The sequence below is a fragment of the Azohydromonas aeria genome, from assembly GCF_009760915.1.
GTDB lineage: Bacteria > Pseudomonadota > Gammaproteobacteria > Burkholderiales > Burkholderiaceae_C > Azohydromonas > Azohydromonas aeria.
In genome coordinates, this window is record NZ_VIDQ01000022.1 from 1 (window position 1) to 55,036 (window position 55,036).

The window sequence follows — 55,036 nt, forward strand, 5'->3', positions numbered from 1 at the left end:
GGCGCCGGCCGGGCGGCGCTGGGCGCTGGGCAGCGGCCTGGCCGGGCTGGGGCTGTTGGGGTTGGGCGGGGCCTTCCTGGCCGGGCTGCGGCTTGGGCGCGGCGAGCGGCAGGTGGCGCTGGCCGGGGCGGCGCAGGCCACGGGCCCGGGCGCGGCGCCCGCGGACGAGGCGATGGCGCTGGTCGAGCGCTTCCATGCCCATTCGGCGCAGTCGCGGCGCGCCGCCTTCACCGGCTTCCCGGCCGTGGACTGGGGCGCGGCGCCGCCGGCGTTCAAGCGCCATCCCGGCGCGCCGCGCCTGGCACTGGCGCCGGTGGCGGCGGATGCGCCGGGTGCGCGGAACGCGCCGGGTGCCCTGGCGGCCCTGGGCGCGGCGCTGTGGCTCACCGCCGGCGTCACGGAGCGGCGCGGCGGGCTGGCGCTGCGTGCCTCGCCGTCCTCCGGGGCGCTGTTCTCCACCGAGCTGTACGTGGCCGCGACCGCGCTGCCCGGGCTGGCGCCGGGGCTGTGGCACTACGACGCCGAGGGCCATGCGCTGGTGCGGCTGCGCGACGGCGCCCCGGATGCCGCCGAGCTGGGCCTGCCCGCGGCACCCGGCGCCGCGCCCGCCGCGCGCGTGATCGCCACGGCCGTGTTCCGGCGCACCGGGCGCAAGTACCGCGACCGGGCCTACCGCTACGTGCTGGCCGACCTGGGCCACGCCCTGGAGAACCTGCGCGTGGCCGCCACGGCGCTGGGTTTCGACGCGCACCTGGTTGCCGCTTTCGACGGCCCGCGGCTGGCGGCCACGCTGGGGCTGGACGAGGACGAGGAGGGCGTGCTGGCGCTAATGGAGTTTTCACTTGCACGTCCCGGGACGCTCCCACGGCAGGGTGGGGCGTCGTGCCCGGTGCCCGGCTCCGAAAGCCTGTCCCCGCCGCCGCTGCCACGCGCGCTGCCGCCGCTGGGCGTGACCGGGGCGGTGCACCGGGCCACGTCGTTGCGCGCTGGCACGGTGTCCGGGGAGGACATGGCGCTGCCGGGGCCGGCGCCGGCGGCCGTCGCGGCGTCGGCGCCGCGGCAGGCTCGCGCCGTGGTGCTGCCGGCCATCGCCCCCTCCGCCTCGTCGGACGTGCTGCGCCGCATCGCCACCCGGCGCTCGGTGCGGCGCTTCGCGCCGACGCCGGTGCCGCTGCCGGCGCTGGCCGGCGTGCTGGCGGCCCTGGCGCAGCCGCCGCTGCTGTCGGCCGCCATCCGGGTGGACGTGGTGGCACACGCCGTGGCCGGCCTGGACCCGGGCGTGTGGCGCATGGGGGCGGACGGGCGGGTGCTGCACCCGCGCCGCGTGCCGCTGGCGCCGGCGGCGCTGCGCGCCGCGGCAAGGGCCGCCGCGCTGGACCAGGACGTGATCGGCGACGCCGCCGCGGTGCTGGTGCTGTCGGCCGACCGCGCCGTGCTGGCGCGCGACGGCTGCGGCGCCGCGCGTGGCTACCGCCATGCCTTTCTCGAAGCCGGGCTGGTGGGCGAGCGCGTGTACCTGGAAGCCGCGGCGCGTGGCCTGGGCGCCTGCGCCGTCGGCGCCTTCTACGACGACGAGGCCGAAGCGCTGCTGGGCGTGGACCCGGCGCGGGAGTGGGTGCTGCACTTCGCCGCCCTGGGCGTGCCGGCCGGCGGCTGAGGGCACGGCACCCGCGTGCGCGCCGGTGCCCGAAGCCGCCCGGGAGGGCCGCGTCAGGCCGGTGCCGAGGGACGGCGGGCGAGGCCTTGGCGCCGGGCCGCCGTGCCCACCAGGGCCGCGCCGGCCAGCAGCAGGGCCCAGGTGGAGGGCTCGGGGATGGTCAACGGCACCTGGCCGCCGGCCTGCACGCCCCAGCGGCCCCAGACGGTGGCGGTGCGGTCCTGGTGGTTGCTCAGCAGCACCGACAGCTCGCCCGTCTCGTGCTCGAAGCTGCGGCTTGTGCCGATCTCCTCCAGGACGTCGGGCCCGTCCAGGAAGCGGGAGTGGAAGAACACGGCGGCATGGGCCCCGTAGCCGCGGCGGATGGGTTCGACGACGTCCGTGGGGATCACCCAGGCGTCGAGCGTGTACTGCGCGGTGATGCGCACGCCCGTGTGCGCCGACAGCACGAACAGCGGGTTGCCGCCGGCCCGGCCCCGGTGGCGGGCCTCGGCCAGGTAGCGGCCGTTGCCCGAGCCCGTGCGGTCGCCGTTGTCGTACTGGCCGCCGGCGAACAGCCCGGCCGCGGACACCGCGGCGAAGCTGCTGGCCTGGCCGGTCTCGTTCTCGAAGCGCGCGTTGCTGAAGGTGGGGTCCGCGAAGCCGCCCTCGTTGCGCTGGCACACGGCGGGATGGGCGCAGAAATCCCAGGTCACGAAGGACTCGGCCACCGACAGCCCGGTGTAGCGGATGGTGGGCGCGATGCCGTCGCCGGGGCGCAGGTCCACCAGCTCGTAGCGCAGCCCGGTAAGGCTGGCGCTGGAGCCGACCGCCGCCAGTGCGGGCGCGGCCAGGACCGCCAGCACGGTGCCGAGGAGTGTCTTCATGGCTCATCTCCTGGAAGGGGGACGCGGCGGCGGCGGCCGCCGCGACGACTTCAGTTCGCCGGGACGCGGCCTTGGCGCCGCCGCGCCACGGCGCCGAGCACGCCCGCGCCGGCCAGCAGCAGGGCCCAGGTGGAGGGCTCGGGAACGCCCACCGGCAACTGGCCCTCGGCCAGGACGCCGAAGCGGCCCCAGACGGTGGAGGTGCGGTCCTTGTGGTTGGCCAGCAGCACGGAGAACTCGCCCGTCCGGTGCGCGAAATCGCTGGTCGAGGTGTCGATCTCCACGAAGGGCTCCGGCCCGTCGATGAAGCGGGAATTGACGAAGACCGCGGCGGAGGCCGCGTAGTCGCGGCGCACGGGCTCCTGGACGTCCGTGGGGATGATCCAGGCGTCGAGCGTGTACTGCCCGGTGATGCGGATGCCGGTGTGCGCCGACAGCACGAAGAGGGGGCTGCCCAGCACGCCCTGGTGGCGGGCCCAGGACAGGTACCTGCCGTTGCTGCCGACCGTCCGGTCGCCGTTGTCCCATTGCGCGGCGGCGAACAGCCCGGCCGCGGAGACGGAGGCGAAGGCGCTGGCCGGGCCCGACCGGTCGTTCTGCACGGTGCTCAGCACCGGCTCCCGGTAGCCGCCCTGGCTCAGCTGGCACGACACCGGCCCGAAGCAGAAGCCGAGCTTGGACTGGGCGACGGACAGCCCGGTGTAGCGCACGCTGGGCGCGATGCCGTCGCCGGGGCGCAGGTCCACCAGCTCGTAGCGCAGCCCGGTGAGGCTGGCGCTGGAGCCGGCCGCGGCCAGCGCAGGGCCGGCCAGGGCGGCCAGCAAGGTGCCGAGAAGTGCCTTCATGTGGCGTCTTTCGTGAGGAGGTGAAGATCGCGGCGCCGCTCGCCGCAGCGGGGGTTTCAGGCCGCCGTGCCGATGCCGCGGCGCCGCGCCACGCCGCCGAGCAGCCCCGCGCCGGCCAGCAGCAGCGCCCAGGTGGAGGGCTCGGGGATGCCGGTTGGCACCTGCCCGTCGGCCAGCACGCCGATGCGGCCCCAGACGGTGGCGGTGCGGTCCTTGTGGTTGCTCAGCAGCACGGACAGCTCGCCCGTGTCGTGCACGAAGCCGCTGCCCGTGCTGACCTCCTGGAAGAAGTCGGGGCCGTCGATGAAGCGCGAATTGACGAACACGGCGGCGCCGGCGCCGTAGCCGTCGTGGTAGGGCCCGGTGATCGGCGTGGGGATGACCCAGGCGTCGAGCGTGTAATGCGCGGTGACGCGCACGCCGGTGTGCGCCGACAGCACGAACAGCGGGTTGCCACCGCGCCTGCCGCGCAGCCGGGCCTCGGCGTGGTACGGGCCGTAGCCGAGGCCGGCGCCGTTGTCGTACTGCCCGCCGGCGAACAGCCCCGCCGCCGACACCGCCGCGAACGCGCTGGTCGAGCCGCTGAATCCGTCGTCGTATTGCCGGTTGCTGACGGCTGGGGTCGTGAAGGTGCCCTCGCTGCGCTGGCAGAAAGTGGGGCCCAGGCACCAGTGGGCCAGCAGCAGCGACTCGGCCAGCGTGGCCCCGGTGAAGCGGATGCTGGGCGCGATGCCGTCGCCAGGGCGCAGGTCCACCAGCTCGTAGCGCAGCCCGGTGAGGCTGGCGCTGGAGCCGACCGCCGCCAAGGCGGGCAGGACGGGGCCGGCCAGGGCCAGCAGTGCGGCGGCATGCCAGGAAGCTTTCAGCATGGTTCCTCCTTCGGGCACCTCGGCCCGCGGCAGAACTCCCTGGCGGCAAATACTGGCCGGCGTTGCGCCTTCAATGCTTGCTGCAACGGCGTGACATATTGCCAATGAATATGTGCATTCGTTGCCACGCGAGACGGCATACCCGGACGCATGAGTTTATGCGCTGGCGTTTCAAAGGCTTGCTGACGCGCCGGAAATTGCCCCATTGCAGGGGGCGGGGCCGGAAATCGTCACGAATTCATCGGGATGTTTAATATTCGAACAGATTTCGCTGGCAGCATGGTCAATTTCTTCGCGGCTTGAAGATATTCGTTCTGAATATGTTGCGCCGCCACATTCGGGCCGGCGAATGGCGCGGCACGGAGGCGGACCACAATGGCGGCTCCACGACTGCTTCATACCGGCCCATGGCACCTTCCGATTCGCGCCCGCCGCTGTACCTGGACGACCTTGCCGTGGGCGACCGCTTCGACAGCGGCACGCTCGTGGTCGAGGCCGAGGAGGTGAGGAGCTTTGCCGAGCGCTTCGACCCGCAGCCCTTTCACCTGGACGAGGCGGCGGCGCGCGCGAGCGTGTTCGGCGGCCTGGCGGCCAGCGGCTGGCACACGGCGGCGCTGACGATGCGGCTGCTGGTGCAGAGCCTGCCCCTGGGCTGCGGCGTGATCGGCGCCGGCACCGAGCTGGCCTGGCCGCGGCCCACGCGCCCGGGCGACACGCTGCGCGTGAGCAGCACCGTGCTGGAGATCGCGCCCTCGAATTCGAAGCCCGACCGCGGCATCGTCACCTGCCGCAGCGAAACGCTGAACCAGGACGGCGGCTGCGTGCAGCGCATGACGGCCAAGTTGCTGGTGTTGCGCCGCCCGGGTGCCGTGGGCTGAGACACGGCCTGGATCGGGACGACCCGAACGCGAGGCTGACAAGGAAGCTCATTTCACCGGCGCGACGAAGCATCGCCAGTTAGCCTCGTCGTTGCGCGCACGAGCGCGGTCCGCCAGTGACAAAAACAACATACGCGATACTCCTGGTCGCCTCAGATCACACCCGATGAGCCCGCCCGGGCATTGAAGGGGGAACAAGAGCAAACCAGGAGCAGGGCGAAGCGGGCGGGTTGGCCAGGGGCGCGCCGGAAAGTCTCCCCGGTCAGGAAGCCCGGGCGCATCCGGCGCCGCGTGTATGTTGTAAATGAGGCCGCGCTACACCCCTTTCCCTACGCGGTGGGAGTGCTGCATCCCTCCATCCGGGGTTGCCAGGCGGCCCGGAATCGGGGTCTGTCCGCGGCCGCTGCCAAGGCGCACCCTTGCACGCGGTCGGACCGGGGTGGAGGAATGGGCTGAGCCGGCGTGCCGAGGGCGCGCGGCGGCCGCCGTCCGCCGCGGCAGGCAGCCAATGCAAGGAGGGAAGCATGAGCGTGATCGCCGTCATCGGGTTGGGGTACGTCGGCCTGCCGCTGGCCGTGGAGTTCGGCAAGCAGGCGCGGACCATCGGCTTCGACATCGCCGTGGACAAGGTGGCCGCGTGCCAGCGCGGCACCGACCCGTCGCGGGAACTGCCCGACGCGGAGATGGCCGCGGCCAAGCACTGCGTCTACACCAGCGACCCGTCCCTGCTGGCCGAGGCCGACGTGATCGTCGTGGCCGTGCCCACGCCGGTGGACGAGGCCAAGGCACCGGACTTCCGCCCGCTCATCGGCGCCAGCACCGCCGCCGGGCGCCACATGAAGCGCGGCGCCATCGTCGTGTTCGAGTCCACCGTCTATCCCGGCGCCACCGAGGAGGTGTGCATCCCGGTGCTCGAGCGCGAGTCGGGCATGAAGTGGAAAGAGGACTTCTTCGTCGGCTACAGCCCCGAGCGCATCAACCCCGGCGACCGCGAGCACACCCTGACCAAGATTGTGAAGATCGTCTCCGGCGACACGCCCGAGACGCTGGAGCGCGTGGCCGAGGTGTACGAGCGCATCATCGGGCCCGGCGTGCACCGCGCCTCGTGCATCAAGACCGCCGAGGCCGCCAAGGTCATCGAGAACACGCAGCGCGACCTCAACATCGCGCTGATGAACGAGCTGGCCATCATCTTCAACCGCATCGGGCTGGACACCTCCGAGGTGCTGGAGGCCGCCGGCACGAAGTGGAACTTCCTGAAGTTCAAGCCGGGCCTGGTGGGCGGGCACTGCATCGGCGTGGACCCGTACTACCTCACGCACAAGGCCGACATGCTGGGCTACCACCCGCAGGTGATCCTGGCGGGCCGCCGCATCAACGACGGCATGGCCAAGTTCGTGGCCGAGCAGACGATCAAGAACATGATCGCCGCGGGCAGCTACATCAAGGGCGCGCGCGTCAACGTGCTGGGCCTGACCTTCAAGGAAAACTGCGCCGACCTGCGCAACTCCAAGGTCGTGGACATCGTCCACGAGCTGCAGAGCTACGGCGTGGAGGTGTTCGTGAGCGACCCGCAGGCCGACCCCGACGAGGCGCTGCACGAGTACGGCGTGCGGCTGCTGAAGTGGAGCGACCTGCCGCGCGCCGACGCCATCGTCGCCGCGGTCGCGCACCGCGAATTCGCCGAGCTGCCCATGGAAGACCTGAACCGCAAGCTCGTGCGCGGCGGCGTGTTCATCGACGTCAAGGCCGCCTTCGACGCCCGGGCCATCGAGGGCGCAGGCTACCGGCTGTGGCGGCTGTGAGCCCCAGGCCGCCGCGGCGCTGAGCCGCGCCGACACAGGCTGATCGAAGGCCGCCGGACGCTGCGCCGGCGGCCTTCTCGCTTTCAGGGGGCCTGGCTACACCCCGGGCAGCGTCGCCTCCAGGTCCGGCTCCTCGGCGCTGAACCCCAGCGCCGCCGCCACGCGCGCCGGCGCCTGCACCGGGCCCATGTGTCCCAGCCCTTCGAGATGCCGCAGCGTGGCGCGCGGACAGGCCTGCGCCAGCGTCTCGGCCACGCGCAGCACCGGCGCCGGCGAGCGCGTGCCGGCCAGCAGCCGCACCGGCATCTGCAGCCCGGCCCAGGCGCGCAGCGGCACGGTGTCGGCGAAGAGCGCGCCGAACTCGGCATCCACCTTGGGCATGCACGCGGCGATGGCGGCGCGCCGGCCCTCGCCGCACAGCGCCCAGGCGCCGTCACCGCTCCAGTAATCGACGAACAGCGCGGCGGCCGCGTGCAGCCGCCGCGCCCGCACGTGGGCGCGCACCGCGCCGCCCAGGTCCAGCGCCTCGCTCCAGGGCGCGCGGCCGGCCGCCCCGCGCAGCACGCCGAAGCGCACCGGCTCGTAGAGCGTGAGGCTGCGCACGTGTTGCGGCCAGCGCAGCGCCAGCTCCAGCGCCACCGCGCCGCCGTAGGAATGGCCCAGCAGGTGCACGCCACCCTCCACCCCGGACAGCAGCGGCAGCAGTGGCTCGGCCTCGTCGGCGAGCGTCGTGGGCGCGGCGGCGCGCCACGGCGCTGCGCCGTCCGCGCCGTAGCCCGGCAGGTCCGGCGCGACGAGATCCACCGACGCCGGCAGCAGCGCGCGCCATGCCTGCCACTGGCGCGCGCCGCTGGCGCTGCTGTGCAGGGCGACCAGGCGCCCGCGCGCCGGCCGGCGCAGGGAGTTGGAGTCGGGGTGGCTCATGCGGTGCTCCGGGGAGGCGTGTGCGGTTGTGTTCCGGGCGGCCGGCCAAAAGCCGGCAGGCGCCGTGCGGGAGCCGCTGAGTTGCAGGCCCGCCGCACGGCGTTCAGGGCGCACCCGGCCCTGCGCCCGAACCGCGCCGGGGACCGCTGGCCCGGGGCACGGCGCCGAAGCGCCGTGTCGCACGGCGCCGATTCCTGATACAGCCGCCGCGGCGCCCCGGCGCCACCATCACCGCCATGCGCCGCGTCCTGCTGCCGCTGCTCCTGCTGGCCTCTTCCTGGGGCGCGCCGGTTCACGCCGCCGCCGCGGCACCCGCGCTGGATGTCGCGCTGCTGGACGCCGCCGGCGCGCCGGTGCAGGCGCTCGTGGACGGCAACAGCGTGCGCCTGCGCGCGCAGCTGGATCGGGCGGCGCCGCGCCCCGTCGCCGTCACCTTCCGCCTCGACGGCCGGGCGCTGCCGGCCGGCTGCACCGTGCCGCGCGCCGCGCGCGGCTGCACCACCGCGCCGCTGTCCACGCTGAACTGGTACTGGGACGCGCAAGCGGACACGGCAGGCGCCGCCGCCACGGCGCGCCCGAACCGCACGCTCAGCGCCGAGGCCACCCCGGGCCGCGCCAGCGCGTTGACCTTGCGCGCGGACACTGCCGTGGCGCTGCGCCCGCGCCCGGTCGTGCTGGTGCACGGCTTCCTCTCCGACCACCAGACCTGGGCCGCCTACACCGGGCCCGGCGGCTTCCTGGCGCAGGCCGGGCTGCGGGGCTTCGCCGTGGGCGACGGGCAGGCCGAGGGCGCCATGGACACCGGCGCGCTGGCGCGGCTGCGCAGCGCCACCAAGTCACTGCCCGAGAACGCGGCGGCGCTGCAGCGCTACGTCGAGGGCGTGCGGCGCCTGACCGGCGCGCAGCAGGTGGACCTGCTGGCGCACAGCATGGGCGGGCTGGTGTCGCGCTACTACGTGGCGCGGCTCATGCGCGACCGCGCTGTGGCGCAGCTGATCATGCTCGGCTCCCCGCACGGCGGCTCCGACTGCTCGGGCCTGGCCTCGGCGCTGGGCGTGCTGGAGCCCGCGGCGCTGGAGCTCAGCCCCGCCTTCGTGCGCCAGGTCTTCAACCCCGGCGTCACGCGCCGCCACGGCGTGCCCTTCCACATGCTCGCCGGCGACCCGATCGCCGAGGCCTTCCGCGCGCCGTGCAGCGGCGTGCCCAGCGACGGCGTGGTCAGCGTCGGCAGCGCCTCGGCCATCCCCGGCCCGGTGCGGCGGCTGCCGGTGCTGCACACCGACATGACGGCCTCGGCCGAGGTGGCCGCCGGCTTCGTGCTGCCGCTGCTGCGCCAGGGCGCGCTGCAGGACACGGCGGGCTGGAGCGAGTCGGCCGGGGACGCCGTCTCCGAGCCCGACACCCAGTACGCGCAGGTGGCGGCCGGGCACGTCGAGGCCGGCGCCTCGGTGGAGGTGGCGGTGGAACTCGACGACGTGGCCGTGGCCGCCTTCGCGCTGTTCGACCCGAGCCGCGCGCTGGAGACCACGGTGCGCGGCGCCAGCGGCCGCGTCATCGAGCTGACGGCGCGCGAGCACGGCCTGGTGCGGGTGGAAGACCCGTCGTCGCTGCTGACGCTGGGCTACGGCTTCGAGCGCCCGCGCCCGGGCCCCTGGCGCGTGACGCTGCACGCCCCGCGCGAGGCGAGCGACTTCGCGCTGTCCGCGCGCGTCAGCGGCGGGGCCGTGCTGCACGCCGCCGCGAGCCCGCTCACGCCCGCGCGCGGCCAGGCCGTGCAGCTGTCGGCCGCGCTGGAACACCCGTCGCGGGCGCTGGAAGGCGTGGCGCTGCGCGCCGTGGTGCACCGCCCCGACGGCAGCACCGAGGCGCTGGCGCTGCCGGGCGAGGGCGCGCGGCGCAGCGTGGCCTGGCGCGCCGCGCGGCGCGGGCTGCACGGCATCGAGCTGATCGCCAGCGCCCGCGCCGGCGAGCTGCGCATCGAGCGGCGGCGCTTCCTGGTGGTGGAGGTGGGGCCGTGAAACGGCGCCTGTGTTCGCGGACCTCATTGCCTTCGCAACCACAACGAAAAGGCGGGCCCCGAAGGGCCCGCCTTGACGTTCGTGCGGCGCCGCGCGCTGGCTCAGAGCTTCGGCACGCAGGAGGCGAAGGTGGCCGGGCAGGTGGTGGTCAGGCCGCCGGCGGCATCCTTGGGGAAGGCGCTGGAGCGGAAGAACTGCAGCAGCTGCGGGTACGGGGCCGGCGAGCCGATGAACGAGCGCGTCCAGAACATGTAGTTGGCGTTGAGCCGGGTGCGGCCGAAGCTGTAGAGGTCGGCGATCTTCGGCGGGTTGACCGGGCCGTTCTGCACCGTGGCCTGGTAGTTCTCGGGCTGCACCGACGGGCCGATGGGCACCTGGCCCTTGGCCGGGTCGTACATCGGATAGACGCGGGTGTTGAGGTCCCAGTCCTCCAGGAAGATGTCCGGCCCGCCCAGCGCCACCTTGCTGCTGACCATGTTCGAGATCAGGCCCGGCATGTAGGGACGCGGGTAGTTGATGAACTGCATCACCACCGTGTTCGGGAAGGCCTGCTTGGTGGCCGTGTCGATCTGCGCCAGGTTGGCGAAGTAGGCGGTGAGCTGCGCGCTGGTCATCGGCACCTGCGTGGTGCCGATGGCCGTCTCGTTGAAGGTCACGCCCTCGAAGGCGTTGTGGCCGTTGTAGCGCTTGCCCAGCGCGGTGGTCAGCGCGATGAGGCGGTCGCGCACGTTGGCGTTGTGCAGCGCGGCGTTCTCGCCGTAGCGGTTCTCGCTGTCGATGGCCTCGCGGGCGCCGATCAGGATCTTGTAGGCGCCGCCCTCGTACTCGGCGGTGCGCAGGTAGTCGGGCACGGCGCGGCCGCCGGACGTGAACACCTTGGTGCTGACCATCACGAAGAGGCGCTTGCCGGCGGCGGCCATCGTGGCCAAGTCGCGGTCGATCTTGGAGAAGTCGTAGACGCCCTTGGCCGTCTCCAGCTGCGCCCACTCGTAGCGCAGCAGCAGGCCCTTGACCTGCGGGAAGTCGTCGATCTCGGTGAGGATCTGGGCCACGGTAGCCGGGTCGCGCTTGCCGGTGGCGATGTAGTGGCCGGGGTTCCACTTGGTGCGGGTGTCGGCCAGGTTCATGGCCGTCTCGCGGGCCGCGCGGCTGAGCTGGCTGGCCAGGAAGGCCTGCTCGGTGGCCGGATCCTCGGCCAGCTCCCAGGCCGCCGGCTGCGCCCGCGGCGCCGCCGCGTCGGCATAAGCCTGCGTCGTTTCGGTGGCACTCATCGGTTGCGAGGACAGCGTCGCCACGTCGTTGCTGGCGTCGCTGCCGCCACCGCAGGCGGCCAGCATCACCGCCATCGAGAACAGGGAGCCGGCCACGGCCAGCCGGGAGGGGATGGAGGACTTCAGGACATTCATGGCCAAACTCGATTTCCGGTTCAACGGGCGGCAGCAGGTCCACCGTGCCGGTTTTCCGGCGCGGTTTGCGCAGCGTTTCCAAAGGGGTTGTTGCAGTATTCCGGCTTGTTTTGCCGCCGCTTTTCATCGCGGCGGCCTTTCAAGCGGCATGCCTGCTCTTTCGGCCCCACCAGGACCGAAATAAGGCAAGCGCTTGTTAAATGATGTATCGCAGGTAACTCGCTGCGTTACCCACTTGCCGCCTGTCGTAACCTCGAAAAACTTGGTGCAGCGCAGCAGAAAACCGGGAGTCGAGAGCTGTTCTGGCGCACTCGGACAGGGGAAATCCAGAGCATTTTCCTCGACAAAAATGTAACCGGAGCGCCACCTTGGAAAAGGTTTTCCTGTCAGCAGACGAAATATCGCGTATCCATCATCGGCACCGGACTGCCCGACTTGAATTTCGAGCCGTCCTGATTCCGCGACATTGTTCACGCCGCGGCACCCTGAAATTGAAAACAGGCGCCGACTGAATGTCCGGGGACAAACGGAAACTGGTCCCAAAACCGGCTCCAAACTGACCGGAAACTGACGCCGCCGGTCCCGTGCCGGCGTTCGCCCGGCGCCACGCGGGCAGGCGCGGGCTGGAGCGGGCTGGAGCGGGCGGCCCTGGCGCCGGCCGCTGCCGGCTGCGCCCGCAACCGGCGCGCCGGACCGCGCACCCGGTTGCGCTCCAGACCGCTGAGGTCGCAACCGGCCGCGGTGCTTGAGGGCGCAACGGAAATGGTCTTTTCTACCCTGTCGGGCGCCACCGCAAAATCCAGGCACGAAAATATTTGTTGCCCGGCACTACTCCTGGAAAACCCGGAATCGGCCCTCGATTCAGGGTATTCACTGACTCTTGATTTATCCGAGCATCGGGCTCCGATATTCCTTTTCAAGCCGGCGCGCGATTAATCCGGAAACCAGTGCGCAGGGGTAACAACATGCTAATAAATCCCATGCTGGACAATTTTTCACGCGCCGTTACGCTGATCCTCACGAACACATGCAGTAGCACGAGGGAGAGGCAGCATGAAATTCGGCATCACGAAGGCGGTAGGCATGGGCCTGGTCGCGGGCGCGCTGATTCAAAATGTCCAGGCGGCGCCGCAGGCTTATGTGGTCCATGAATTGGGCGCCGTGCAGGGCGGCATGAGCGAGGCGCGCGGCCTCAGCAGCAACGGCAAGGCCGCGGGATATGTCAGCTTCGAGATTGAAGGCGGTATTCGGCCGGCCTATTTTCAATTGGGCCAATTGCCGGTGGTGATCGCCACCGACGGGCCCGGTACGGCCACCGGCGTCAATGCCGGCGGCGAGGTGGTGGGCTCGTACACGCAGGGCGGCACCTCGCAGGCCTTCCGCTGGAAGGGCAACGTGCTCACGCCGCTGCCCGGCCTGGGCGGTGGCGGCAGCCACGCGGCGGCGATCAACGACCGCTCGGAAATCGTCGGCTGGGCCGAAGTCGCGCCCGGCGTGCGGCACGCCGCCTATTTCTTCGGCGGCAAGGCTTACGACCTGGGTTCCTGGGGCGGCGTGAATTCGCAGGCCACCGCCATCAACGCCAACGGCGACATCGTGGGTTTCCGCGAGGTGGAGATCGACGGCGTGCTGGTGAAGCAGGGCGTGCGCGTGCCGCGCGGCGGCAAGGCGCGGCTGCTGCGCGCCACGCCGGCCGGTTTCGACGCGCTGGTGCCGCTGTCCATCAATGAAAACGGCGACGTGGCCGGCGTCCTGCACCGCGCCGGCGCGCTGCCCCACGAAACCCAGGGTTTCACGCTGATCAACGGCGCCTTCAAGCGCCTGGGCACCGACGGCTGCTGCACGGGTTTCCCGTCGCAGGCCAATTCGATCAACCGCGCCGGCCAGGCCGTGGGTTTCAAGTTCGACGGCAACGCCGACCCGCGCAAGCTCGGCCGCGGCTGGGAGCGCAATGCCCGGCCCGTGGCGCTGGATGCGCTGCCCGAGGCCACGGCCGGCGCCGGCGCCCACTGGCACGCGCTGGGCGAGGCCAGCGCCATCAACGACCGCGGCGTCATCGTCGGCGTGGGTCAGACCGGCGAGCGCGCGCTGCGCGCCTACATGCTGGTGCCGAAGAGGTGAGAACCGGGGCGGCGGCTGCCGCCCGCCTCGTCAGAGCTGGCGGCCGAGCAGCCCGCGCGCCGCCAGGTTGTTGATCAGCGCGCGCAGCCCGAAGCGCCAGGGCGGGGCCGTCTCGCTGTGCATGACGCGGTTGTGCAGGGCACCCAGGCGCGCGCTGCGGATCGTCACCAGGTCGCCCAGCTTGTGCGTGAAACCGCCGCCGGGCTGGTCGCGGTCCTCGATCGGGGCGAAGAGGGTGCCCAGGAACAGCATGAAGCCGTCCGGGTACTGGTGCGCCGCCAGCGTCTGCGCCACCAGGTCCTGCGGGTCGCGGCTGATGCTGGCCATGGTGTTGATGCCGCGCAGCTCGTAGCCCTCGGGGCCGCGCACGCGCAGGTGCACCGTCTCGCGGCGCACGTCGTCGAGTGTGAAGCCGGCGTCGAAGAGCCGGATGAAGGGCCCGATGGCGCAGGAGGCGTTGTTGTCCTTGGCCTTGCCCAGCAGCAGCGCGCTGCGGCCCTCGATGTCGCGCAGGTTGACGTCGTTGCCCAGCGCCGCGCCCACGATCTCGCCGCGGCTGTTCACCGCCAGCACGACCTCGGGCTCGGGGTTGTTCCAGGACGAGTCGGCGCGGATGCCGATGTCCTCGCCCGTGCCCACCGAGGCCAGCACCGGCGCCTTGGTGAACACCTCCGCGTCCGGCCCGATGCCCACCTCCAGGTACTGCGACCACAGGCCCTTTTCCTGCAGCAGCGCCTTCACCGCCATCGCCTTGGGCGAGCCCGGGACGATGTCGGCGAGGTTGGCCCCCACCAGCTCCAGCACCTGCGCGCGCAGCGCCTGGGCGCGCGAGGCGTCGCCGCGCGCCTGCTCCTCGATCACGCGCTCGACCAGGCTGGTCGCGAAGGTCACGCCCGCGGCCTTGACCACCTGCAGGTCGCACGGCGCCAGCAGGAACGCCTGGCCCTCGGCACGCGTGCCGGGGGCGCTGTTGGCGATGAGCTCCTCCACGCCGCACACGCGCCGCCCGGGCGTGGCGCGCGCGGCCGCCGCCGGGTCGGCCTCTTCGAGCAGCGTGCTCATGGTGGCAAAGCGCTCGCTCAGGTCGAACACGCCCTCGGCGCGCAGCGCCACCACGGCCGGGCCGGGCAGGTCGCCAGGGAGCCACGCGCGGCCGACCAGGGTGCCGGCCAGGGCGTCGTCGGGGAGGATGGGGTCGAGCGCCTGGGGGTCGGCGGATGCGGTCATGTCAGGGCGTCTTTCTTGATCAGTGGTTGTGCCGCGGCGTCTTCTCCGCGATGCGCTTGAACTGGAGCGCGAAGTCCAGCGTCGCGCCGTCGGCCAGCTGCCCGGTCTTCTCGCGGTACAGGGCTTCCCAGGGCGAGCGGCTCTCGGGCACCGGTGGGGCGGGCAGATCCCGCTTGCGGCGCTCGATCTCCTCCGGCGCCACCAGCGCGTCGCAGGTGCCGGCGTTGAGGTCGATGCGGATCACGTCGCCCGTCTGCAGCCACGACAGCCCGCCGCCCACCGCGCTCTCGGGCGAGCAGTTCAGGATCGACGGGCTGTCGGCCGTGCCCGACTGCCGCCCGTCGCCCAGCGTGGGCAGCGTCTCGATGCCGCGGCGGATCAGCGCGTCGGGCGGCTGCATGTTCACCACCTCGGCCGAGCCCGGCCAGCCGATGGGACCCGCGCCGCGCATCACCAGGATGCAGCCCTCGTCGATGTCCAGGGCCGGGTCGTTGATGCGCGCGTGGTAGTCGTCCGCGCCCTCGAACACGACGGCGCGCGCCTCGAAGATGCCTTCCTGGCCGGGATTCTTCAGGTAGCGGCCGCGGAAGCGGTCGGAGATGACCGAGGTCTTCAGGATGCCGAAGTCGAACAGGTTGCCGCCGAGCACCAGGAAGCCGGCGTCCTGCATCAGCGGCTCGCTGAAGGGGCGGATCACCTCGCGGTCGGTGGCGCGGCGCCCTTGCAGGTTCTCGGCGACGGTGCGGCCGGTGACGCTGGCGCACTCGCCGTGCAGCCGGCCGGCCTCCTGCAGCTCCCACATCACCGCCGGCACGCCGCCGGCGCGGAAGAAGCGCTCCCCGAGGTACTTGCCGGCCGGCTGCATGTTGACCAGCAGCGGCAGGTGGTAGGCATGGCCGGTCCAGTCCTGCGGGCGCAGCTCCACGCCCGCGTGCCGGGCCATGGCCATGATGTGCACCTGCGCGTTGCTGGAGCCGCCGCAGGCGCTGACCACTGCCAGCGCATTCAGGAAGCTCTCGCGGGTGAGGATCTTCGAGGGCCGCAGGTCCTCGTAGGCCATCTCGACGATGCGCCGCCCGGTCTCGTAGGCCATCTGGCCGCGCTCGCGGTAGGGCGCGGGGATGGCGGCGCAGCCCGGCAGCGACATGCCCAGCGCCTCGGCCACGGCATTCATGGTCGAGGCCGTGCCCATGGTGTTGCAGTGCCCGGCCGACGGCGCGCTGTCGCAGGCGCGCTGCAGGAACTCGTCCTCGTCGATCTCGCCGGCCGCGAGCTTCCTGCGGCTGCGCCAGATGACGGTGCCCGACCCGACCAGCTCGCCCTCGTGCCAGCCGTCGAGCATGGGGCCGCCGGACAGGACGATGGCCGGGATGTCCACGGTGGACGCCGCCATCAGCCCCGACGGCGTGGTCTTGTCGCAGCCGGTGGTCAGCACCACGGCGTCGATGGGGTAGCCGTACAGGATCTCGACCAGCCCCAGGTAGGCCAGGTTGCGGTCCAGCGCGGCGGTGGGGCGGCGGCAGTTCTCGAAGATCGGGTGCACCGGGAACTCCATCGGAATGCCCCCGGCGTCGCGGATGCCCTCGCGCACGCGCCGCGCCAGCTCCAGGTGGATGCGGTTGCACGGCGACAGGTCGCTGCCCGTCTGCGCGATGCCGATGATCGGCCTGCCCGAGCGCAGCTCGCGCGGCGTGAGGCCGTAGTTCATGAAGCGCTCCAGGTAGAGCGCGGTCATGTCGGATCGCTGCGGGTCGGCGAACCACTCTCGCGAGCGGAACGGGCGCACGGGCTTCCTGTCCATCATGTCAAGGCTTCCTTTACTTCCGGCGCGCCTTTTCCAGCTCGGCCATCAGCTCGCGCGTGGTGTCCTCGCCGAATTCCTTGCTGAACTTCGCCACCACCGGCTGCAGCTTTTCCTTCAGGCGCGCCTGCTCGGCGGCGGGCAATTCCGTCACCTGCATGCCGGCCTTCTTCAGCTCGCCCAGCGCCTTGTCGCCGAAGGCGCGGATGGTCTGGCGCTCGTAGAGCGTGGCCTCGCGCGCGGCGTCCTGGACGATCTTCTGCTCCTCGGCGGAGAGGGTGTCCCAGGTCTTCTTCGACATCAGCAGCACCCAGGCGCTGTAGATGTGGCGCGACTGCACCAGGTGCTTCTGCACCTCGTAGAACTTGCTGGCCAGGATGGTGGCGGTGGGGTTCTCCTGGCCATCGACGGCCTTCTGCTCCATGGCCGAGTACAGCTCGGTGAAGGGCATCGGCGTGGCGTTGGCGCCCAGCGTGTTGAAGGTGTCGATGAACAGCGGGTTCTGGATCACGCGCAGCTTCAGCCCGGCGAAGTCGTCGGCCTTGGTGATGGGCTTGCGGCTGTTGGTGACGTGGCGGAAGCCGTTCTCCCAGAAGCCCAGGCCCACCAGGCCCTTCTCGGGCAGCTTGGCCAGCAGCTTCTGGCCGAAGGCGCTGTCGAGCACCGCGTCGGCCTCCTGCTCGTTGGCGAAGGTCAGCGGCAGGTTCAGCACGCCGAAGTCCTTGACCAGCGTGACCAGCGTGGAGCTGTCGGGCACCGTCATCTCCAGCGTGCCGCCGCGCAGCGCCGAGGTCATGGTCACGTCGTTGCCCAGCGTGCCGCTGGCAAAGAGCTTGGCGCCGAGCTTGCCGCCGCTCTTCTGCGCCAGCAACTCGTTGAAGCGCTTGACGGCCAGGGCCTGCGGATGGTCGTCGCTCAGGCCGATGCCGACCTTGAACGAGCGCTCCTTCACCTGCGCCACGGCCGGTGCGCCCGCAAAGGCCGCCAGCAGCGTGGCGGCCAGCGCCAGGGTCTTGAACTTCATGAGGTGTCTCCTGTGATGAGCCTGTACTTGTCGCGCCGCGGGCCGCCTTGCCTCCATGCACCAGCGCCGCGCCGGCCGCAGACTAGGCCGGCACGGGAAAAGGGTCCAATCACCATTTCAGTAAAATCCATTCCCTTTGGTTATTGGTCCGAATGTGTCGGGAAAACCCTTATCACCTTCCAGCGCCTGTGCCCGTCTGCGTTTCAGGCACCTGCAGTTTCTCGACATTCTGGGCCGCACGCGCAATTTGCGGCTGACGGCCGAGCAAATGCACGTCACGCAGCCGGCGGCGACCAAGATATTGCTGGATATTGAGGACATATTCGAAGCGCGGCTGTTCGAGCGGCTGCCGCGCGAGATGCGGCCCAACGAGCTGGGACTGTTCGCGCTGCGCTGGGCCGCGGCCACGCTGGCCGGGCAGCGCCAGTTCGTGGACGAATTCAACGCGCTGCGCCAGGGCGGCCACGGCCACCTGGCGGTGGGCGCGATCTCGGGCTCGGCCTCGAAGCTGCTCGCGCCCGCGGTGCGGGAGATGCTGCGCCGGCGCCCGCTGCTGGTGCTGCGCCTCTACGAGCAGAGCAGCGACCAGCTCATCGCCTGGCTGGCCGAGCGCCGCATCGACCTCGTCATCGGCCGCCTCACCGACCGCACGCAGCGCGCGCAGGTGCAGTACGAGCCGCTCACGGGCGAGCCGCTGTGGGTGGTGGCCGGGCCGGGCCACCCGCTGCGCGGCGCGCCGGCGCTGGACCTGGCGCAGCTGGCTTCCTGTCCCTGGATTCTTTACCCGCCGCTCACGGCACTGCGCCGGATTTGCGACGAGATTTTCGGCGCCGCCGATTCGACGCCACGCGCGGGCAGCGTGGAAACCACGTCCTTCCTGTTTGCCTTCGAATTGCTGCAGGGCTCGGAAATGCTGTCGCTGCAGCCGGCGGCGCTGGTGGGCAAATACGTGGACAAGGGCCTGCTCATCCGGCTGCCGGTGGAAATTCCCGAGCGCATGCCCGATTACGGGCTGGTGACGCGGCTGGGCGAGGAGCCGGCGCCGCTGGCGCGCGAGCTCATGGCACTGCTGCGCGGCCTGGCCGGTGCGGCGCCGGTGCTCGCCTGACGGGTAGGGGAAAGCGCTTACGCGCAAATACCAGGCACCCCCGGGCAACCCCTGGGCGCCCGCGCCGTTCAGCTTCGCGTCAAGTCCAGGCCCGACAAAGCAGCCCAGCGGAGGCCTTCCGGCCGCCAGGGGAGGACGCACATGACGCGTGCAGACGAGTCGGGCAGTCGGGAGCTGGAATACGAGAAGGCGTTCGAAGCCATCGAGGCGCGGGCGCGGCGGGGCGAGTTGACGCTGCAACAGCTGCGCCAGGAGGTGCAGGCGCTGCGGCGGCGCCTTTGCGCGCCGCCGCCGGAGCCGGAGCCGGACCTGGACCTGGCCGGCGGCGCGGACACGTCCTGAAGCCGGTGGTGGCCGCGCCCTGTGCGGGCGCTGGATTTGCTCAAGGGTGGGCACCATGCCCGCCACCCGCCGCGTGATGCTGATCCGCCATGCCGAGGAGCCCGACAAGGACGCGGGCATCCAGGGCGTGGACGAGCGGGGCCACCCGGACCAGGACGCGCTGTCGGTGCGCGGCTGGCAGCGCGCCGGGGCGCTGGCGCGGCTGTTCGCGCCGCACGGCGGCAACGGCTCCCATCACAAGCTGCTGGCGCCGCCGGTGGCGATCTTCGCCGCCACCGACCCCTGGAAGAGCCACCGCCCGCTGTGCACGGTGCAGCCGCTGGCGCGGCTGCTGGGCATCCACGTGGACACGCGCTTCGGCTCCGAGGGCGGCGTGACGGAGCTGCTGACGGCCGTGCTGTCCTGCCGCGGCCCGGTGCTGCTGTGCTGGCGCCACCAGGCCATGGCCGACATCGCGCAGGCGCTGTGCGGCACCCGCGGCGCGCGGCGCTGGCCCGAGGGGCGCTACGACCTGGTGTGGGTGTTCGAGCGCGTGGGCGAGAGCTGGCAGCTCACGGAGGTGCCGCAGCGGGTGCTGGAGGGGGATGGGTAGCGAGACAGCACGGGCGGCCTCGGATCAACATGCGTGAGGCGGTGCAGGCGGTAAGAGACGCGGGCCGTAAGAAAAAACCTCGTCATTCCCGCGGAAGCGGGAATCCAAGTTGGGCCGTCCGGCAGGACGGCGGCTTTGTGCGAGGCCGGCCGATTGATTGGTAACACCGAAGGCCGGCCTGCAGCCGGCAGAAAAATGGATGCCCGCGTGCGCGGGCATGACGACATTTTTTTTCGGCCTATCTGACGGCCTGCGTTGCGTCGTTCACCCCTTCAACTCCAGCCTGAAATGCCCCTGCTGCCCCCACAGCGCGAGTTCCTCGCGCAGCAGGTGCAGCGTGCGCGGGTCGGCGGGCACGCCCGCGGGCTCCCAGCGCAGCAGGAGACGCCCGGTGCCGGCGCCGCCGATGCGCAGCCGCGGCCCCTCGTCGTCGCGCCGCGCGTGGCAGCGGATGGCCGCCAGCCGCAGGCACAGTGCCTGGCGCGCGAAGGAGCGCCGCGCCAGCGCCGCCTCCACCTTCTTCAGCCCGCCACGCTGCGCCAGGATCAGCTCGGCGATGCGCCGCTGCTGGCTCTGCGAGAAGCCGGCCGCGTCCACGTGCGCCATCAGGTAGGCGCTGTGGCGGTGGAAGTCGTGGTGCGAGACGCTGCGCCCCATCTCGTGCAGCGCGCAGGCCCAGGACAGCTCGCGCCGCTCGTCGGCACCCGCGTCCGGGGCGATGTCGCGGTGCAGCGCCAGCGCCATGTCGTGCACGCGCCGCGCCTGCGCCGTGTCGCAGTGGAACTGGCGCTGCAGCGCCGCCACCGAGGCGTCGCGCAGATCCACGGCCTCGCCGGCGGCGCTCTGGTGGCGCTCGTGCAGGTCCACGATCACGCCCTGGCGCAGCGCGCCCTTGGCCGGCGCGATCTCGCGGATGCCGAATTCGCGCATCAGCGCCGACAGGATCGCCAGCCCGCCGGCGATCACCGGGCGCCGGTCCTCGCGCAGCCCGCGCAGCTGCAGCCGCTCGACGTGGCCGGCGTCGATGCAGCGCTCGATGCACCAGTTCAGCGCCGACGGGGTGATGCGCCCGTCGGTGATGCCGTGGCTGGCCAGCACCAGCGACACCGCGCCGGCCGTGCCCGAGGAGCCCAGCGCCTCCTGCCACAGGTGGGGCTCGAACTCGGTCTCGGCCTCCTCGAACTCGGCCTGCGCCGCCACGCGCGCGGCCTCGAAGGCGGAGGCCGTGAGCCGGCCGTCGGGGAACCAGCGCATCGACATCGACACGCTGCCCACGGGGAAGGACTCGGCCTCGCCCGGTACGCGCTCGCGCCCAAGCACCAGCTCGGTGGAGCGCCCGCCGATGTCGATCACCAGCCGCGGCAGCGGCGAGGGCTGCAGCTGCGCCACGCCGATGAAGATCAGCCGCGCCTCCTCGCGCCCGGAGATCACCTCCACCGGCGAGCCCAGCACCTCGCCGGCGCGCACCAGGAACTCGTCGCGGTTGCGCGCCTCGCGCAGCGTCTGCGTGGCCACGGCACGCAGGCCGCCCAGCTCGAAGCCCGCCAGCCGCTCGCGAAAGCGCCGCAGCGTCTGCAGCCCGCGCTCGGCGGCTTCCTCGCCCAGCATGCCCTGCGGGTCCAGCCCGCCGCCCAGGCGCACCACTTCCTTGACGCTGTCCAGGCGCTGGTAGCGCCCTCCCTTGAGCTGGCCGATTTCCAGTCGAAAGCTGTTCGAGCCCATGTCGATGGCGGCCAGGGGCAGGGAAGTCGCGGCGTCGTTCATGGGCGTGGCGGGCGGAAGGCGATGTGTCTCGGGGCGGGGCAGGCTGCATGCCGGACGCGCGGCATTGGCGCGGCAGGCGGCCAGGAACAAGGGGCGAAGCGTAGCGGCGCCGGGTGACGCCGCCATGACAGCGCCGGCCAGTCACCCGCCCCGGCTTGTCACGGATCAAACATCAGCGATTCCCGCATATCGAAGCTCGCAAAGCTTCGTTGGGCGCATATGCAGTGTTAAGTATCTTCGCGAACCTTGATATTTGATCCCGTCATAAGCCGCCCGGCCGACGCTTGCAGTCCCATGAAAATCAGAAACCTGGACCTGAGCACCAGCCCGATCAACGTGCAGCACGAGGCGCTGGGCCTGCCGCCGGTGGAGGACGTGATCACGCACCCGGACGACCACCCGGTGCTGCGCGTGGCGATGTGGGCGGCGGTGGCGGTGCTGGTGAGCCTGCTGGGGGCGGTGGCGTGGCGGCTGTTCTTCGGCGACAACGGCGGCCAGAGCGGCTGGGCGCTGATCGAGGGCGCGCTGACCAGCCCGACCTTCTGGGGCGCGGTGGCGGTGGGCTTCCTGGCGCAGGTCATCGACGGCGCGCTGGGCATGGCCTACGGCATCACGGCCACCACCTTCCTGCTGACCACCGGCGCCTCGCCGGCCATGGCCAGCGCCAGCGTGCACATCGCCGAGGTGTTCACCACAGGGCTGTCGGGCATCTCGCACGTGAAGCTGGGCAACGTCAACAAGTCGCTGTTCGTGCGGCTGCTGGTGCCCGGCATCCTGGGCGCGGTGCTGGGCGCGGTGCTGGTGACGCAGGTGGACGGCAAGGCGCTCAAGCCCTTCATCTCCGCCTACCTGCTGATCATGGGCCTGTACATCCTGCGCAAGGCCTGGCGCCATCGCCAGCAAAGGCGCCAGGCGCCGCGGCACGTGGGCAAGCTGGCGCTGCTGGGCGGCTTCGTGGACGCCACGGGCGGCGGCGGCTGGGGGCCGGTGGTGACGAGCAACCTCATCGGCGCCGGCAGCGACCCGCGCACCACCATCGGCTCGGTTAACTTCGCCGAGTTCTTCCTCACGCTCTCCAGCGCCACGGCCTTCATCCTGCTGGCCGGCGACCCGGGCACCTGGACCCTGGTGGCCGGGCTGGTGTTCGGCGGGATGTTCGCCGCGCCGCTGGCCGCGCTGCTGTGCCGGCGGCTGCAGGCGCGCACGCTGATGACCATCGTCGGCGTGCTCATCACCCTCATCAGCGCCTTCAACATCTGGAAGTCCCTGCACTGAGCGACGCGTGCCCGGCAGCCCGGCCCGGGCCGTCGCCTTGCTCGTGGCAGCCTGCGGGCATCACGCCGCACGAGGAGCAGCCGATGGGCAAGGAACAGCAGCGCCACCGCGCCGGGAGGGCCGGCGCATGAGCAAGTCACTGGACAGGCAGCTTGCCGCGCTGCAGCACCGCGACCCCGCCAGGCGCTTCGACCTGGCCGCGGTCGATGCCGGGAGCAAACCGTTCTCCGTGGGCGACAAAGCCACGGACAAGGCCGCGGTGGAGGAGACGGCCGCGCGGCTGGACACGCTGCAGAACCTGTTCTGGGCCGACAGGCGGTACCGGATGCTGATCGTGCTGCAGGGCATGGACGCCAGCGGCAAGGACGGCACGCTGCGCCACGTCTTCGGGCGCATGAGCCCGCTGGGCGTGCACGCCGTGGGCTGGCGCGCGCCCAGCGAGGAGGAGCGCTCGCACGACTTCCTGTGGCGCATCCACCAGCGCACGCCCGCGGCCGGCGAGATCACCCTCTTCAACCGCAGCCACTACGAGGACGTGATCGTGCCCGTGGTCAAGGGCCAGATCACGCGGGAGCAGACCCGGCAGCGCTTCGCGCAGATCAACGACTTCGAGCGCATGCTCACCGAGCACGGCACCGTGATCCTCAAGTTCATGCTGCACCTCTCGCGCGACGAGCAGCGCGCGCGGCTGCAGGCGCGGCTCGACGACCCGGCCAAGCGCTGGAAATTCCTGATGGAGGACGTCGAGGCGCGCCGCCGCTGGGACGACTACCAGGCGGCCTATGCCGACCTGATCTCCGCCACCGGCACGCCCTGGGCGCCGTGGACGGTGGTGCCCGCCGACTCCAAGACGCACCGCAACCTCATGATCGCCACCCTGGTGGAGCAGCGGCTCAGGAGCCTGGAGCTGCGATTCCCCGAGGGCGACCCGGCGCTCGACGGCCTGCGCATCGAGTAGGCGCGGGCGCAACGGCTTGCCGTGCCGGCCCGGCCGTCATGAAATCGTCATCGCCCGTTCACGGCTCTGACACACGGACTTTCAAGAATCGCGGTGTTTTGTCACACACAAGCACCCAGCGATGAACCAAAACCTTTCGCCCGCCGCCGAAGCCAACACCTACGACGACGACGCGATCGTCAACCCCAGCGCCAACGCGCACATGAACCAGCTGCTGGCGGCACGGCTGAGCCGGCGCCAGGCGCTGCGCGGCGGCGTCAGCGTCACGGCCGGCGTGCTGCTGGGCAGCACGGCCCTGACCGCCTGCGGCGGCGGCAACGACGACGACGACACCGCGACCGAGACCCCGCAGGCGCTGCGCCTGGGCTTCGACGCCGTGGCTAAGAACCTCGACGACCGCGTCACCGTGCCCGCGGGCTACCAGGTCAGCATCCTGCACGCGCTGGGCGACCCGCTGCACTGGGGCGACGCCTCCTGGAAGGACGACGGCAGCGAGAGCGCCCAGTCCTACGAGCGCCGCGTCGGCGACGGCCACGACGGCATGCACTGGTTCGGCCTGTCCGAAGCCGGCACGTTCGAGGTGAACCGCTCCGACCGCGGGCTGCTGTGCGTGAACCACGAGTACGTGGTCGGCCCCTACGTGCTGCACGCCAGCGGCCGCACGGTGGCCGACAACGTGCGCACCGTGCCGGCGGAAGTGGAGAAGGAGATCTACGCCCACGGCGTGAGCGTGTGCGAGGTGCGCCGCGGCGCCAGCGGCACGGCGGTGAGCATGGTGCGCGGCTCGCGCTTCAACCGCCGCGTCACCTCGGCCACCGAGATGGACATCGCCGGCCCGGCGCGCGGCAGCGCGCTCATGGTCACGAAGTTCTCGCCCACGGGCGTCAGGACCCGCGGCACCAACAACAACTGCGCCAACGGCTACACGCCGTGGGGCACGTACCTGACATGCGAGGAGAACTTCCTCAACGTCATCGCGCGCGCCGCGGGCGATGACGCGGCGCGCACCCTCAAGGAAGTTGACGCGCTCAAACGCTACGGCCTGCCCGAAGGACGCCGCAGCCCGTACCTGTGGAACACCGCCGGCAGCGACGACCTGTTCGCGCGCTGGACCTCGTCCGTGGTCGGTGCCAGCGCCGCCGAGGACTACCGCAACGTCTTCAACACCTTCGGCTGGGTGGTGGAGATCGACCCCTTCAACCCGGACGCCGCGCCGGTGAAGCGCACCGCGCTGGGCCGCTTCAACCACGAGGGCGCCTGGCCCGCGCCGGCCGTGGCCGGGCAGCCGCTGGTCTGGTACATGGGCGACGACGCGCGAAACGAGTACATCTACAAGTTCGTCTCCAGGGCCGTGTGGGACCCGGCCGACGTGGGCCGCGGCCTGGCCGCCGGCGCCAAGTACCTCGACGAGGGCACGCTGTACGTGGCGAAGTTCAATGCCGACGGCAGCGGCCAGTGGATCGAGCTGACCCACGGCAAGAACGGCCTGACCGCCACCAACACCACCTATGCCTTCGCCGACCAGGCCGACGTGGTGACGCACGCGCGGCTGGCCGGCGACGTGGTGGGCGCCACCAAGATGGACCGCCCGGAGTGGGGCGCGGTCAACCCGCGCAACGGCGAGGCGTACATGACGCTGACCAACAACAACTCGAGCAACCGCGTCGATCCGGCCTCCACCGCCGCCCTGACCGGGCGCCAGGCCAGGCCCGACGCCGCCAACCCGCGCTTCTACGACGACGGCGAGGGCAACAAGAGCAACCCCAACGGCCACATCATCCGCTGGCGCGAGGCCGGCAACTCGGTCGCGGCCACCACGTTCGCCTGGGACATCTACCTCTTCGGCGCCGAGGGCGACGCCGCGGCCGACGTGAACCTCTCCGGGCTCACGGCGGTGAACGACTTCTCCAGCCCCGACGGCCTGTGCTTCGACGCGCGCGGCCTGCTGTGGATCCAGACCGACGACGGCGCCTACACCGACGTGACCAACTGCATGATGCTGGCCGCCGTGCCGGGGCAGGTGGGCGACGGCGGCGCGGTCACCGCCGCGGGCGGCACGGCCACGATCAAGGGTGCGAATGCAACCGCCGAGACGGTGCGCCGCTTCCTGGTGGGCCCCAGGGAATGCGAGATCACGGGCATCGCCATGACGCCCGACCACAAGACCCTCTTCATCAACGTGCAGCACCCGGGCGAGGACGGCAGCCTGGCCGCGCCGACCAGCCACTGGCCGGACAGCCAGGTCAACCCCGCCTCCACGAAGCGCCCGCGCTCGGCCACGGTCGTGGTCACGCGCACGGACGGCGGCACCATCGGGGCGTAAGGCATGCCGCGCGGCGAGGCTGATGCCACCGCCGCCAACATGTTGGGGAAAGGGCCCGCTGACGCGGGCCTTTTCACGCCGTGGCCACGCCGGCCATCGTGCAGCTGCCCAGCGCCTGGTGCAGCGTCACCACCCCGCCCACGATCAGCAGCGCCGGCGCGCGTACCGCGTGCAGCAGCGCCAGCGCGGGCAGCGACTGCAGCGTGCCCACCACGCGGCGGCTGCCGGGCTGCGAGGCGCGCTCCACCAGCGCCGCGGGCGTCTCCGGGCTCAGGCCGTGGGCCGCCAGCCGGGCGCAGATCGGGCCCAGGTTGGACACGCCCATGTAGATCACCACCGTCTGGCGCGGGCGCGCCAGCGCGGCCCAGTCCATGTCGAGCTCGTCGCCGGCGTCGGCGCGGCGGTGGCCCGTGGCCAGCACCACCGAGGTGGCGTGGTCGCGGTGCGTCAGCGGCATGCCGGCCTCGGCGGCGGCCGCCTGCGCCGCGCTGATGCCCGGCACCACTTCGAACGGCACGCCCGCCGCGGCCAGCGCCTGCGCCTCCTCGCCGCCGCGGCCGAAGATGTAGGGATCGCCGCCCTTGAGCCGCACCAGCGCGCGCCCGCTGCGCGCCAGGCGAACCATCAGCGCGCAGATGTCCTCCTGCGGCAGCGTGTGGTGCGCGCTTTCCTTGCCCACGTAGATCAGGTCCGCCCCTTCGGGCACCAAGCGCAGCACGTCGCGCGAGACCAGGTGGTCGTAGAGCACCAGCGACGCGCTGCCTAGCGCTCGCGCGGCGCGCACCGTCAGCAGCTCCGGGTCGCCCGGGCCGGCGCCCACCAGCGTGACGCGCGCGGCGCGCGCTGGGTATTCATGCGGCGCGGTGCCGAAGTACAGCGGTTCGTCGAGGACGCTCATGACTTGATCGGGCTCATGTGTTCATGTCGGTTGCCATGGTCTGCACGGGCAGTGTCCGCGTCCTTGAACCAGTTCAAGGACGCCCCGGGGCCCGGTGCGGAGCATCGCCACCGGCTCAACAAGACCGCAGCCCCACGAGGAGTCGTTCACATGAAGACCTACGAGTTCACAACCCTGGCCGCCGCCGCATTGCTTGCCGCCGTGGCGCTGCAGGCCCAGGCCCAGGACGCCCCCAAGCCGCACACCTCCGCGCCCGAAGCCGGCTACCAGGCCGGCGGCTCGCCCGTGGGCAGCGAGCCGATGTACCAGAGCACCAACCCCAAGGCCCCGCCGATGACGCAGGCCGAGTTCGACAAGGCGCGCAAGATCTACTTCGAGCGCTGCGCCGGCTGCCACGGCGTGCTGCGCAAGGGCGCCACCGGCAAGCCGCTGACCCCGGACATCACGCTGGCCAAGGGCACCGACTACCTCAAGGTCTTCATCGCCTACGGCTCGGCCGCGGGTATGCCCAACTGGCTGACCTCCGGCGAGTTCGACGACAAGGAAGTCGACCTCATGGCCCGCTACATCCAGCAAGACCCTCCGCAGCCGCCGGAGTGGGGCATGGCCGAGATGAAGGGCACCTGGAAGGTCATGGTCCCGCCCGAGAAGCGCCCGACGAAGAAGGAGAACAACTACAACATCGCCAACATCTTCTCCACCACGCTGCGCGACAGCGGCGAGGTGGCGCTGATCGACGGCGACACCAAGCAGATCATCAACATCGTCAAGACCGGCTACGCGGTGCACATCTCGCGCACCTCCGCCTCCGGCCGCTTCCTGTACGTGATCGGGCGCGACGGCCGCGTCAACATGATCGACCTGTGGATGGCCAAGCCCGACAACGTGGCCGAGATCCGCATCGGCCTCGAAGCCCGCTCGGTGGACACCTCCAAGTACAAGGGCAAGGGCGGCGACTTCACCGACAAGCTCGCCATCGCCGGCGCCTACTGGCCGCCGCAGTACGTGATCATGAGGGGCGACACCCTGGAGCCGCTGAAGATCGTGGGCACCCGCGGCATGACCGTGGACAAGCAGGAGTACCACCCCGAGCCGCGCGTGGCCTCGATCGTGGCCTCGCACTACAAGCCCGAGTTCATCGTCAACGTCAAGGAAACCGGCAAGACGCTGATGGTGGACTACTCCAACCTCGACGCGCTCAAGGTCACGGAGATCGCCAACGCCCGCTTCCTGCACGACGGCGGCTGGGACGCCTCCAAGCGCTACTTCATGGTGGCGGCCAACCAGTCCAACAAGATCGGCGTGATCGACGCCAAGGAGGACAAGCTGGCCGCGCTGGTGGACGTGGGCAAGATCCCGCACCCGGGCCGCGGCGCGAACTTCACGCACCCGAAGTACGGCCCGGTGTGGGCCACGGGCCACCTGGGCGACGAGACCATCTCGCTGATCGGCACCGATCCCGTCAAGCACAAGGCCCAGGCCTTCAAGGTGGTACAGACGCTCAAGGGCCAGGGCGGCGGCAACCTCTTCCTCAAGAGCCACCCGAAGTCCGACCACCTCTACATCGACACGCCGCTCAACCCGGACCCGAAGATGTCGCAGTCGGTGGCGGTGTACGACATCAAGCACCTGGACAAGGGCTTCACCGTGCTGCCGATCGCCGAGTGGGCAGGCATGAACGACGGCGGCGCCATGCGCGTGGTGCAGCCCGAGTACAACAAGGCCGGCGACGAGGTCTGGTTCTCGGTGTGGTCGGCCAAGGACAAGCAGAGCGCGCTGGTGGTCGTGGACGACAAGACGCTCAAGCTCAAGGCCGTGATCAAGGACCCGCGCCTGGTCACGCCCACGGGCCACTTCAACATCCACAACACGCAGCACGACGTCTACTGACCGCCGTGCGTTGAGGCCGCAACCCCCGTCCGCCTTGCTCCCTTCTCACGGGAGCGGCGCCGGGCGGCAGGGGGTGGCCCGTGCCGGACCCACAGACCAGCCCCATGAAATCCGTTCTCATCGCCACCGCCGCGGCGCTGGCCGCGCTCGCGACGGCGCCGGCCTTCGCCGATGCCGACGCCGCCATGAGCAAGGCCGGCTGCATGGCCTGCCATGCCAAGGACAAGAAGCTCGTCGGCCCCGCCTTCAAGGAGATCGCTGCCAAGTACAAGGGCCAGGACGGCGCCGTCGCCAAGCTCACCGAGAAGGTGCGCAAGGGCGGCGCGGGCAGCTTCGGCCCGACCCCCATGCCCGCGCACGGCGCCGACAAGATCGGCGACGCCGAGCTGCAGTCCGCGGTCGAGTCGATCCTCAAGTCCTGAGCACCGGGCCATGAAGCCGCTGCTGCCCGCCCTGGCGCTCGCGCTGGCCTGTGCCGGCGCTCTTGCGCAGGACGCCGCGCCCGCGCGGGACCCCGCGCCGGCGCGCCAGGCGCAGCTCATGCGCCTGCTGCGCCAGGACTGCGGCTCGTGCCACGGCATGCGCCTGACCGGCGGGCTCGGCCCCGCGCTCACGCGCCAGGCGCTGGCGGAAATGCCGCTGGACAGCCTGGCCGCCACCATCTTCCACGGCCGGCCCGGCACGCCCATGCCCGGCTGGAACCGCTTCATGAGCGCCGACGAGGCGCAGTGGCTCGCCCGCAAGCTGCACGCGGGCGTGCCGGAGGACAGCCAATGATGAACCGCCGCCACTGGCTGCAATCCGCCGCCGGCAGCGCCGCGCTGCTGGGCCTGGCCGGCTGCGCCGGCACGCCTGCTTCACCCTCCGGCGCCACGGCCGCCGCCATGCCCAGCATGGGCACGGGCGACCTGGGCGTGGTGGTCGAGCGCGCAACCGGCAAGCTGGCCATCGTCAACACCAGCCGGCCGCGCGTGCTGGCCGAGGTCGGGGGCCTGGGCGACCTGTCGCATGCCTCGGTGGTGTTCTCGCGCGACGCCGCCAGCGCCTTCGTCTTCGGCCGCGACGGCGCCATGAGCCGCGTGGACCTGCTGCAGATGAAGCTCACCGGGCGCGTGATGCAGGCCGGCAACTCCATCGGCGGCGCCATCTCGCAGGACGGGCGCCTGGTGGCCGCGCAGAACTACCAGCCCGGCGGCATCAAGGTGTTCGACACGCGCACGCTGGAGCCCGTCGCCGACATCCCCGCCGTGGGTGCCGACGGCCGCGCCTCGCGCGTGGTCGGCCTGGCCGACCTGCCGGGCAACCGCTTCATCTACGCGCTCTTCGACGCGGGCGAGATCTGGATTGCCGACCTGTCCGAGCCCCGGTCGCCCAGGGTCACCAGGTTCCGCGACATCGGGAAGCAGCCCTACGACGCGCTGGTCACGCCCAACGGCCGGCACTACATCGCGGGCCTGTTCGGCGAGGACGGCCTGGCGCTGATCGACCTGTGGGACGAGCAGCCGCAGGCGCGCCGCATCCTGGCCGGCTACGGCCGCGGCGAGGCGCCGCTGCCGGTGTTCAAGATGCCGCACCTGCGCGGCTGGGCCGTGGCCGGGCGCCATGCCTGGCTGCCCGCCATCGGCCGCCACGAGGTGCTGGTGGTGGACACCGAAACCTGGGCCGAGGTCGCCCGCATCCCGGTGGCCGGGCAGCCGGTGTTCGTGATGGCGCGCCCGGACGGGCGCCAGGTGTGGGTCAACTTCGCCGTGCCCGACTACCACCGCGTGCAGGTCATCGACACGCCCTCGCGCCGCGTGGTGCGCACGCTGGAGCCCGGGGCCGCGGTGCTGCACCTGGAGTTCACGCCGCGCGGCGAGGCGGTGTGGATCAGCTCGCGCGACGCGAACCGCGTCTCCGTGATCGCCACCGACGGCTTCGACACGCTGGCGCAGCTGCCGCTGGAGGCGCCCAGCGGCATCTTCTTCACCAGCCGCGCCGCGAGGGTGGGGCTGTGACATGAACGACTGGCTGCGCCTGCTCAACGACTGGCAGCACGGCTTTCCGCTGCTGCCGCGCCCCTTCGACGCGCTGGGCCGCGAGCTCGGCTGCGGTGCGCACCAGGTGCTGCACCACTACCGCGCGCTGCAGGCTGAAGGAAGCCTCGGCCGCATCGGCGGCGTCTTCGCCGCCGGCGCCGGCGGCGCGGCCATGCTGTGCGCCTACGCCGCGGGCGCCGACGCGCTGGAGCACGTGGCCGCCATCGTCTCGGCCCATCCCGGCGTCAACCACAACTACGAGCGCGAGCACGGTTTCAACTTGTGGTTCGTGATCACCGGTCCCGACCGCGCCGCCATCCATGCCGCGGTCGATCAGCTCGATGTCGCCACGGGCTTGCGCGCGCTGCGCCTGCCGATGCTGCGCGCCTACCGCATCGACCTGGGCTTCGACCTCCTCGACGCGAAGCGCCGGCGCATGGCGCTGGCGCACTCGCCGGCCGTGGCCGCGGTGGCCCAGGAGGACCGGCCGCTGGCCGCGCTGGCCGGCGAGGGCTTGCCGCTGGTCGAGTCGCCTTACACCGCGTGGGCCGACCGGCTGGGACGCAGCACCGGCGACGTGCTCGCCACGCTCAAGGGCTGGCTGGAGCAGGGCACGCTGCGCCGCTTCGGCGTGGTGGTGCGCCACCACGAGCTGGGTTTCGACCAGAACGCGATGTGCGTGTTCGACGTGGATGACGACGCGGTGGACGCCGCCGGCGCGCTGCTGGCGCGGCAGGGCGGCGTGACGCTGTGCTACCGCCGCGCGCGCGCGCCGGGCTGGCCCTACAACCTGTTCGCCATGTTCCACGGGCGCGAGCGCGAGCAGGTGCTGGCGCAACTGCAGGCCGCCACCGCGGCGGCCGCCCTGCAGGCCGTGCCGCGCGCCGTGCTCTTCAGCCGCCGCCGCTTCACCCAGCGCGGCGGGCGCTATTTCGGGATGCCGCAGGAACTCCAACATGCCTGACCAAGACACCAACCCTGGCGCCATCGCCTGCTCCGGCGACGACGGACGCGCCGCGGTCGCGCCGGCGCCGCTGCTGAGCCTGGGCGAGGCGCTGCTGATCGAGGAGCTGCACGGCGGCTTCCCGCTGGTCGAGCAGCCCTTCGCCGAGGTCGGCGCGCGGCTCGGGATGGGCGAGGCGCAGGTCATCGAGCGGCTGCACCGGCTGCTGGCGCGCGGGCTGCTCACGCGCTTCGGGCCGCTGTTCCAGATCGAGCGCGCCGGCGGGCAGTTCGTGCTGGCGGCCATGGAAGTGCCCGCAGGCGACTTCGACGCGGTGGCGCGCGTGCTGCACGCCATGCCCGAGGTCGCGCACAACTACCGGCGTGAGCACCGGCTCAACATGTGGTTCGTGGTCGCGGCCGAGACGCCCGAAGGCGCGCAGGCCGCGCTGGGCCGCATCGCCTATGCCACCGCGCTGCGGGTGTGGGCCTTTCCGAAGGAGCGCGAGTACCACGTCGAGCTGCGGCTGCCCATGCGCGGCGCGGCCGGCGCCGGGGACGTGGCCTTCCCGAAGCCGGCCCCGGCGCGGGTGCGCACCGACACGCGGCCGCTGACCCCGTTCGAGCGCGCGCTCGTGGCGGCCACGCAGACCGGGCTGCCGCTGGTCGAGCGCCCGTACGAGGCCGTGGGCGCGGCCGTCGGCGCCGACGACGCCACGGTGCGCGCGGTGATGGCCGACATGCTCGCGCGCGGGCTGATCCGGCGCATCGGCGCCGTGCCGCACCACGTCAAGCTGGGCTTCGTCGCCAACGGCATGAGCGTGTGGGACGTGGACGACGCGCGGGTCGACGACCTGGGCGAGGCCATCGGGCAGCTGCCCGGCGTGAGCCACTGCTACCGCCGCCCGCGCCGCGAAGGCTGGCCCTACAACCTGTTCGCGATGCTGCACGGCCGCTCGCGCGAGGCGGTGCATGCGCAGGCGCGGGTGCTCGCCGAAGTGCTGGGCCCGGCCTGCCGCGGCCACGACATCCTGTTCAGCAGCGCGGTGCTCAAGAAGACCGGGCTGCGCCTGCACCCGCGCCGCACCCAGGAGACCTGAGCCATGTTCCGCATCTCCCACTACATGCACGCGCTGGCCGAGGCCGAGCGCACCGGCCACTACCCGCCGGGCACCGGCCGCAAGCCGCCCGGCCCGGTCGTGATCTGGAACCTGATCCGCCGCTGCAACCTGACCTGCAAGCACTGCTACGCGCTCTCGGCCGACCACGACTACGCCGGCGAGCTCGACACGCAGGAAGTGTTCGCGGTGATGGACGACCTCAAGGCCTTCTGCGTGCCGGTGCTGATCCTCTCCGGCGGCGAGCCGCTGCTGCGCCCGGACATCCTGGACATCGGCCGCCGCGCCAAGGCCATGCGCTTCTACGCGGGACTGTCCACCAACGGCACGCTCATCGACGCGGGCTGGGCCGACCGCATCGCCGAGGTCGGCTTCGACTACGTGGGCATCAGCCTGGACGGCATCGGCGCGGTGCACGACCGCTTCCGCCGCCTGGAGGGCGCCTTCGACCGCAGCCTGGCCGCCGTGCGGCTGCTGCGCGACCGCGGCGTGCGCGTGGGCCTGCGCTACACCATGACGGACATGAACGCGCAGGACCTGCGCCCGCTGCTGGACCTGATGCGCGCCGAGGGCATCCCCAAGTTCTACTTCTCGCACCTGAACTACGCCGGGCGCGGCAACATCCACCGCGGCCGCGACGCGCGCTTCGACGCCACGCGCGAGGCGCTCGATGAACTGTTCGAGCGCGCCTGGGACGACGCCCGGCGCGCCGGCGGCGAGGAGTACGTCACCGGCAACAACGACGCCGACGGCCCGTACCTGCTGATGTGGGCGCGCCGGCGCCTGCCGCAGTGGGCGCCGCAGCTGGAGCGGCAGCTGCGGCAGTGGGGCGGCAACGCCTCGGGCCTGAACGTGGCCAACATCGACAACCTCGGCCACGTGCACCCGGACACCATGTGGTGGAACCACGACCTGGGCAGCGTGCGGGAGCGGCCGTTCTCGCAGATCTGGAACGATTCATCCGACCCGCTGATGGCCGGATTGAAGCTGCAGCCGCGCGCCGTCAAGGGACGCTGCGCCGGCTGCGCCTACCTGCCCATCTGCGGCGGCAACACCCGCGTGCGTGCGCAGCAGCTCACCGGCGACGCCTGGGCCGAGGACCCGGGCTGCTACCTCGACGACGCCGAGATCGGGCTGAGCCGGCCGGCGACGCGCGTCGGGATCACCCCCTTCCGCCACCAGCCCCGGCCGATGAAGGTGACGGCATGAAGCCCTGGATGCAGACCGCATGGCGCCTGGCGCTGGCCGCCGGGCTGGTGGCCATGGGCGCCGACCTGGCCCAGGGCGCGGAGCCCGCGCGCGGCGCCGAAGCCCAAGCCGCCGCGCCGCAGGCCGCCCAGGCGGCGCAGCCCGCCGCGCTCTACCGGCAGCACTGCGCCGCCTGCCACGGCGAACAACGCCTGGGCGGCATGGGCCCGGCGCTGCTGCCGCAGAGCCTGGAGCGGCTGAAACCCGCCGAGGCGCTCAAGGTCATCACCCACGGCCGGGCGGCGACGCAGATGCCGGCCTTCAAGGAACAGCTGTCCGGGGACGAGATCCAGGCCCTGGCGCAGTGGGTGTACTCGCCCGTGTCGCCGGCGCCGGCCTGGGCTGAAGCCGACATCCGCGCCTCGCGCGTCGAGAACGCCGCGGCGAAGGACTTGCCGCACGAGCCGGCCTGGAAGGCCGACCCCATGAACCTGTTCGTGGTGGTGGAAGGCGGCGACCACCACGTCTCGCTGCTCGACGGCAACCGTTTCGAGGTCATCCACCGCTTCGCCTCGCGCTTCGCGCTGCACGGCGGCCCGAAGTTCAGCCCGGACGGGCGCTTCGTCTACTTCGGCTCGCGCGACGGCTGGATCACCAAGTACGACCTGTGGAACCTGAAGGTGGTGGCCGAGGTGAGGGCGGGGCTGAACATGCGCAACGTGGCCGTGAGCGGCGACGGCCAGTGGGTGATGGCGGCCAACTACCTGCCGCACACGCTGGCGCTGTTCGATGCGGACCTGAACCTGGTAAGGAGCTACGCCGCCGCCACGCTCGACGGCAAGGCCGGCTCGCGCGTGTCGGCGGTGTACGACGCGGCGCCGCGCAGGAGCTTCGTGGTCGCGCTCAAGGACATCCCGGAACTCTGGGAGATCAGCTACGACCCCGAGGCGGAACCCATCTTCGACGGCTACGTGCACGACTACAAGATGGGTGAGGGCATCGCCAAGGCCGGTACCTTCGGCATCCGCCGCACGCGGCTGGACGAGCCGCTGGACGACTTCTTCTTCGACCAGAGCTACCGCCACGCGCTGGGCGCGACGCGGCCCAAGACAGCGGCGCCCGGCGACGCGCAGGCCGCGACCGCCCCGCTGCCCACGGCGCAGGTGGTCAACCTGGACATCCGCAAGAAGATCGCCGACCTGCCCATCGCCGGCATGCCGCACCTGGGCTCGGGCATCACCTTCGCCTGGGAAGGCACCACCGTGCTGGCCAGCCCGAACCTGCAGGGCGGCGCCATCGACGTGATCGACATGAAGACGTGGCAGCCGCTGCGCAGCGTGCCCACGCCGGGCCCGGGCTTCTTCATGCGCAGCCACGAGGCCACGCCCTACGCCTGGACCGACTCGATGATGAGCCCGGGCGCCCGGGACACGCTCACGCTCATCGACAAGCGCACGCTGCAGGTGGCGGCACAGATCCGCGAGCCCGGGCGCACGCTGGCCCACACCGAGTTCACCCGGGACGGCCGCCACGCGCTGGTGAGCGTGTGGGAGATGGACGGCGCGCTCATCGTGTTCGATGCGAAGACGCTCCAGGAGGTCAAGCGCCTGCCCATGAGCAAGCCGGTGGGCAAGTACAACGTCTGGAACAAGATCACCCGTTCCGAGGGCACCTCGCATTGAAGGGACGAACCGGCCGCTTTGCCCGCCTTGCCCGCCTTGCCCGCTTGAAAAGGCGCCTTTCGTCCCGCATGTCGGACCTGCGGCCCGTGGCGACCACCCGCGAGAGACCTTGCCGGGAGCTTGCGGTGCCGGGGGTGGTACATTGGAGCCCTGGCATTTGCAGCCACCGGTCTTTTAGCGATGGCCGGTGATCAGCGGCAGGTGCCCGGATCACGAGTTGATCTCCCTCCTTTTCCAGGGCTGCTGATTGCTACGGCGATCTCGACGTTCTGGTTGCACCCGGCTCGCAGCGAATACCCCTGCAGCCCCGCGCCCGGACCGAGTTCATCCGCCGCCTGCGTGCACCTCGCACGCGGTTTTCAGTCAGCCCCGGCACGGCCCCGTGAAAGTCCGTGCCCAAGAAAGTTACCCATCGAATCTTCCATTCAGGTAGGCAAATACCTTGTCTCACCGCTGACCCGGCCCGTCGGCCCGGGTCGCTTTGCCGCCTCCGTCTCGATCCGCAGCGGTCGGGGCAGCGGCACCCACGACCGAGTCATGCGCTTCGTCCCGGAGTTCGCCTCCGCGCGCGAAGCGCTGCATTACGCCACCACGCAGGGACTGGAATGGATCGGCAGCGCCGCTGCCGGCCCGCAGCCGCCGCATGGCGCGCGCATCACCACGTCCTTCACAAACACAGGAGAAACCTCATGGCCAAGGAAGAACTGATCGAGATGAATGGCGTGGTCGGCGAAGTGCTGCCCGACTCGCGCTACCGCGTGACGCTGGAGAACGGGCATGAGCTCGTCGCCTACGCCGCCGGCCGCATGAAGAAGCACCACATCCGCATCCTGGCGGGCGACAACGTCTCGCTGGAGCTCTCGCCCTACGACCTGAGCAAGGGCCGCATCACGTTCCGCCACCTGGAGCGCCGCGGCCCGCCGCCGTCGCCCTCGGCGCAACAGCGCCGCCGCTGAGGCCTGAAGGCCTTCAGCGCGCACGCACCCAACACCTCTGTTTTTTCCCCACTGTCTTAGCAAGGAGACACCCCATGACGACGCAAACCGGAACCGTGAAGTGGTTCAACGAGAGCAAGGGCTTCGGCTTCATCACCCCTGACGACGGCGGCAAGGACCTGTTCGCCCACTTCAAGGAAATCCAGGGCAAGGGCTTCAAGACCCTGAACGAGAACCAGCGCGTCGAGTTCGAAGTCACGCAAGGCCAGAAGGGCCCGCAGGCTTCCAACATCCGCTCGCTGTAATGGCCTGGGGCGTTCTCAACGCCCTTCCAGACCGGGGCACCACGCCGTGCACCTGAGTCCTTCGACGCCGGCGGAGTCCGTGCTGCTGTCCGCGGCACGCATCTCCACCTTCGACGGCCAGCGGCCGTTGACCGGCGCCAGCGGCTTCTTCTTCGAGCGCGACGGCCGGCTGTTCCTGGTGACGAGCCGGCACGTGGTCATCGACGAGGCCAGCCAGCACTTTCCCGACCGCATCGAGATCGAGCTGCACACCGACGCGGTCAACCTGACCCGCTCCATCGGCCTGTCCATGCTGCTGTACCGCGAGGGCAGGAGCGTGTGGCGCGACGGCCAGGACGGCGGCGGCGAGATCGACGTCGCGGTCATCGAGATCGAGCGCGGCGCGCTGCCCACGGGCTGCGTGCTGCGGGCCTACACGCCGGCGCATCTGCCGGCCCATGATTCACCCATCGAAGTCGGCGCCGCGCTGCTGGTCGTCGGCTTCCCGCTGGGCTTTCACGACGCGCTGCACCACCTGCCGGTGGTGCGCCAGGCCGTCATCGCCTCGTCCTACGGCATCCGCTTCCAGGGCAAGGGCTTCTTTCTCACCGACGCGCGCACGCACCGCGGCACCAGCGGCGCGCCGGTGCTCATGCGCGACACCACGCCGGCAGCGGTGAACGACCCGCTGCCGTGGAAGCTGCTGGGCGTGCATTCCTCGCGCATGGACATGGCCAGCCGCGACCTGGTGCTCGACGAGGCCCTGGGCCTGAACTGCGCCTGGTACGCCGACATCCTCATGACGCTCACCGGGCCGCGCACGAGCGCCCCGTGATGCGCCGAGGCCCGCGCCTCACTGCATCGGGTGCCGCGCCAGCCGCTGCGCGTCCAGGATGCGGATGTCGCGCTTGTCCACCTCGATCAACCCCGCCGCTTCCAGCTCGCCCAGCACGCGCGAGAAGTATTCCGGCGTGATCGACAGCCGCGAGGCGATGGTGGCCTTGCTCACCGGCAGCGACACGGTCGAAACCCCCTCGCCGCCGTCGCCCGACTGCTCGCGCAGCAGGTAGCCGATGACGCGCTGCAGCCCGCTGTGCAGCGCGTAGGACTCCACGTCGTGGATCAGCCCGTGCAGCCGCCGCGACATGCCCGCGAGCATGCGCAGCGCGAAGCGCGGCTCGCGCGCGATCTCGCCGAACATCGTTTCCTTGCGCACGCCCAGCAGCAGCGAGTCCGTCACCGCCGAGGCGTTGATCACGCAGGGCTTGTCGGTGAAGACCAGCGCCTCGCCGAAGCTGTTGCCCGGGCCGACCAGCTCGACCACCTTCTCCTGCCCCGCGGGCGAGATGGCATGCAGCTTCACCTGGCCCGTCACCACCACGTGGAAGGCCTCGCAGGGCTCGCCCGTGCGGTACACGGCCTCGCCGCGACCGTAGCGCTGCAGCACGCAGCCCTGGGCCAGGCGCTGCAGCTCGGCCGGCTGCAGCGCGTTGAACAACGGCAGCACCGACAGGTAGCGGGGGGTGTCGAACTGGCGCAGGTCCATGGCGTGGGTACTTCCGGGGTCGAGGACGCAACATTCTGAAAACCGGCCCCATCCTGGTGCTTGATGCGCATCAAGCCGGCACCGCCGCGCCCCGGGCCGGGGTGGCACGGCGTGACATATGCACGCCGCCGCGGTGCCTCTCCAGGGAACTCAGCGCGTGAGCGTGGCGTACACCTGCGCCAGCCGCCCGACCAGTTCCGTGGCACGGTGCACCTGGGCATAGCCTTTGGTGCCGAACAGCAGGGGCAGGTAGTCGTGCCCCTGCTCGTCGATGGTCACGCAGAAGGGCACCAGCCCGGCGGCGCGCGCGGCCTGCACGGCGTGGCGCGTGTCCTCCAGGCCGTAGCGGCCCTCGTACTGGTCCAGGTCGTTGGGCTTGCCGTCGGTGAGCAGCAGCAGCAGCCGCTGGCGCTCGCCGCGCTGCTGCAGCCGCTGCGTGGCCAGCCGGATGGCCGCGCCCATGCGCGTGTAGTAGCCCGGCTTCACCACGCCTACGCGGGCTCGGGCCGTCGCGTCCCAAGGCTCATTGAAACCCTTGAGGTGCTGCATGCGCACGTGCTGGCGGCGCACCGAGCTGAAGCCCAGCATCTCGAACGCGTCGCCGCTGGCCGCGAGCGCCTCGCCGAAGACGAACAGGGCGTCGCGGATCACGTCGATGACGCGCGCGTCGTTGCTGGCGTAGGCGTCGGTGGACAGCGACAGGTCGGCCAGCAGCAGCGTGGCCAGGCTGCGCTCGGCCTTCACGCGGCGCAGGTGCACGGCCGGCGCCTCGGCGCGCGGGCCGGCGTCGCACTGCAGCCGCACCCAGGCATCCAGGTCCAGCTCCTCCCCGGACACCTCGCCGCGCTGCCAGCGCGGCGCCGCGCGCAGCAGCTCCAGGCGCCGGCGCACGCGCCGCGCCGCGGCCTTCAAGGCCGGCGGCGGCACGAAGGCCTCGGCCGGCCGCGCCACGAGGGTCTGCACCGCGCAATGCGCGGGGCGCAGCACGCCGGCCTTGTAGTCCCACTCCGGCAGCTTCACGCCCGGGCCCAGCGGGACGTCGTCGGCGCTGGCGCTGGGCAGGTCGAGGTCGAACTTCACGCGCGAGGCCAGCGTCTGCCCGTCCGGCGCGATGGACAGCGTCTCCATGTCGTTGGCCGCGTCCAGCGCGTTGCCGTCGTCGGCGTCGTCGTCGCCGCGGTTGACCTTGACGTGCTCGTCCCACGACAGCAGCGCCTCGGCGCGGAACACCAGCAGGAACGGGTTGCCGTCGCGGTCGTCGGTGGTCTCCCTGGCGGCGCGGCGCTTGTGGTCGGTGACGCCGGGCGGGCGACGGTCGCCGCCTTCGGGCACGGCCGCGTCGGGCCGGGCGGCCCGCGGCGTGGCGCTGGGGTCGTGCTCGATCCACAGCCACAGCGGCGCGACCTCGTCCGGGCGCACCTCCACGCGCGGCAAGGTGAAATCGTCGCCCGACAGCGAGGCGCGCAGCGCCGCCTGCACCGCGCCCTCGGCCTCGGCGGCGCGGCCCTTGAGCCGGCGCGGGTCGGGCCGCTGCACCAGATGCGCCTGCACCAGCCGCGCGTGCCGCTCGCGCAGGCCCGGAAAGCGCTGCAGCGCCAGGCGGCCCGCGGCCAGGTTCAGGCTGATCCAGCCCGCGTGCGCGGCCTGCGCGTCGGCGGCGGCCTCCTCGAAGCCGGCGGACAGGGCAGCCAGCCACAGGTACAGCGCGCGGTTGAGCCCGGCCTCGGCAAAGACGGCGATGCTCGGCGGCAGCGACAGCACCTCGGGCTCCAGCCGCGGCAGCGCGGCGCGCTGGCCGCTGCCGGCCATGCGCTGCAGCCAGCCGCGCGGCCCGCCGCTGCGGCGCTCGACGGCCGGGGCGATGCGCACCGCCGCCGCGCCGCCCGCGCCGCGGAACAGCATGCCGATGGCGCGCTGCACCTGCGCCAGCTCCACGGCGGCCTGGGGGTGCGAGCGGTCGGCCCAGCGCGTCACCGCGCGGTGCCACCAGGCGCCCACGATTTCTTCCATGGCGTCAACCCGTGATCGAAGAAGGTTGAGAAAGCATCAGCCCTGATCCTCGCGCCGCTGCCGCTGCGTCTCGGCCTCCGCGGCCGCGCCCTGTTCCCAGTGCAGCAGCGGCGCGCCGGGCTTCTGCGACACCTCACACTCGGCGAGGCAGCGCCCGCACTGCACGCACGAGAACATCATCCGCTTGATGTTGCGCGGGTGCAGCCGCATCGGGCAGGCGTTGTCGCAGGCCGCGCCCGAAGGGCTCTTCACCGTCTCGCAGCCGCGGCAGTCGCGCGCGCGGTCGCGGCTGAAGGCCACCACCATGCCGCGCGGATTGGCCATCCAGGCCAGGCTCTGGAACAGCCCCACCGCGCAGCCGAAGCGGCAGAACAGGTGCCGCGCGAAGGCGAACTCCAGCGTGAACACGGTCGTGGCGATGGCCAGGAACTTCGCCTGGTTCGGCGTGGGCGTGCCGTTGAGCAGGTTGCCCCAGATCTCGGAGGGCGGCAGCAGGTAGCTCAGGATCGTCACGGCCCAGGTGAAGCCCAGCAGCAGGCAGGACAGGGCGAACAGCGGCCACCAGCGCTTTTGCGCCGGCCGGTCGCTGCGCGGCGTGGCATGCCGGTCCCAGAGGCTGAACCTCGCGCAGGCGCGGTGCAGCAGGTCGTTGACGACTTCCACCGCCGAGAAGTGCGGGCACAGCCAGCCGCACCAGAGGCGCCCGTAGCGCCAGGCCACCCACAGGAAGCCGCCCACCAGCACGACGGCCGGCAGCAGCGCGCGCAGCACGAAGTTGAGCGCCACCTGCGGCGCGCTGATCTGCCCGGCGGTGAAGGCGTCGATGCCCAGCGACCAGCGCATGCCCAGCACCCACAGCTGGGTCTCGTTGAGGTCGAAGCGCAGCAGGTTGAGCGCCGGCGCCAGCACGAAGAAGGCAAAGAAGCCGGCCTGCATCCAGTGCCGGCGGCGCTGCAGCCGCTGCGCGGCGCGCGCGGCCGGCGCCTGCACCGCCGGCCGGCGCACCGTCATCGGGCGCTCAGGGTTGGCCATCGCCGACCACGGCATGCACCAGCTCCGCCAACGCGGCGCCGGTCTCGGCGTCGTCGGTGAGCGCGTCCACGATCGCCGCCTGGCAGGCCGCGGCCAGCGGCAGCCCGGAGCGCACCAGGCGCGCCGCGACCACCAGCAGCCGGGTGCTGACCGTCTCCTCGAGGTCGTGGTCGGTGAGCTTGCGCAGCGCCTGCGCCAGCCGCACGAGCGTGGCGGCGAGCGGCGGCGGAGCCTCGGCCTCGGCCTCGACGATGCGCTGCTCCACTTCAGGCGCCGGGTAGCCGAAACTCAGCGCCACGAAGCGCTGCCGGGTGCTGGGCTTGAGGCTCTTGAGCAGGTTCTGGTAGCCAGGGTTGTAGCTGATGACGAGCATGAAACCGGGCGCGGCGCTCAGCAGTTCGCCGGTGCGCTCGATGGGCAGCACGCGGCGGTCGTCGGCCAGCGGGTGCAGCACCACGGTGGTGTCCTTGCGCGCCTCCACCACCTCGTCGAGGTAGCAGATGGCGCCCTGGCGCACGGCGCGCGTCAGCGGGCCGTCGTTCCAGACGGTCTGGCCGTCGCCGATGAGGTGGCGGCCAACCAGGTCGGCGGCGGAGAGGTCGTCGTGGCAGCTCACGGTGATGAGCGGGCGGCCCAGCCGGGCGGCCATGTGCTCGACGAAGCGCGTCTTGCCGCAGCCCGTGGGGCCCTTGATCAGCAGCGGCAGCCGCTCCCTGAAGGCATGCTCGAACAGGCCGCACTCGGCTGCCTGCGCCATGTAGAACGGGATGGCGGCGACGCGGGCGGCGGAGGCGAATTCCATGGCGAAGGTTCCGTTGTCAATGGCGTTGTCGGTGGCGAGGACGGGGCGTCCTGGGGACTCGGCGCGCGGCGCCCGCCGAGTCCCCAGGGCACGAGGTGCCCTGGGAGAGAGGGGAGGGGAAAAGGGGCCGAGGCTTCCGTTCCCCTGTGGAGTGCCTGAGCGTCAGGCGCGCTGCGCCGGCGTGGCCTTGAGGGCCTTGCCGCCGCGCTGGGCGGAGAGTTCCTCGGCCGAGGCGCCGACGAAGAAGCTCGCCAGGTAGGCCAGCAGGCCGAGCAGGAACACCACGCCGCCGCCGACGCGCACCCAGTAGAAGGTGGCGAGCTGGTCCTGCGTGGCCATGAAGCTCATGGCGCCGCTCTCGGGCAGGCGCTGCAGCCACACCTGCAGCACGCCGGCGCCGGTCAGGGCCAGCACCATCACGGCCATGCCGATGGCCATGGTCCAGAAGCCCTTGCGCTCCACCGCCTGGGCGCGCAGCGAGTTGCACTCGCGGCCGCGCAGGATCGGCATGGCGTAGCTGATCATGGTCAGCACCACGCACACGTAGGCGCCGTAGAAGGCCAGGTGGCCGTGGGCGGCGGTGACCTGCGTGCCGTGCGTGTAGTAGTTGACCGGCGACAGCGTGTGGATGAAGCCCCACAGGCCCGCGCCCAGGAAGCCCAGCACCCCGGTGCCCAGCGCCCACAGCACGGCGGCCTGGTTGGGATGCTCGCGGCGGCGGCGCTGCACCATGTTGAAGGCGAACACCGTCATCATGAAGAAGGGGATCGGCTCCAGCGCGGAGAAGATGCTGCCGATCCACTTCCAGTAGCCGGGCATGCCGATGAAGTAGAAGTGGTGGCCGGTGCCCAGGATGCCCGTCATCAGCGCGAAGGCGATGATCACGTACAGCCACTTGTCGATCACCTCGCGGTCCACGCCCGTGGTCTTGACCAGCACGAAGGCCAGCAGCGCGCCCAGGATCAGCTCCCACACGCCCTCGACCCACAGGTGCACCACGAACCACCAGTACATCTTGTCGCGCACGAGGTTGTGCGGGTTGACAAAGCTGAAGAGGAACAGCAGCGCCAGGCCCCACAGGCCCGTCATCAGCACCAGGCCCACGCTGGTCTTGCGGCCCTTGAGCATGGTCATGCTCAGGTTGAGCAGGAAGCCCAGCGCCACCACCACGATGCCCAGCTTGGTCGGCAGCGGCTGCTCCAGGAACTCGCGTCCCATGGTCTGCAGCAGGTCGTTGCCCGTGAGCTCGGCGAGCTTGGCGTAGGGTACGGCCAGGTAGCCGACGATGGTCAGCGCGCCGGCGGCCAGGAAGATCCAGAACAGCGCGACGGCGAGCCTGGGGCTCCACAGCTCGGTCTCGGTCTCCTCGGGCACGATGTAGTACGCCGCGCCCATGAAGCCGAACAGCAGCCACACGATCAGCAGGTTCGTGTGGACCATGCGGGCCTGGTTGAAGGGGATGTAGGGGAAGAGGAAGTCCCCGACCACGTACTGCAGGCCCAGCCCGAGGCCGAAGAGGATCTGCGCGGCGAACAGGCCGAGCGCCGCGATGAAATACAGCTTCGCGACGGACTGCGACTTGTACTTGAGTGCGATGGGTTTCATGGTGTCAGCCCTCGATGTTCGGCGGCCACTTCTCGGTATTGATCCTGCCGGTCCACTTCAGGAACTCGACCAGGTCGTCGAGCTGCTGCGCGTCGAGGTTGAACTGCGGCATCTGGCGGCGGCCGGGGGCCCCGGTCGGTTGCGCCTGCATCCAGGCCTTGATGAACTCGCCGCCACGGCGCTCGTGCACGTTGCCCAGCTCCGGCGCGAAGTAGGCGCCCTCGCCCAGCAGCGTGTGGCAGCCGATGCAGTTGCGCGTCTCCCAGATCGCCTTGCCGCGCGCCACCGCGGGCGTGATCTCCGACGCGTTGGAGCGCTGCGGGATCTGCCGCTCGCTGTCCACGATCAGCACGGTGAATAGCAGCGCGAAGAACACGCTGCCACCCCAGAAAATGTTGCGGGCCTTCTGCTTGGTGAACCCGCCGCTGGTCTGGCTCATGTGGGAGCCCTCCTGTTCCATGACGACAGGCAGCAGCCTAGTTATCTGGTCGGGGATTTCCTTGAACCGCTTCAAGAATCGGAAATTGCCTTTGCTCAAGCGGCTCCGGGCGGCCTTTGCGGCGTGAATACGGCACGCCTGGCGGCTTGCGCTTTCCGGTTCTCCAAAGAAAAACGGGCCGGCTGCGAAGCCGGCCCGAAACACGACCGTGGCAAGGATTCAGAAATCCAACAAGCGGGGGGTGGAGATGCTCACGGTGTGGAGGACAACAGAACGGATCGGGGGATTCACGAGAGGGGCGGCTGAAGGCTCCTGTCCTGGTTGAGATTGCAACGGCGTCAGGCCGAGCGCCTGGGCGGCATCGTAGGCTTCGGCGGCCTGCGTTTCCTTGAACGGGTTCAAGCAAAGCACCGCCCGGCGGCAACGGGGTGTTTCCCGGGCCGTGCGCCGCCTTCCCGGGCGCGTCGTCCCCGGCTTGGCCCTGACAAGGACAGGCCCGGCGGCGGCCCGCCACACTGGCACCTTATGACTACCACCGCCTTCCGCTTCGACAACACCTACGCCCGCGAGCTGCAGGGCTTCTTCGTGCCCTGGAAGCCGGCCGCCGCGCCGGCGCCGCAGCTGCTGTACCTGAACCGCGAGCTGGCCGCCGAGCTCGGCCTGGACGCCGCGGCGCTCGACGGCGAGGCCGGCGCGGCGCTCTTTGCCGGCAACGCGCTGCCCGAAGGCGCCGAGCCCATCGCGCAGGCCTATGCCGGGCACCAGTTCGGCGGCTTCTCGCCGCAGCTGGGCGATGGCCGCGCGCTGCTGCTGGGCGAGGTCATCGACCGCCTGGGGCGCCGCCGCGACATCGCCTTCAAGGGCTCCGGGCGCACGCCGTTCTCGCGCGGCGGCGACGGCAAGGCCGGCGTCGGGCCGATGCTGCGCGAGGTGCTGGTGGGCGAGGGCGTGCATGCGCTGGGCATCCCGACCACGCGCGCGCTGGCCGTGGCGGGCACGGGCGAATCGGTCTTTCGCGAGCGCGTGCTCCCTGGCGCCGTGCTCACGCGCGTGGCACTGAGCCACCTGCGCGTGGGCACCTTCCAGTTCTTCTCGGCGCGTGGCGACATCGACAAGCTGCGCCAGCTCGTCGACTACGCCGTCGCGCGCCACGACCCGGACCTGGTCGATGCGCCCGACCGCGTGCTGGGGCTGCTGCGCCGCGTGGCCGAGCGCCAGGCGCTGCTCGTGGCGCAGTGGATGAACGTCGGCTTCATCCACGGCGTGATGAACACCGACAACATGACCATCTCGGGCGAGACCATCGACTACGGTCCCTGTGCCTTCATGGAGGCCTACGACCCGGATGCGAAGTTCAGCTCCATCGACCATGGCGGGCGCTACGCCTATTCGAACCAGCCGCTGATCGCGCGCTGGAACCTGGCGCGGCTGGCCGAGGCGCTGCTGCCGCTCATGGCCGGCGACGAGTCCGAGGCGGCCATTGCCGAGGCCGTGGCGCGGGCCACCGAGGTGATCGACGCCTTTCCCGGGCTGTACGCCGCGGCGCTGCTGCGCGGCCAGCGCGCCAAGCTGGGCCTGCTTTCCGCCACGCCCGCTGACGACGAGGGCGACACCGCGCTGGCCGGGAGCTGGCTGGACCTGCTGCACGCGCACGCGGTGGACTTCACGCTCGGCTGGCGCCGCCTGGCCGATGCCGCGGACGGCAACGACGCCCCGCTGCGCGCGCTTTTCGGCGACGCGCCCGAAGCGCTGGAGGCGTGGCTGGCGCGCTGGCGCGCGCGCTGCGCGGCCGAGGGCGGCGACGCCGCCGCGCGCGCCGCGGGCATGCGCCGGGTCAGCCCGTGGATCATCCCGCGCAACCACCTCGTGGAAGAGGCGCTGGAAGCCGCTTCCGACCGCGGCGACCTGCAACCGCTGCAGCGCATGCTGGCGGCGCTGCAGCGGCCCTTTGAAGAGCTTGCGGAGCACGCCCGTCATGCCGAGCCGGCGCCGCAGGCGGTGACGGCCTGCTACCGGACGTTCTGCGGGACCTGAAGGCCATTTGAGAGCCTGCAACGCGCGGGCCCGCCGGCCAGCACCCGGCGGGCCGCTGTTGGCAATACCCCATCCGCGCGCGGACGGCCCTCTTGCGGGGGAGGGTTCACCCTGAACGCCGCGGGGTCACAACCGTTTCACGGGGCCGACGGCCGTGGCGCCTTCAAAAGGCGCGCGGGCGCCATCCCCTGCACAGGTGAAAAGCCCCGTCAGCGGGGCGCCACACCAAGCTTGCGCAGTCAGGCGGGGCGTTGCGCGCAAGGGGGTTGCACGGCGTCACAGTCCTTCTCATTGCACGGGGCCGCGAGTCGGCCGGGGAGAGGGGACATGCACACACTCAACGCCATGGCTCTGATCGCGCAGGCGGTGCACCTGGCCGATGCGCACTTTGCCGGTGATGCCCTGGTCGAAGCCTGCCGCAGTGCCTCCTGGGAAGACCGCCACGCCGTGCTGTGCATCGTGCGCTCGCGCCCGGAGCTGTCGCTGGAGGCGCACCCGACGCCGCAGAAGGTGATCGACGTGCTGCGCGGCATGCTGCACGAGGCGCCGCTGCCGCCGTCCCCGCCGGCCTCGCTGCAGTAGCACCGCCGGACGGCGGCGGGGCGGCGTCAGCGCAGCTCGGCCGCCTGGGAGCGCTGGGCCGCGCCGGCCGCCCCGCGCACCGTGATGTTGTTGGTCAGTCCCACCAGCCCCGTGAGGTCGCGCATGGCCTCTTCCACGCGCTTGCGCAGCGAGCTGCGGTCCACCTCGCCTTCCAGCGTCAGCCAGCCGTCGTCCACGCCGATGTCGACGTCGTCCATCACCGAGGGCGCGCTCCACTGCAGCGCGGCGCGCGCGGCCTGCGCGATGTCGGCGTCGCTGCGCTGCAGCTCCGGCGGCAGCACCACCTCGATGTCGTACTTGAAGCCGCGCGCGCCGTTGACGCGCTGCAGCGCCTTTTCCACGGCGCAGCGGTCGGTGTAGGCCTCGACGCGGCCGCTGAGCGTGACCACGCCGTCGCGCACCTGGACCTTCAGGCCCAGGGCCTTGACGGCCGGGTCCCAGCCCAGCTCGGCTTCGACGTCGCGTTTCAGGTCGGCATCGGTTTCCATGTCTGTCTCTCTCCTTGATCTCGCTCTCGGGGTATCTGGCGCCAGCGTGCCGCGCAAGCTTTGCGGCGGCCTTACTTCACGCCTCGGCCGGGGTTGAACCCTATGCTCCAAAACCCTGGGGCCTGCGGCAGGAGCGGTTGTGCGGTGCAGCAGGCTCAAGATTCGGCGCCCGCGGCGCCCAGTGTCTTGCGGCAGGTCAAAGCCGCGGCCCGGGTTGGTGCAAGCCCTCCCTGGCAGACAGCGCCCGCCGCCGCGCCGGCACCGCGGGCGCCGCCGTTGCCGGGTGCGGCGCGTGGTCGGATGCCACGGTCCCGCGTCCGGCACCGGCAACCAGCGCGCGGCCCGCGGCGCCGCGAAGGAGAGCGGTCCATGAACGACGTACGCGCCATCTGCGCCATCGGCCTGCGCGGCCAGCTCGGCCTGCACGGGCGCATGCCCTGGGAGGGCGAGCGCGGCCGCGCCTTCCGCGAGGACGTGGCGCGCTTCTTCGAGATCACGCGCGGCCACGTGCTGCTGGCCGGGCCGCGCACCATTGACAGCGTCCCCGGCTTCGCGCTGGCCGAGCGCACCGTGGCCGTGATCCGCTCGCACGAGCCGCCGGCCGAGGTGCTGGCGCGCTATCCCGGCCGCGTGGTCTTCATCGGCGGCGGCCCGGCGGTATGGAACGCCTACGCGCCCTGGATCCGGCACTGGGACGTCAACCGGCTGCCCTATGACGGCGATGCCGACCGCTGGTTCGACCCGGCCTGGCTCGTCGCCGGCGGCGTGCCCGCAGATCCCCCCTGATTCGTCCTGCCCGGCGCGGTACAAAACTCCCATGCGCCGGCTTGAGGGCACGGCTACGGTGGATCGCAATTCAAGAGCGATTTACTGGAAGGCAGTTGCCGATGAATGACCGGGACTGGCGCATGCGGCTTTATGTGTTGTTCCTGAAAGCCTGTTTCCTTGTGGCGGCGGGAATGGTGCTGTGGCTGGTGGTGGCGACGGTGAAAGCCGCGGTGGCTGCGCCCTTTGACGATTCAAACGAATGGTCCGGTTCCGATTCGATGCTTCCAGCGCTTGTTTCCCACCCACCGGCCACCGCGCCATCCACACCCTGGGAGCGCCAACCATGAATTCCGTCGCCGTGCCGCAGGGCAGCAGCCTGGACTGGTTCATCACCGTCGTGAAGAAATACGCGGTATTCCATGGCCGGGCCGGACGCGCCGAGTACTGGTATTTCACGCTGATCTGGCTGCTGATTTCCGTCGTGCTGACCCTGCTCGACGCCATCCTCGGCACGCTGCACGAGCCCGACGGGCCGGGACTGCTGTCGGGCATCTTCACCTTCGGACTGCTGCTGCCCAGCGCCGCCGTCACGGTGCGCCGCCTGCACGACACCGACCGCCGCGCCTGGTGGATGCTGCTGCTGTTCGTGCCCTTCGTCGGGCCGTTCGCGTTTCTCGCGCTGATGGCGTTCAAGGGCACGCCGGGAGAAAACCGGTTCGGAACGGGGCCGGGAGAGGCGGTGTGACGATGCAACGCCAAGCTTGCTTTATATACGGCACTGCCGTATAGTCACCATGCGAACGGTCGCTGAAACACCGATATTCCAGCGCTACGCCCGGGAAATCTGGTCCGACGCTGAGCGGGTCGAGTTCATCAACTGGATCGCTGCCCAGCCTGATGCAGGAAATGTGATTCCTGGCAGTGGCGGGTGCCCCAAGGTGCGATGGTCATCCGGCGGGCAGGGTAAGCGCGGCGGCGCCCGGGTGATTTACTTCAATGCCATCACGGAAACGGTCTGGCTCTTGATTGTCTACAAGAAGGCAGAATTCGACAATTTGCCCACATCGTTTCTCGCCCAATTGAAGCAAGGAGTCGAAGATGCCTTCTGAAATGGAGCAATTCCAGCGCAACCTGCTGGAATCGGTCAGGCAAATGAAGCGCGGCGAGGCGGCACACATGACTGAAGTGCAATTGCCCGACGCCGCCGAGGCCCGCGCAAGAATCGGCCTGTCGCAGCAGGAATTTGCCATCCTGCTGGGCGTGTCGGCCAGGACGCTGCAGGACTGGGAGCAGGGAAGGCGGGAGCCGACCGGCGCTGCGAGAACCTTGCTGCGCGTCGCCATGGCGCATCCCGAGGTGCTTCGGGAATTGCAGCGCTGACGCATCCATCCTGCTGTCGCTCGCTACCCCAGCGCCTGCCGCAACCCGCTCGCCCGCCTCGTCTTCCTCTCCACCGCCGCCGCCAATACCCCCGGCTGCGGAGAAACCAGCGTAAACGCCTCGCGCGCCCGCGTGATGCCCGTATAGGCCAGCTCGCGCGTCAGGACCTGCGACGAGGCCTGTTCCGGCAATACCAGCAGCGTGTGCTCGAATTCGGAACCCTGCGATTTGTGCACCGTCAGCGCGAAGGCGGTCTCCACGTCCGCCAGCCGGCTCGCCAGCACCGAGTGGATTTTCGGCCCCTCCAGGAAATACACCCGCAGTGCCCCGGATCTGGCCCCCGGCGCGCGCAGCGCGATGCCGATGTCGCCGTTGAACACCCCCAGCGCCGCCTGGTTGCGCGTGACCATCACCGGGCGGCCCTCGTACCACTCGCCCGTCTTCCTCAGCAGCCCGGCATTGACCAGGCCGGTTTCGATGGCGGCATTGAGCCCCTGCACGCCCCATTCGCCCTCGCGCACCGCGCACAGCACCCGGAAGCGCTCGAAGGCCGTCAGCACCTCGCGCGCCCAGTCGGCATGCGCGGCCTGCGCGGCCTCGTCGCCGTCGCCGTCCCCGTCCGTACCCGCTGCGGGCCCGCGGCGCAGCACTTCCAGGTATTGGGCGTAGCAGCCGGGCGCGCCTTCGCGCCCGTGCAGCGCCAACTGCACCACCGCCTGCGGCACGGCGGCTTCCAGCCAGCGCAGCGCCGTCTGCTTCGTGTCGCGCAGGGCCTTGTGCGCCTGCGCCACGTTGCCCTGGTTCACGGCCGTGGCCAGGCGGCCAATCGGCCCGCCGAAGCGCCGGCTCTCGCGCAGCATCACCGTCTGCTGCGCCAGCGCGCCGCCGCGCGCGCCGCGGAACTCCTCGGCCATGCGGTCGCCGCAGGCGGCCTCGACATAGGCGCAGGTCTCGGCGTCGTAGCCGCCGGCCTCGGCGTCGCCACACAAGTCGCCCAGCACCGCGCCGGCCTCCACCGAGGCGAGCTGGTCCTTGTCGCCCAGCAGCACCACGCGCGCCGTGGGCGGCAGCGCATCGAGCAGGCAGGCCATCATCTCCAGGTGGACCATGGAGGCCTCGTCCACCACCAGCACGTCCACGTCCAGCGGGTGCGCGGCATTGAAGGCGAAGTGGCGCGTGTCCGGGCGTGCGCCCAGCAGCCCGTGCAGCGTGCGCGCCGCGCCGATGCGCGCGGTCAGCGCCGGCAGGTCCAGCGCGCCGTCCAGGCGCCCGTGCAGCGCCTGCAGCGAGCCCTCGATCGACTGCTTCAGCCGCGCCGCCGCCTTGCCCGTGGGCGCGGCCAGCGCGATGCGCAGCCGATCCGGCTCCGGCGCCGTGGCCAGCAGCAGCGCCAGCAGCCGCGCCACGGTGTAGGTCTTGCCCGTGCCGGGGCCGCCGGTGATCACGGACAGCCGCCCGCGCAGCGCCAGCGCGCAGGCCGCCTTCTGCCAGTCGATCCGGTCCGCGGCGCGCGGCGCCGGCTTCGCCCCCGCTTCCGGCGCGAACAGCCGGTCCAGCCAGGCGCGCACCGCCGCCGTGTCCACCGCCTCGCGCAGCGCGCCGCGGGCGCGCACCTGCGCCGCCACGCGCTGCTCGTAGGCCCAGTAGCGGCGCAGGTACAGCCGCGCTTCCACCAGCACCAGCGGGGCGGTGGGGCGCTCGGTGGCCGCATCGGCAGCGGCAGCGGCGGCGGCATCGGCCGCGCCGGCTGCGCCGTCGGCCGCCTGCACCAGCGCGCAGCCGCGCAGGGCCTGCAGCCAGTCGTTGCGGCTGCCGGGCAGGCGCGCCAGCAGCGCGTCCAGCGCCTGGCGCGGCTCCGCCGTCCAGCCCAGCAGCTCGTGCGGGCGCGCGTGCAGCTCGTCCACCAGCAGGCAGCTGTGGCCGCGGCTTTCCATGTGCGCCACCAGCGCCGCGCACAGCAGCGCCACGGGCGGCGCGTCGGGTGCGAGCGTGTGCGAGAAGCGCGCCATGGCCGCATCCAGGTGGCGCATCCAGCCCGCGCGCGTCCAGCGCTGCAGCTCCTCCAGCAGCTCGTCGGCGCCGATGGGCGCGCTGGCCAGGGCGTCGATCCAGTCCAGGGTGTCGTGATCCTTGCGTGCCTTCATGCGCCCGGCTCCTCGTGCTGCGCGTCCATCGCCTCGTCCAGCGCCTCGATCAGCGCCAGCTCCGGCGGCACCCACAGGCAGCCGCGCTCGGGATGCTGGATGCCGCGCAGGAAGAAGTAGACCGCGCCGCCCAGGTGCTCGGCCGGGTCGTAGGCGTCGCCCAGCCGCGCGCGCAGCTGCCGGTGCAGCGCCAGCATGTACAGCGCCGCCTGCACGTCGTAGCGGTGCGCCGCCATGGCCGCAGCCATGGCCTCGTCGCCGTAGTCGCGGTCCGCCGGGCCCAGCGCGTTGGACTTGTAGTCCAGCACCCAGTAGCGCCCGCCGTGCTCGAACACCAGGTCGGAAAAGCCCATGAGCATGCCGCGCAGCCGGCGCTGCGGCAGGGCCGGGCGCGCGCGGCCGGGCAGCAGGTGCTCGCGGCACAGGGCATCGACCCGCGCCGCGTCCAGGCCCTCGCTGGGCAGCCAGAACTCCATCTCCGGCAGGGTGTTCTTCAGCCCGGACAGCGCCGCGCCCAGCGGCGGCAGCGGCGTGTCCACCGCCAGCGACAGCCACTCCAGCACCTCGTCGGCGCGGTTGCCCCAGCCCTGCCGCTCGCAGCGCCGCTTGAGTTGCGCCTGCAACGCCTCGTTGTCGCGAAGGCCGAAATCCTCGGCGGCGAGCCATTCGAGCTGGTCGTGCAGGAAGTTGCCGGCAAAGGCGCCGCGCGGGAAGCGGTGCCAGGGCGCGGTGGCCGCCGCGCTCGGCAGCGGCAGCGGGCCGGCCTCGAACTCGTCGCTCTCGCGCACCGGCGCCTCTTCCAGCCGCTCCAGCGGCGCGGCCGGCAGGTGCTTCACCAGCTTGCTGAAGCTGCCGATGCCCCAGTCGCGCTCGAAGCGCGCGGCGTACTCGGCGCCGGGCTGCAGCGCCGGCGCGTCGTCGCGCGGCAGCAGGGCGGTGCAGGCGCAACTCTCACAGGCCTCCAGCAGCGCGATGGAGCCGCCCTCGCCGCAGGCCGCCGCCAGCCGCGCGGCGATTTCACCTTCGGAAATCGCCTCGCCGCCGCCGATCAGGTGCCCCAGCGCGCTGCGGTGCAGCACGCAGCTCTTGACCTGCCCCTTCTTCAGCGCCGCCACGCCCACCCACAGCGCATGCCGGGCCCGGGTCAGCGCCACGTAGAGCAGCCGCAGATCCTCGCGCAACCGGTCGCGGTCGCCTTGCTCCAGCGCGTCGGCGCCCAGGTCGAAGCTGATCCGGCGCATGCCGTCCTCGCCGACCAGCTCGATGAAACTGCGCCCGCGCTTGTCCACCGCCCTGAAATCGCAGGCGAAGGGCAGGAACACCAGCGGGTACTCCAGGCCCTTGGACTTGTGGATGGTGACGACCTTGACCAGGTCCGCGTCGCTCTCCAGCCGCACGATGCGCTCGTCGCCCTCGGCCGCGTCCTCGTTCTCGATCTGCTCGCACAGCCAGCGCACCAGGGCCTGCTCGCCGTCGAGCTGCGCGCTGGCCGCCTGCAGCAGCTCGGCGATGTGCAGCACGTTGGTCAGCCGCCGCTCGCCGTCCGCAGCGGCCAGCCAGCGCGCCGGCAGCGCCAGCCGGTGCAGCGTCTGGCGCAGCATGGTCAGCACGCCCTGGCGCTCCCACACCGCGCGCAGCTCGCGCAGCAGCTCCAGCCGCTGCTCCCAGGCCTCGTCGTCGGCGGCCAGGCGCGCCAGCTCGTGCAGCTCCAGCCCGATCAGCGCCGTGGCCCAGGCCGCGCGCGCCAGGCGCAGGTCCAGCGGCGCGGCCACCGCGCGCAGCCAGCGCAGCAGGTCGCGCGCCTCGCCGCTGGCGAACACCGAGTCCTTGTCGGAGAGGTACACCGACGCCACCCCGCGCCGGCGCAGCTCGCGCCGCACGGCCTCGGCCTCCACGCCGGTGCGCACCAGCACCGCGACGTCAGCCGGGCGCAGCCGGGAAAAACCCTCGCCGGGATGGTCGAAGCCCGCCTGCGGGTCGTTGAGCAGCCCCGCGATGGCTTCGGCGCAGCGCTCGGCGCCGCGGCGGCGGTGGCTCTCGGCATTGGCGAGCGCCGCGTCCAGGTGGAAGGACAGCGCCGGCACCTCGCCGCCGGCGCAGACGAAACGCTCGGCGCGGCCGCGCGCCTCCACCGACTGGAAGGGCAGGGGGTCGTCGCCGGCTGCGCGGAACAGGAACGCCCCGGCGCCGCCCGCGCGCGCCTCCGCCTGCTCGAACAGCCGGTTCACCGCGCGCACCAGCGCCTGCGTCGAGCGGTGGTTCGTGCCCAGCACGTAGTGCCGCCCGGCCGTGGCGCGGCGCGCGCCCAGGTAGCTGTGGATGTCGGCGCCGCGGAAGGCGTAGATCGACTGCTTCGGGTCACCGATGAGCAGCAGCGCGCTGTCGCGCGCGCAGTCGGCCGTGCGGTAGAGCCGGTCGAAGATGCGGTACTGCAGCGGCGAGGTGTCCTGGAACTCGTCCACCAGCGCCACCGGGTGCTGCGCCAGGATGCGCTCGCGCAGCCGCGGCCCCGCGTCCGCGTCGTGCAGCGCCTTGTCCAGGCGCTCCAGCATGTCGGCGAAGCCGTAGGCGCCGGCCTGGGTCTTCAGTTCGGCCAGGCGGCGCGCGATGCAGCGCGCGGCGTGCCGGCGCAGTTCGACCTTCAGGTCGGGCAGGGCCGCCAGCGCCGCGTGCAGCCGCTCGATCGCTTCGAAGTGGTCCGGCAGCTCCAGCCCCGGCTTGGAGGCCTCACGCATGCCGTCCGGACACAGCCGTTCCAGCGCCTTGTCGGGCAGGTCGGTGTGTACCTGTCCGGGCGTCTCGGCCCAGGTCTCCAGCTTGCGCAGCCAGGGCTCGTAGTAGCGGGCCTGGATCTTGGACCGGTTGAGCAGGCAGGTCTTGCGCGCCAGCTCCTCGGCGAACCAATCGCGCAACGCCTGCACGCGCTCGCTCCAGCCTTCCTTGAGCCGCCCCAGGTGCCGCGCCTGCTCGGCCAGCAGCTGCGCGCAGAGCTCGCCCAGCGCCGGCGGCTCGGCATCGCCCGCGTCGATGCGCCCGACCAGCGCCGCCACGTCGTCGCGCAGCACGCCCACGTCGCCCCAGAGCTGGAACACGGCGTCGAGCACCGGGCCGTCGAGCGGATAGACCTGCTGGCGCCAGTAGTCGCGCACCGCCTCGTCGCGCAGCTTGCCCTCGTCGGCGAGCAACTCCTCGTCGAAGAGGTTGCGGCTGTCGAAGGCGTGCTCGCGCAGCATGCGCTGGCACCAGGCGTCGATGGTGTGCACCGCCGCGTCGTCCATGCCCTCGGCCGCGCAGGCCAGGCGCCAGGCGGCGCGGGTGCGCTCCGGGCCCTCGGGATAGGCCGACAGCAGCCCGCGCAGCAGCTCGTCGCCGTTTTGGGGTTCGCGTTCGCCGCGAAAGCACTGCGCCGCCTCGATCAGCCGCGCCC

General features: G+C 71.6%; 51 protein-coding genes (1 of these 51 cut by a window edge). 30 read left to right on the forward strand and 21 right to left on the reverse strand.

Annotation, left to right across the window (positions count from 1 at the left end; translation table 11 throughout):
• The coding region (locus FJ694_RS14745) for a SagB/ThcOx family dehydrogenase (RefSeq protein WP_157268007.1) at positions 1-1,657 on the forward strand (1,657 nt) is incomplete at its 5' end.
• 53 nt (positions 1,658-1,710) lie between these two features.
• Here FJ694_RS14745 and FJ694_RS14750 read toward each other — a convergent pair.
• Genes FJ694_RS14750 through FJ694_RS14760 form a run of 3 tightly spaced genes read right to left on the reverse strand, consistent with a single transcriptional unit; the run spans position 1,711 to position 4,237 of the window.
• A complete protein-coding gene (locus tag FJ694_RS14750) occupies positions 1,711-2,523 on the reverse strand; it encodes a PEPxxWA-CTERM sorting domain-containing protein (RefSeq protein ID WP_157268008.1) in 813 nt (270 codons plus the stop codon).
• A 50-nt stretch (positions 2,524-2,573) separates the two neighbouring features.
• Positions 2,574-3,368 (reverse strand): PEPxxWA-CTERM sorting domain-containing protein, encoded by a 795-nt coding sequence (locus tag FJ694_RS14755; RefSeq protein ID WP_157268009.1) that lies wholly within the window; start codon positions 3,366-3,368, stop codon positions 2,574-2,576.
• Between the two features lie 56 nt (positions 3,369-3,424).
• Entirely contained in the window at positions 3,425-4,237 is an 813-nt protein-coding gene (locus tag FJ694_RS14760; protein WP_157268010.1) for a PEPxxWA-CTERM sorting domain-containing protein, read from the reverse strand.
• A gap of 407 nt (positions 4,238-4,644) precedes the next feature.
• On the opposite strand from FJ694_RS14760, the gene FJ694_RS14765 reads away from it, so the two are divergent.
• Together FJ694_RS14765 and FJ694_RS14770 are read left to right on the forward strand one after the other, a co-directional pair.
• Positions 4,645-5,115: a MaoC family dehydratase gene (locus tag FJ694_RS14765; RefSeq protein WP_157268011.1), complete on the forward strand. Its 471-nt coding sequence runs from the start codon at positions 4,645-4,647 to the stop codon at positions 5,113-5,115.
• A 524-nt stretch (positions 5,116-5,639) separates the two neighbouring features.
• Complete coding sequence (locus FJ694_RS14770; protein ID WP_157268012.1) at positions 5,640-6,920, forward strand: nucleotide sugar dehydrogenase; 1,281 nt, start codon at positions 5,640-5,642, stop codon at positions 6,918-6,920.
• Positions 6,921-7,016: 96 nt separating this feature from the next.
• Here FJ694_RS14770 and FJ694_RS14775 read toward each other — a convergent pair whose 3' ends face one another.
• Positions 7,017-7,844 (reverse strand): alpha/beta fold hydrolase, encoded by an 828-nt coding sequence (locus FJ694_RS14775; protein WP_157268013.1) that lies wholly within the window; start codon positions 7,842-7,844, stop codon positions 7,017-7,019.
• Between the two features lie 236 nt (positions 7,845-8,080).
• On the opposite strand from FJ694_RS14775, the gene FJ694_RS14780 reads away from it, so the two are divergent.
• Entirely contained in the window at positions 8,081-9,862 is a 1,782-nt protein-coding gene (locus FJ694_RS14780; RefSeq protein WP_157268014.1) for an esterase/lipase family protein, read from the forward strand.
• 101 nt (positions 9,863-9,963) lie between these two features.
• Here the strand turns inward: FJ694_RS14780 and FJ694_RS14785 are convergent, their stop codons facing one another.
• Positions 9,964-11,268, reverse strand: a complete 1,305-nt coding sequence (locus tag FJ694_RS14785) for a glycoside hydrolase (protein WP_157268015.1) — start codon at positions 11,266-11,268, stop codon at positions 9,964-9,966.
• 123 nt (positions 11,269-11,391) lie between these two features.
• Positions 11,392-11,742, reverse strand: a complete 351-nt coding sequence (locus tag FJ694_RS14790) for a hypothetical protein (RefSeq protein ID WP_157268016.1) — start codon at positions 11,740-11,742, stop codon at positions 11,392-11,394.
• A gap of 579 nt (positions 11,743-12,321) precedes the next feature.
• Between FJ694_RS14790 and FJ694_RS14795 the strand changes: the two genes are divergently transcribed.
• Complete coding sequence (locus FJ694_RS14795) at positions 12,322-13,389, forward strand: hypothetical protein (protein WP_157268017.1); 1,068 nt, start codon at positions 12,322-12,324, stop codon at positions 13,387-13,389.
• 30 nt (positions 13,390-13,419) lie between these two features.
• Here the strand turns inward: FJ694_RS14795 and FJ694_RS14800 are convergent, their stop codons facing one another.
• The 3 genes from FJ694_RS14800 to FJ694_RS14810 are packed head-to-tail and all read right to left on the reverse strand — an operon-like array spanning position 13,420 to position 17,441.
• Positions 13,420-14,616, reverse strand: a complete 1,197-nt coding sequence (locus FJ694_RS14800; protein WP_157268018.1) for a fumarylacetoacetate hydrolase family protein — start codon at positions 14,614-14,616, stop codon at positions 13,420-13,422.
• A 19-nt stretch (positions 14,617-14,635) separates the two neighbouring features.
• Complete coding sequence (locus FJ694_RS14805) at positions 14,636-16,417, reverse strand: IlvD/Edd family dehydratase (RefSeq protein ID WP_157268080.1); 1,782 nt, start codon at positions 16,415-16,417, stop codon at positions 14,636-14,638.
• A 16-nt stretch (positions 16,418-16,433) separates the two neighbouring features.
• Positions 16,434-17,441: a TRAP transporter substrate-binding protein gene (locus FJ694_RS14810; protein ID WP_157268019.1), complete on the reverse strand. Its 1,008-nt coding sequence runs from the start codon at positions 17,439-17,441 to the stop codon at positions 16,434-16,436.
• Positions 17,442-17,595: 154 nt separating this feature from the next.
• Between FJ694_RS14810 and FJ694_RS14815 the strand changes: the two genes are divergently transcribed.
• From FJ694_RS14815 to FJ694_RS14825, 3 genes are all read left to right on the forward strand, one after another.
• Positions 17,596-18,549: a LysR substrate-binding domain-containing protein gene (locus tag FJ694_RS14815; RefSeq protein WP_157268020.1), complete on the forward strand. Its 954-nt coding sequence runs from the start codon at positions 17,596-17,598 to the stop codon at positions 18,547-18,549.
• A 141-nt stretch (positions 18,550-18,690) separates the two neighbouring features.
• On the forward strand, positions 18,691-18,891 hold the full coding sequence (locus FJ694_RS14820; RefSeq protein ID WP_157268021.1) for a hypothetical protein: 201 nt from the start codon (positions 18,691-18,693) through the stop codon (positions 18,889-18,891).
• Between the two features lie 55 nt (positions 18,892-18,946).
• Positions 18,947-19,483 carry a hypothetical protein gene (locus tag FJ694_RS14825; RefSeq protein WP_157268022.1) on the forward strand — a complete coding sequence of 179 codons (537 nt, stop codon included), beginning with the start codon at positions 18,947-18,949 and terminating at the stop codon, positions 19,481-19,483.
• Positions 19,484-19,747: 264 nt separating this feature from the next.
• On the opposite strand, the gene FJ694_RS14830 is transcribed toward FJ694_RS14825, so the two are convergent.
• The gene (locus FJ694_RS14830; RefSeq protein ID WP_157268023.1) at positions 19,748-21,247 is read right to left on the reverse strand and encodes a Ppx/GppA phosphatase family protein; all 1,500 of its coding nucleotides are present in this window, start codon (positions 21,245-21,247) and stop codon (positions 19,748-19,750) included.
• A 294-nt stretch (positions 21,248-21,541) separates the two neighbouring features.
• Between FJ694_RS14830 and FJ694_RS14835 the strand changes: the two genes are divergently transcribed.
• From FJ694_RS14835 to FJ694_RS14845, 3 genes are all read left to right on the forward strand, one after another.
• Positions 21,542-22,522 carry a sulfite exporter TauE/SafE family protein gene (locus FJ694_RS14835; protein WP_157268024.1) on the forward strand — a complete coding sequence of 327 codons (981 nt, stop codon included), beginning with the start codon at positions 21,542-21,544 and terminating at the stop codon, positions 22,520-22,522.
• Positions 22,523-22,649: 127 nt separating this feature from the next.
• On the forward strand, positions 22,650-23,480 hold the full coding sequence (locus FJ694_RS14840; RefSeq protein ID WP_157268025.1) for a PPK2 family polyphosphate kinase: 831 nt from the start codon (positions 22,650-22,652) through the stop codon (positions 23,478-23,480).
• Between the two features lie 121 nt (positions 23,481-23,601).
• Complete coding sequence (locus FJ694_RS14845; RefSeq protein WP_157268026.1) at positions 23,602-25,803, forward strand: PhoX family protein; 2,202 nt, start codon at positions 23,602-23,604, stop codon at positions 25,801-25,803.
• Between the two features lie 73 nt (positions 25,804-25,876).
• Here FJ694_RS14845 and cobA read toward each other — a convergent pair whose 3' ends face one another.
• Complete coding sequence (cobA, locus tag FJ694_RS14850) at positions 25,877-26,701, reverse strand: uroporphyrinogen-III C-methyltransferase (protein WP_157268027.1); 825 nt, start codon at positions 26,699-26,701, stop codon at positions 25,877-25,879.
• Positions 26,702-26,851: 150 nt separating this feature from the next.
• Between cobA and FJ694_RS14855 the strand changes: the two genes are divergently transcribed.
• The 12 genes from FJ694_RS14855 (at position 26,852) to FJ694_RS14910 (ending at position 37,593) form a co-directional block, all read left to right on the forward strand.
• Positions 26,852-28,591: a nitrite reductase gene (locus tag FJ694_RS14855; RefSeq protein ID WP_157268028.1), complete on the forward strand. Its 1,740-nt coding sequence runs from the start codon at positions 26,852-26,854 to the stop codon at positions 28,589-28,591.
• 104 nt (positions 28,592-28,695) lie between these two features.
• Positions 28,696-29,013, forward strand: coding sequence for a c-type cytochrome (locus FJ694_RS14860; RefSeq protein ID WP_157268029.1), 318 nt, complete (start codon positions 28,696-28,698; stop codon positions 29,011-29,013).
• 10 nt (positions 29,014-29,023) lie between these two features.
• A complete protein-coding gene (locus FJ694_RS14865; RefSeq protein WP_157268030.1) occupies positions 29,024-29,368 on the forward strand; it encodes a c-type cytochrome in 345 nt (114 codons plus the stop codon).
• Positions 29,368-30,588, forward strand: a complete 1,221-nt coding sequence (locus FJ694_RS14870) for a cytochrome D1 domain-containing protein (protein ID WP_157268031.1) — start codon at positions 29,368-29,370, stop codon at positions 30,586-30,588. Before FJ694_RS14865 ends, FJ694_RS14870 begins: the two co-directional genes overlap by 1 nt.
• A gap of 1 nt (position 30,589) precedes the next feature.
• On the forward strand, positions 30,590-31,573 hold the full coding sequence (ahbB, locus tag FJ694_RS14875; RefSeq protein ID WP_157268032.1) for a siroheme decarboxylase subunit beta: 984 nt from the start codon (positions 30,590-30,592) through the stop codon (positions 31,571-31,573).
• Positions 31,566-32,651 carry a siroheme decarboxylase subunit beta gene (ahbB, locus tag FJ694_RS37115; RefSeq protein WP_232540038.1) on the forward strand — a complete coding sequence of 362 codons (1,086 nt, stop codon included), beginning with the start codon at positions 31,566-31,568 and terminating at the stop codon, positions 32,649-32,651. Before ahbB (FJ694_RS14875) ends, ahbB (FJ694_RS37115) begins: the two co-directional genes overlap by 8 nt.
• 3 nt (positions 32,652-32,654) lie before the next feature.
• Positions 32,655-33,878 (forward strand): heme d1 biosynthesis radical SAM protein NirJ, encoded by a 1,224-nt coding sequence (nirJ, locus tag FJ694_RS14885; RefSeq protein ID WP_157268033.1) that lies wholly within the window; start codon positions 32,655-32,657, stop codon positions 33,876-33,878.
• On the forward strand, positions 33,875-35,539 hold the full coding sequence (locus tag FJ694_RS14890) for a cytochrome D1 domain-containing protein (RefSeq protein WP_232540039.1): 1,665 nt from the start codon (positions 33,875-33,877) through the stop codon (positions 35,537-35,539). Before nirJ ends, FJ694_RS14890 begins: the two co-directional genes overlap by 4 nt.
• A 537-nt stretch (positions 35,540-36,076) precedes the next feature.
• On the forward strand, positions 36,077-36,247 hold the full coding sequence (locus FJ694_RS37950) for a hypothetical protein (RefSeq protein WP_375140218.1): 171 nt from the start codon (positions 36,077-36,079) through the stop codon (positions 36,245-36,247).
• Positions 36,229-36,495, forward strand: coding sequence for a translation initiation factor IF-1 (infA, locus tag FJ694_RS14900; RefSeq protein ID WP_157268034.1), 267 nt, complete (start codon positions 36,229-36,231; stop codon positions 36,493-36,495). The genes FJ694_RS37950 and infA overlap by 19 nt, the downstream gene beginning before the upstream one ends.
• A gap of 74 nt (positions 36,496-36,569) precedes the next feature.
• Complete coding sequence (gene cspE, locus FJ694_RS14905) at positions 36,570-36,779, forward strand: transcription antiterminator/RNA stability regulator CspE (RefSeq protein WP_157268035.1); 210 nt, start codon at positions 36,570-36,572, stop codon at positions 36,777-36,779.
• A gap of 46 nt (positions 36,780-36,825) precedes the next feature.
• On the forward strand, positions 36,826-37,593 hold the full coding sequence (locus FJ694_RS14910) for a S1 family peptidase (protein WP_232540040.1): 768 nt from the start codon (positions 36,826-36,828) through the stop codon (positions 37,591-37,593).
• Positions 37,594-37,611: 18 nt separating this feature from the next.
• Here FJ694_RS14910 and FJ694_RS14915 read toward each other — a convergent pair whose 3' ends face one another.
• The 7 genes from FJ694_RS14915 to FJ694_RS14945 all read right to left on the reverse strand — a co-directional run bounded on the left by FJ694_RS14915 (position 37,612) and on the right by FJ694_RS14945 (position 44,594).
• Positions 37,612-38,304, reverse strand: a complete 693-nt coding sequence (locus tag FJ694_RS14915) for a Crp/Fnr family transcriptional regulator (RefSeq protein WP_157268036.1) — start codon at positions 38,302-38,304, stop codon at positions 37,612-37,614.
• Positions 38,305-38,454: 150 nt separating this feature from the next.
• On the reverse strand, positions 38,455-40,314 hold the full coding sequence (locus FJ694_RS14920) for a nitric oxide reductase activation protein NorD (protein WP_157268037.1): 1,860 nt from the start codon (positions 40,312-40,314) through the stop codon (positions 38,455-38,457).
• A gap of 36 nt (positions 40,315-40,350) precedes the next feature.
• Complete coding sequence (locus FJ694_RS14925; RefSeq protein ID WP_232540041.1) at positions 40,351-41,361, reverse strand: 4Fe-4S binding protein; 1,011 nt, start codon at positions 41,359-41,361, stop codon at positions 40,351-40,353.
• Positions 41,333-42,148 (reverse strand): CbbQ/NirQ/NorQ/GpvN family protein, encoded by an 816-nt coding sequence (locus tag FJ694_RS14930; RefSeq protein ID WP_157268038.1) that lies wholly within the window; start codon positions 42,146-42,148, stop codon positions 41,333-41,335. The genes FJ694_RS14925 and FJ694_RS14930 overlap by 29 nt, the downstream gene beginning before the upstream one ends.
• A 162-nt stretch (positions 42,149-42,310) precedes the next feature.
• Positions 42,311-43,753: a cbb3-type cytochrome c oxidase subunit I gene (locus tag FJ694_RS14935; protein WP_157268039.1), complete on the reverse strand. Its 1,443-nt coding sequence runs from the start codon at positions 43,751-43,753 to the stop codon at positions 42,311-42,313.
• 4 nt (positions 43,754-43,757) lie between these two features.
• Positions 43,758-44,192 (reverse strand): c-type cytochrome, encoded by a 435-nt coding sequence (locus tag FJ694_RS14940; protein ID WP_157268040.1) that lies wholly within the window; start codon positions 44,190-44,192, stop codon positions 43,758-43,760.
• Between the two features lie 219 nt (positions 44,193-44,411).
• Positions 44,412-44,594 carry a hypothetical protein gene (locus FJ694_RS14945; RefSeq protein ID WP_157268041.1) on the reverse strand — a complete coding sequence of 61 codons (183 nt, stop codon included), beginning with the start codon at positions 44,592-44,594 and terminating at the stop codon, positions 44,412-44,414.
• A 123-nt stretch (positions 44,595-44,717) separates the two neighbouring features.
• Between FJ694_RS14945 and FJ694_RS14950 the strand changes: the two genes are divergently transcribed.
• Both FJ694_RS14950 and FJ694_RS14955 read left to right on the forward strand, forming a co-directional pair.
• Complete coding sequence (locus FJ694_RS14950) at positions 44,718-46,226, forward strand: protein adenylyltransferase SelO (protein WP_157268042.1); 1,509 nt, start codon at positions 44,718-44,720, stop codon at positions 46,224-46,226.
• A gap of 327 nt (positions 46,227-46,553) precedes the next feature.
• A complete protein-coding gene (locus tag FJ694_RS14955) occupies positions 46,554-46,808 on the forward strand; it encodes a hypothetical protein (RefSeq protein WP_157268043.1) in 255 nt (84 codons plus the stop codon).
• Between the two features lie 26 nt (positions 46,809-46,834).
• On the opposite strand, the gene FJ694_RS14960 is transcribed toward FJ694_RS14955, so the two are convergent.
• A complete protein-coding gene (locus tag FJ694_RS14960) occupies positions 46,835-47,317 on the reverse strand; it encodes a BON domain-containing protein (RefSeq protein ID WP_157268044.1) in 483 nt (160 codons plus the stop codon).
• Positions 47,318-47,686: 369 nt separating this feature from the next.
• Here FJ694_RS14960 and FJ694_RS14965 point away from each other — a divergent pair, with 369 nt between their 5' ends.
• The 5 genes from FJ694_RS14965 to FJ694_RS14985 all read left to right on the forward strand — a co-directional run bounded on the left by FJ694_RS14965 (position 47,687) and on the right by FJ694_RS14985 (position 49,465).
• A complete protein-coding gene (locus FJ694_RS14965) occupies positions 47,687-48,103 on the forward strand; it encodes a dihydrofolate reductase (RefSeq protein WP_157268045.1) in 417 nt (138 codons plus the stop codon).
• A 101-nt stretch (positions 48,104-48,204) separates the two neighbouring features.
• Positions 48,205-48,432: a hypothetical protein gene (locus FJ694_RS14970; protein WP_157268046.1), complete on the forward strand. Its 228-nt coding sequence runs from the start codon at positions 48,205-48,207 to the stop codon at positions 48,430-48,432.
• Positions 48,429-48,830 carry a DUF805 domain-containing protein gene (locus FJ694_RS14975; RefSeq protein WP_198320844.1) on the forward strand — a complete coding sequence of 134 codons (402 nt, stop codon included), beginning with the start codon at positions 48,429-48,431 and terminating at the stop codon, positions 48,828-48,830. The genes FJ694_RS14970 and FJ694_RS14975 overlap by 4 nt, the downstream gene beginning before the upstream one ends.
• 49 nt (positions 48,831-48,879) lie before the next feature.
• On the forward strand, positions 48,880-49,194 hold the full coding sequence (locus FJ694_RS14980) for a type II toxin-antitoxin system RelE/ParE family toxin (RefSeq protein WP_157268047.1): 315 nt from the start codon (positions 48,880-48,882) through the stop codon (positions 49,192-49,194).
• Positions 49,184-49,465, forward strand: coding sequence for a helix-turn-helix domain-containing protein (locus tag FJ694_RS14985; RefSeq protein ID WP_157268048.1), 282 nt, complete (start codon positions 49,184-49,186; stop codon positions 49,463-49,465). The genes FJ694_RS14980 and FJ694_RS14985 overlap by 11 nt, the downstream gene beginning before the upstream one ends.
• Positions 49,466-49,488: 23 nt before the next feature.
• On the opposite strand, the gene recD is transcribed toward FJ694_RS14985, so the two are convergent.
• On the reverse strand, positions 49,489-51,609 hold the full coding sequence (gene recD / locus FJ694_RS14990; protein WP_157268049.1) for an exodeoxyribonuclease V subunit alpha: 2,121 nt from the start codon (positions 51,607-51,609) through the stop codon (positions 49,489-49,491).
• Positions 51,606-55,036: the 3' portion of an exodeoxyribonuclease V subunit beta gene (gene recB / locus FJ694_RS14995; RefSeq protein WP_157268050.1), read on the reverse strand. 229 nt of this gene lie beyond the right edge of the window; only the last 3,431 of its 3,660 coding nucleotides appear in the window; the start codon falls outside the window, past its right edge; the stop codon is at positions 51,606-51,608. Before recB ends, recD begins: the two co-directional genes overlap by 4 nt.

What these genes read in the sequence shown, in the direction of transcription:
- FJ694_RS14750 (WP_157268008.1), bottom strand. Translation starts at nt 2,523, where the DNA reads ATGAAGACACTCCTCGGCACCGTGCTGGCGGTCCTGGCCGCGCCCGCA.
- FJ694_RS14755 (WP_157268009.1), bottom strand. Translation starts at nt 3,368, where the DNA reads ATGAAGGCACTTCTCGGCACCTTGCTGGCCGCCCTGGCCGGCCCTGCG.
- FJ694_RS14760 (WP_157268010.1), bottom strand. Translation starts at nt 4,237, where the DNA reads ATGCTGAAAGCTTCCTGGCATGCCGCCGCACTGCTGGCCCTGGCCGGC.
- FJ694_RS14765 (WP_157268011.1), top strand. Translation starts at nt 4,645, where the DNA reads ATGGCACCTTCCGATTCGCGCCCGCCGCTGTACCTGGACGACCTTGCC.
- FJ694_RS14770 (WP_157268012.1), top strand. Translation starts at nt 5,640, where the DNA reads ATGAGCGTGATCGCCGTCATCGGGTTGGGGTACGTCGGCCTGCCGCTG.
- FJ694_RS14775 (WP_157268013.1), bottom strand. Translation starts at nt 7,844, where the DNA reads ATGAGCCACCCCGACTCCAACTCCCTGCGCCGGCCGGCGCGCGGGCGC.
- FJ694_RS14780 (WP_157268014.1), top strand. Translation starts at nt 8,081, where the DNA reads ATGCGCCGCGTCCTGCTGCCGCTGCTCCTGCTGGCCTCTTCCTGGGGC.
- FJ694_RS14785 (WP_157268015.1), bottom strand. Translation starts at nt 11,268, where the DNA reads ATGAATGTCCTGAAGTCCTCCATCCCCTCCCGGCTGGCCGTGGCCGGC.
- FJ694_RS14795 (WP_157268017.1), top strand. Translation starts at nt 12,322, where the DNA reads ATGAAATTCGGCATCACGAAGGCGGTAGGCATGGGCCTGGTCGCGGGC.
- FJ694_RS14800 (WP_157268018.1), bottom strand. Translation starts at nt 14,616, where the DNA reads ATGACCGCATCCGCCGACCCCCAGGCGCTCGACCCCATCCTCCCCGAC.
- FJ694_RS14805 (WP_157268080.1), bottom strand. Translation starts at nt 16,417, where the DNA reads ATGGACAGGAAGCCCGTGCGCCCGTTCCGCTCGCGAGAGTGGTTCGCC.
- FJ694_RS14810 (WP_157268019.1), bottom strand. Translation starts at nt 17,441, where the DNA reads ATGAAGTTCAAGACCCTGGCGCTGGCCGCCACGCTGCTGGCGGCCTTT.
- FJ694_RS14820 (WP_157268021.1), top strand. Translation starts at nt 18,691, where the DNA reads ATGACGCGTGCAGACGAGTCGGGCAGTCGGGAGCTGGAATACGAGAAG.
- FJ694_RS14825 (WP_157268022.1), top strand. Translation starts at nt 18,947, where the DNA reads ATGCCCGCCACCCGCCGCGTGATGCTGATCCGCCATGCCGAGGAGCCC.
- FJ694_RS14830 (WP_157268023.1), bottom strand. Translation starts at nt 21,247, where the DNA reads ATGAACGACGCCGCGACTTCCCTGCCCCTGGCCGCCATCGACATGGGC.
- FJ694_RS14835 (WP_157268024.1), top strand. Translation starts at nt 21,542, where the DNA reads ATGAAAATCAGAAACCTGGACCTGAGCACCAGCCCGATCAACGTGCAG.
- FJ694_RS14840 (WP_157268025.1), top strand. Translation starts at nt 22,650, where the DNA reads ATGAGCAAGTCACTGGACAGGCAGCTTGCCGCGCTGCAGCACCGCGAC.
- FJ694_RS14845 (WP_157268026.1), top strand. Translation starts at nt 23,602, where the DNA reads ATGAACCAAAACCTTTCGCCCGCCGCCGAAGCCAACACCTACGACGAC.
- cobA (WP_157268027.1), bottom strand. Translation starts at nt 26,701, where the DNA reads ATGAGCGTCCTCGACGAACCGCTGTACTTCGGCACCGCGCCGCATGAA.
- FJ694_RS14855 (WP_157268028.1), top strand. Translation starts at nt 26,852, where the DNA reads ATGAAGACCTACGAGTTCACAACCCTGGCCGCCGCCGCATTGCTTGCC.
- FJ694_RS14860 (WP_157268029.1), top strand. Translation starts at nt 28,696, where the DNA reads ATGAAATCCGTTCTCATCGCCACCGCCGCGGCGCTGGCCGCGCTCGCG.
- FJ694_RS14865 (WP_157268030.1), top strand. Translation starts at nt 29,024, where the DNA reads ATGAAGCCGCTGCTGCCCGCCCTGGCGCTCGCGCTGGCCTGTGCCGGC.
- FJ694_RS14870 (WP_157268031.1), top strand. Translation starts at nt 29,368, where the DNA reads ATGAACCGCCGCCACTGGCTGCAATCCGCCGCCGGCAGCGCCGCGCTG.
- ahbB (WP_157268032.1), top strand. Translation starts at nt 30,590, where the DNA reads ATGAACGACTGGCTGCGCCTGCTCAACGACTGGCAGCACGGCTTTCCG.
- ahbB (WP_232540038.1), top strand. Translation starts at nt 31,566, where the DNA reads ATGCCTGACCAAGACACCAACCCTGGCGCCATCGCCTGCTCCGGCGAC.
- nirJ (WP_157268033.1), top strand. Translation starts at nt 32,655, where the DNA reads ATGTTCCGCATCTCCCACTACATGCACGCGCTGGCCGAGGCCGAGCGC.
- FJ694_RS14890 (WP_232540039.1), top strand. Translation starts at nt 33,875, where the DNA reads ATGAAGCCCTGGATGCAGACCGCATGGCGCCTGGCGCTGGCCGCCGGG.
- FJ694_RS37950 (WP_375140218.1), top strand. Translation starts at nt 36,077, where the DNA reads ATGCGCTTCGTCCCGGAGTTCGCCTCCGCGCGCGAAGCGCTGCATTAC.
- infA (WP_157268034.1), top strand. Translation starts at nt 36,229, where the DNA reads ATGGCCAAGGAAGAACTGATCGAGATGAATGGCGTGGTCGGCGAAGTG.
- cspE (WP_157268035.1), top strand. Translation starts at nt 36,570, where the DNA reads ATGACGACGCAAACCGGAACCGTGAAGTGGTTCAACGAGAGCAAGGGC.
- FJ694_RS14915 (WP_157268036.1), bottom strand. Translation starts at nt 38,304, where the DNA reads ATGGACCTGCGCCAGTTCGACACCCCCCGCTACCTGTCGGTGCTGCCG.
- FJ694_RS14920 (WP_157268037.1), bottom strand. Translation starts at nt 40,314, where the DNA reads ATGGAAGAAATCGTGGGCGCCTGGTGGCACCGCGCGGTGACGCGCTGG.
- FJ694_RS14925 (WP_232540041.1), bottom strand. Translation starts at nt 41,361, where the DNA reads ATGCCGTGGTCGGCGATGGCCAACCCTGAGCGCCCGATGACGGTGCGC.
- FJ694_RS14930 (WP_157268038.1), bottom strand. Translation starts at nt 42,148, where the DNA reads ATGGAATTCGCCTCCGCCGCCCGCGTCGCCGCCATCCCGTTCTACATG.
- FJ694_RS14935 (WP_157268039.1), bottom strand. Translation starts at nt 43,753, where the DNA reads ATGAAACCCATCGCACTCAAGTACAAGTCGCAGTCCGTCGCGAAGCTG.
- FJ694_RS14940 (WP_157268040.1), bottom strand. Translation starts at nt 44,192, where the DNA reads ATGAGCCAGACCAGCGGCGGGTTCACCAAGCAGAAGGCCCGCAACATT.
- FJ694_RS14950 (WP_157268042.1), top strand. Translation starts at nt 44,718, where the DNA reads ATGACTACCACCGCCTTCCGCTTCGACAACACCTACGCCCGCGAGCTG.
- FJ694_RS14955 (WP_157268043.1), top strand. Translation starts at nt 46,554, where the DNA reads ATGCACACACTCAACGCCATGGCTCTGATCGCGCAGGCGGTGCACCTG.
- FJ694_RS14960 (WP_157268044.1), bottom strand. Translation starts at nt 47,317, where the DNA reads ATGGAAACCGATGCCGACCTGAAACGCGACGTCGAAGCCGAGCTGGGC.
- FJ694_RS14965 (WP_157268045.1), top strand. Translation starts at nt 47,687, where the DNA reads ATGAACGACGTACGCGCCATCTGCGCCATCGGCCTGCGCGGCCAGCTC.
- FJ694_RS14970 (WP_157268046.1), top strand. Translation starts at nt 48,205, where the DNA reads ATGAATGACCGGGACTGGCGCATGCGGCTTTATGTGTTGTTCCTGAAA.
- FJ694_RS14975 (WP_198320844.1), top strand. Translation starts at nt 48,429, where the DNA reads ATGAATTCCGTCGCCGTGCCGCAGGGCAGCAGCCTGGACTGGTTCATC.
- FJ694_RS14980 (WP_157268047.1), top strand. Translation starts at nt 48,880, where the DNA reads ATGCGAACGGTCGCTGAAACACCGATATTCCAGCGCTACGCCCGGGAA.
- FJ694_RS14985 (WP_157268048.1), top strand. Translation starts at nt 49,184, where the DNA reads ATGCCTTCTGAAATGGAGCAATTCCAGCGCAACCTGCTGGAATCGGTC.
- recD (WP_157268049.1), bottom strand. Translation starts at nt 51,609, where the DNA reads ATGAAGGCACGCAAGGATCACGACACCCTGGACTGGATCGACGCCCTG.